Raw genomic sequence first — 47,656 nt, forward strand, 5'->3', positions numbered from 1 at the left:
TTCCCGGCGATTCAGGGGGGTCACTCGGTGACCCACACCCAATTCGTTATCTCCCGGAGATCCCGAACCCATCTAAAGTTGTCAACCACGAAGCACATCGCATTTTCAAAGTCTTGCCGTTGAAGGCCCACCCACTCTACCACTCAAGCGCGGGAGCTTGGTTCGTGTGCCCGCGTCACGCCCGGCCCGGTTTTCCCGGCCCGTGTCGCGCTGACCTGGACAACTCTACACACCCCCGGGAACCCGCCGAACACCACCCCCCTCTCAAAGTCATCTTCGCAGCTCAGAGCCGATCTCGGGGGTTGAGCGACGGACGGCGCGAGCGGTACCGCTGGACGTGTTGTCGATGTCCACGTTCGTGTGGTCCTGGTTCGTCGCCGCGATTCACCCCGGGCGCGCAGGTAGCCTGCCAGGCGACCGTCAGAACGGGGGTACGCAGTGGACACGACGCCGATCTACACCGAGCTGCGAAAGACTCTGATGGACCCGGAGGACCGCAACTGGGGCCCGAGCTCCCCGCCGGAGTTCGCCGCGGCGCTGACGGAGCGGGTGGAACGGCCCAAGGCGGAGTCGAAGAAGTCGGCGCGCTCCGGCCACGGCCAGCGCAGCCGATCCCGCCGCCACCGCGCGGAGGACTGAACCAGCTCAGCTGGCCAACCGGCGTTCGCGCTGCCGCGCCGGGTCCGGCACCGGTGCCGCGGCCAGCAGTCGCTGCGTGTACTCGTGCTGCGGTGCGCCGAGGACCTGCGCGCAGTCGCCCTGCTCCACGATCCTGCCGCGGTGCATGACGGCCACCCGGCGCGCCAGCAGGTTGACCACCGCCAAGTCGTGGCTGATGAACAGGCAGCTGAAGTTCAGCCTGGCCTGCAGCGACTGGAACAGCTCCAGCACCGCGTCCTGCACCGAGACGTCGAGCGCGCTGGTCGGTTCGTCGGCAATCAGCAGCTCGGGTTCCAGCGCCAGCGCGCGGGCGATGCTGACGCGCTGCCGCTGGCCACCGGAGAGCTCGTGCGGGTAGCGCTGGCGGCGCGACGCGCCCAGCTCGACCGCTTCGAGGAGTTCGTCCACCCTCTTGTCCAGCTCCCGGCCGCGGGCGACGCGGTGCAGGCGGAGTGGTTCGGCGATGCTGTCCGCGATGCTCATCCGCGGGTCCAGGGACGAGCCCGGGTCCTGGAAGACGATGCCGATGTTGCGCCGCAGCGGGCGCAGGCGGCGGGCGGGGAGGCGGCTGATGTCCTGGCCGTTGAGCACGACGCGGCCCTCGGTCGGGGTCAGCAGGCGGGCCACGCACTTGCCGACGGTGGACTTCCCGGAGCCGGACTCGCCGACCAGCGCCAGGACCTCACCTCGGTCGATGCGCAGCGAAACCCCGTCCACCGCGCGCTGGTCGCCGTAGCTGAGCACCAGGTCCTCCACCGCGAGCACCGGCTCGGCCGGTTCGGTGGGCTCGGCCTCCGCGATCTCGAGCCGGGGCACCGCGGCGAGCAGTGCTCCGGTGTACTCGTGCTGGGGCGCGCGGAACAGGTCCTCGACCGCGGCCTGCTCGACGACCTCGCCGCGGTACATCACCACCACCCGGTCGGCGAGGTCGGCGACCACGCCCATGTCGTGGGTGATCAGCAGGATCGTGGTGCCCAACCGGTCCCGCAGGTCGCGCAGCAGGGCCAGGATCTCGGCCTGCACCGTCACGTCCAGCGCGGTGGTCGGCTCGTCGGCGATCAGCACCTTCGGCTCGCAGGCCAGCGCCATGGCGATCATCACGCGCTGCCGCTGCCCGCCGGAGAGCTGGTGCGGGTAGTGCTTGAGGCGCTGGCGGGGTTCCGGGATGCCGACCAGGTCGAGCAGTTCCACCGCGCGCTCGCGGGCCGCGGTGGCGGAGGTGTCCCGGTGCAGCCGGATGGCCTCGACGAGCTGCCAGCCGATGGTGAACACCGGGTTCAGCGAGGTCATCGGCTCCTGGAAGATCATCGCGATGTCCTTGCCGCGGACCCGGCGCAGGTCCTGCGGGCCCAGCTCGGCGCCGTCGAGCTCGATGCGCCCGGTGACCTCGGCGGTGCGCGGGAGCAGGCCGAGCGCGGACATCGCGGTGACGCTCTTGCCGGACCCCGATTCGCCGACCACGGCCAGCACCTCGCCGGGCGCGACGCCGAAGGTGACGCCTCGGACCGCTTCGGCGGTGCCGTCCTCGGTGCGGAACCGCACCCGGAGGTCGGTGAAGGAAAGCACGTCGCTCATCGGTTCCCCTTCGGGTCCAGGGCGTCCCGCAGGCCGTCGCCGAGCAGGTTGAAGCCGAGGGTCGCGAGCACCACCGCGATGCCGGGGAAGACCACCAGCCACGGGGCCTGCGCGAAGTAGGTCTGCGCGGAGGACAGCATCACGCCCAGCGACGGGGTGGGTGGTTGCACGCCGAGCCCCAGGAAGGACAGCAGCGCTTCGCCGATGATCGCCTGCGGGATGGCCACCGTGATCTGCACCAGCAGCGCGTTCACCGAGTTCGGCAGGATGTGCCGGAACATCGCGGTGGTGCCGCGCGCACCTGCCGCGACGCTGGCCGCCACGTAGTCCTCCCCGGCCAACCGCAGGGTCTCGCCGCGCACCACCCGGATCAGGTTCGGCACCTGGGACAGGCCGATCGCGATGGCCGCGTTCACCATCGACGCGCCGAGCACCGCCGCGAGGCCGACGGCCAGCACCAGGAACGGGAAGGCCAGCAGGGTGTCGGTGATGCGGGAGACCACCGAGTCGACGATGCCGCGGTAGTACCCGGCGACCAGTCCCAGCGGCACTGCGACGACGACCGCGAGCAGCACCGACAGCACACCCACCACGATCGAGGCGCGGATGCCGTGGAAGACGCGGGAGAGCTGGTCGCGGCCGAGCTCGTCGCCGCCCAGCGGTGCCGCCAACGACGGCTGCTGCAGGACGTCGTCGAAGTTCACCGCGGCCGGATCGGTCGGGGCGATCAGCGGTGCGGCCAGCGCCACCAGCACGAACAGCACCGACAGGACGAGGCCGACGACGCCGGTGCGGTGCCGCAGCAGGCGGCGCAGCACGCGGCGGGAGCCGCTCGCGCGGGGCGGAACTGCCACCGGCTGGGTCATGCCGCACCTCCACGGACTCGGATTCGCGGGTCCACCACCGAATAGAGCAGGTCGACGAGCAGGTTGACCAGGATGTAACCGGCCGCGCTGACCAGTACCGCGGCCTGGATGACCGGGTAGTCGCGGGTGAACACGGCATCGACCATCAATTTGCCGAAGCCGGGCAGCACGAAGATCTGCTCGGTGACCACCGCGCCGGAGATCAGCGTGCCCAGCTGCAGGCCGAGGATGGTCAGCACGGTGATCAGGCTGTTGCGCAGGCCGTGCACGGCCACCACGCGCCACTCCCCCGCGCCCTTGGCGCGCGCGGTGCGCACGTAGTCGGCGTTGAGCGCGTCCAGCATGGACGATCGCATCTGCCGCATCAGCACTGCGGCCAACCCGCTGCCCAGCACGAAGGCGGGCATGACCAACCGTTCCAGGTTGCCCAGCGGGGACTCGGTGAACGGCACGAAACCGGAGGCGGGCAACCAGCCGAGGCCGACCGCGAAGACCAGCACGCACATCAGGCCGAGCCAGAAGTTCGGGATCGACAGGCCGAACAGCGAGATGCCGTTGCCCAGCCAGTCCAGCGGTCCGCCGCGGCGCACCGCCGCGAGCACACCGGTGGTCAGGCCGATCAGCGCGGCGAACAGCAGGCTGAGCAGGGCCAGTTCGAGGGTGACCGGGATGCGGCTGAGGATGATCTCACCGATCGGCAGGCCGGTTTGCGCCGATTCGCCGAGGTCGCCCTGCAGCGCGCGGCCGATCCAGCTGAAGTACTGCGCGTAGACCGGCTCGTCGAGCAGGTAGGCGCGGCGGATCTCCTCGATCGCGGCGTCGTCGGCCTCGGCACCGGCCAGCGCGACGGCCGGGTCGCCGGGCAGCGCGCGCAGCCCGGCGAACACGACGAGCGAGACCAGCACCAACGTCACCAGGGCCTGCAGGACCCGGTTGAGCGCGTAGCTGCGCAGCATCTCAACTCCCGGACTCGACGCGACCAGCGGTCTTCAGCCGCATGATCCCGTCGGGGTAGACCTCGACACCGGCCAGTTCGACGGTGTGCGCGGTGTAGTACTGCTGGCGGTAGAGGTAGATGACGTTGTTGCGCTGCTGCAGCTGCTGGACGACCTGCTCGTAGAGCTGGCGGCGGCGGTCGGTGTCCTGCTCGGCGGCGGCCTGCTCGAGCAGCGCGTCGGTCTCGGGCGTCGAGTGGCCGCTGTAGTTCTGCGCCGCGCCCTCCGCGTGCATGCCGGTGATGTTGCCGTCCGGGTCGGGGCGGCCGGACCAGCCGATCAGGAAGGTCTGGAAGCGGCCCTTCTTGCCCGCGGAGATGGCGCTGGTCGACTCGCTCGGCCGCAGCACCACGTCGAACCCGGCTTCGGCGGCCATCGCCTGGATGACCTGGCCGACGCGGCTGGTCGTGGAGTCGTTCTGCAGCAGCAGCTCGACGCGCAGCGGGGTGCGCACGCCCGCTTCGGCGAGCAGCTGCCGGGCGCGGGCCACGTCGTGCGGCGGGCAGGCCTGCGTGGCAGGGGTGGCGAACTCGCTGGTCGGCGGGATCGGTCCGCAGGCCGGTTGGTAGAGGCCGTTGAAGGCGATGCGGTTGAGCGTGCGGCGGTCGATGGCCAGCGACAGCGCCTCGCGCACCCGCGGGTCGTTGGCCAGCGGCCCGTCCACGTGGCCGGGCTCGCCGCCGACGTTGCCCATGTTCACGGTGATGCCCATGTACTGGATCGACGGCTGGTTGAGCAGCACCAGGTCCTGCTCGCCGGCCACCACCGGCACGTCCGGCGGGCCTACCTCCCAGACCACGTCGAACTCGCCGGAGCGCAGGTTGGCGATGCGGATGTTGTCGTCCGGGACCGCCTTGTAGACCAGCCGGTCCAGCCGCACCGCGTCGCGGTCGTAGTAGAACTCGCTGCGCTCCAGCACGATCCGGTCCTGGGCGACGCGTTCGACGAACTTGAACGGGCCGACGCAGACCGGGTCGTCGGAGAAGTTTTCGCCGAGCTCGTCCAGCTTCGCCGGGGACATGACCATCCCGGCGCGGTCGGCGAGCACGGTGGGCAGCGGGGCGGACGGCTGCTTGAGCCTGAGCCGCACGGTGGCCGGGTCGACGACCTCGACGGAGTCGATCGCGGTGAGCTCGGAGCGGCGGCCGGAGGACGGCAGCTCGCGGTGCCGGTCCAGGCTCTTCTTCACCGCCGCCGCGTCGAACTCGGTGCCGTCGTTGAACAGCACGCCGGTGCGCAGCGGGATGGTCAGCTCGCGGCCGTCCGGGGAGGTGCGCGGGAGCTCGGCGGCGAGCTGCGGGACCGCGCGACCGGCCGGGTCGACGTCGTAGAGCTTCTCGCACATGCTGTTGAAGACCTGCCGCCCGGCCAGCGTGGTGGCCAGCGTCGGGTCCAGCTTGTCCGGCTCCTGGTCCAGCGCGATCACGGCTTCGCCGCCGCGCACGGTGGGCGCCTGCACCGAGGCGCGCAGCTGGCCGGCGGTCTGCTCGACGTCGACCAGCGGACTGCACCCGGTCGCGCCCACCGCCAAGGCCAGCAGGACCGCCGGAGCACCACGTCTGAACCGCGCCGTCACCCGGGCCTCCCGCCAGCAAGAGGGGCAAAACGCGAGAACCGTATTTCGCCAGCGGTGGCCGTGTCCACACTCGTGATCAATCCGGCATCGCGTCGGGCCCGGGTTGTCCGGTGCCGCAGCCGGTTTCGCCCCGTTGTAGGCCCGGGGTCAGTCGACGGCGGAGGAGAACAGCGGCAGCGAGACCGCAGAGGCCTTGGCCGGTTCCTCCTGCTCCGCGGGCGTCGGTTCGAGGCGCGGTGCGGCCTCGACGACCTCGGTCTCGACGGCCTCGCCGCCCGGCTCGGGCTGCTCGCCGGACTTCTTGCTGAGGTGCTCGCGGGTGCGCTGCGCGGCGCCGCGGATCTGCTCGGTCAGCTGCTTGTTGACCCGCCGGTTCTGCTCCTCCTCGCGCTCCTGCTGACGAGCGGTGCGCGCCGGTTCCGGCTTGGGTCTGCGGGCTGCCTCGATGTAGCGGGTGAGGATGCCGCGCAGGTCTTGCGCATGTTCCTCGTTCAGGTCGATTTCGTACGTCACACCATCCAGCGCGAAGGTAACGGTGTGGTTGGCTGGGGACCCGTCGATGTCGTCGACGAGTTCGACCTGAATCCGCTCGGCCATGATCACCTGTCTCGGGAACGTGCCCCGCCTCGATCCGCGACACTTGCAGGTAAGACTACTGCGAGTCCCGCCCACGTTGTAGCACGTGGCATCTCAGTTGTCTCGCTCCCAACCATAGAACAGCGGACCCACCTGCTGATAACCGCCAGGCGGGTCAGTGCCGCGGCCGGGCCGACCGGGCGCCGGTGAGAACGCACGGTAACCACCACTGGGCGGCTATGCGGAAAGTAATCCAGGGCACACCGGAGAAATTTGCGGCGATGGGTGGAACATTCTTCACGCGGTAGTTTATTGTTCGCTCGCTCTTCTCCGCACGCGCAGTGCGGGGAAGGAGGGGAATCGAGCCGGAATCGAGGGTTACCGTGGCGCAGAAAGTCACCGTTCAGCTCGTCGACGATGTCGACGGCACACCAGCCGACACCACCGTCGAGTTCGCCTTGGACGGGGTGAGCTACGCAATTGACCTGTCCGCCGACAATGCCGCGAAACTGCGCGACTCCCTGGCGTCCTTCGTGGCCAGCGCGCGGAAGACCGGGGGCCGCAAGCGGACCGCGTCGAAGCCGGGCAAGGCGTCGAGCACACCCACCGCGGCGGACCGGGAACGCAACCAGGCCATTCGGGAATGGGCTCGGAAACAGGGCATGCAGGTTTCCGACCGGGGCCGCATTCCCGCGGAGATCGTCGAGGCTTACGACAACGCTCAGTGAGCTGCCGGCGCGGACGGCCGGTGCCGGTCGGGGAAACCGGCCGTCCGCGAAACCAGCCGCAATGACGCCCCGTGGTCGAACGGTGGACCCCCGGTAATTGCGCGCGTTATCGGGCGGCCAGGAAGTCGGCGATTTCCCGACGGGTCGGCATCGAACTGCTGGCGCCGTTGCGCTGCACCGACAGCGCCGAACCGGCGGAAGCCGTGCGCATCGCCTCGGGCATGTCGGCGCCTTCGCCCAGCGCCGCGCTGAGCACACCGACGTAGGTGTCCCCGGCGGCCGTGGTGTCCACCGCCTCCACCGGGAAGCTGGGCACCTCCACTCGCGCGCCGTCCCGGTTGCCGTACAGCGAGCCGCGTGAACCGAGCGTGATCACCACCTCCGGGACCAGCTCCAGCAGCTTCGCCAGTGCCCGCTCCGGGTCGTCGTCGCCGCCGGCCAGGACCGCCGCCTCGTGCTCGTTGGGCACCAGCAGGTCCACGTCCGACAGGAGGTCCGCGGGCAGCTCCGCGGCGGGCGCCGGGGTGAGCACCACGCGCACCCCGCCACGGCGGCCCGCGGCAGCGGCCGCGGCCACGCCGGGGAGCGGGATCTCCAACTGCAGCAGCAGGATCTGCGATCCGGCGATGAGCTCCTCGTCGCCCTCGACGAGGTCGTCGACGGTGCCGTTGGCGCCCGGGACCACGACGATCGAGTTGCCGCCCTGGTCGTCGACCACGATGTGCGCGGTACCGCTGCGCCCCGGCTCGGTCCGCAGCCCCGCGACGTCCACATCGGACTCCTGCAGGACGCGGCGGATCTCGGCGCCGAAGTCGTCCTGGCCGACCGCGCCGATCATGCGCACCTGGGCGCCCGCCTTGGCCGCGGCCAGCGCCTGGTTGGCGCCCTTGCCCCCGGGCACGGTGTGGAACTCCCGCCCGTGCACCGTCTCGCCCCGCTTGGGCGCGGTGCCCGCGTACGCCACCAGGTCCATGTTGCAGCTGCCGAATACGGCCACACTCGTCGTCACGTGGTTCATCATGGCTGATGAGGGCCCCGGGACGGCTGACGGGTCCGGGGCGGGCCGACCACGTACCATGCCGACCAACCGGGCTAGGAGAGGGCGAGACGCGGTGGACTATGCGGTGACAGCGGAGCTCACACCGCCGAATGGTGTGGTGGAGCTCGACCCGCTTCAGCAGGAGGGGATCGCGGCCGTGTTGGACCGCCACCTCGCGCTGGTCGAGGGGGTGTCAGGGCCCGGGGACGCCGACATCGACGTCCTGGACTACCGCATCACCGTGCACCCGGCCGGGGCCAGCGTGGTGCTGGCGCTCGACGCGCCGTCGCTGCTGGCCGCGGAGGACGCCGCCGCCTCGGTGCTCGACGAGCTGATCGGCGAGAGCGAGGTGCTGGCGGGCTGGTCGGTGGCGCACTCGGAGGTGCGCATCACCGAGGACGAGTTCAACCGGTTGGCGGCCAGCGACGAGGCGTCGGACGTCGTCGACGAGCTGGAAGCCGCCGTCGAGGAGGCGCTGGAGACCTCGGCGGAGCCCGCGATGGACGCCGCGCAGTGGCGGTCCCGGTTCCGCGGGCTGGCGCCGCGGCTGCGGGCCTTCGGGCCGGAGGCGTTCGGCGGGGCGGGCGAGCGCGCCGAGCTGGCGGCCGGGGCGCTGGTCCACGCGGTGCGGGTGGTCACCGACGAGGTGTTCTACGACGAGCTGGCGCTGGCGGTGAACAACGCGACGGTCGCCGACGCGGTCGGGCTGCTGGTCCTGGAGGAGCTGCCGCCCTGCTACGACCACCGCTACGACGCGTTCTTCGCCCGCGCGTTCGTGCTGGCCTCCATGCCGGTCGCGGAGCGGCTGACCGGGGAGTCGTGGACGCCGCCGCGCTCGGTGGCCGAGGCGCTGGCGCTGCGGTTGTTCGTCAACGAGGCCCGGGTGGCGCTGGAGGCCGCCGAGCTGATGAGCTGGGACGACAGCGAACCGGTGTTCGAGAGCTTCGGCGCGCGGGCGTTCGGCGACATCGACCACCACGAGCTGTACGAGGTCGACCTGCCGCTGGCCGGTGAGGTGGAGCCGGAGACCGCGGCGCAGGTCGCCAAGCTGGAGGCGGAGCTGCACTCGCGGGGGCTGGCGTTCGACCAGTGGTTCGCGCCCCGGGACGACGACCCGGCCCAGCACCCGTACCTCGACTCGCTCTGAGCCGACGCCGCATTCGCAGGTCAGGGCGCTTCCGCATAGCTGGCTGGTATTCCTATACCGGCCAGTGCTAGCGTCGGTATTATTATACCGGCACTCAGGCACGCGAGGTACCCGTGATCGAGTTGAAGACGCCCACCGAAGTCCAGCGCATGCACACCACCGGCCGCTTCGTGGCCGAAGTGCTCACCGAGGTCGGGCGGATCGCCGACGTGGGGGTCAACCTGCTGGACATCGAGCACCGCGTGCGGGACATGATCAAGCAGCGCGGCGCCGAGTCCTGCTACTGGGACTACTCCCCGTCCTTCGGCAAGGGCCCGTTCCGCAACGTCATCTGCCTCTCGGTCAACGACGCCGTCCTGCACGGTCTGCCGCACGACTACGTGCTCCAGGACGGCGACGTGCTCACCGCCGACATCGCGGTCAGCATCGACGGCTGGGCGGCCGACTCCGCCCGCACGATCATCGTCGGCACCGCCGCCGAGGAGGACCAACGGATCATCCGCGCCACCGAGGAGGCACTGGAAGCGGCGATCGGGGCGGCCCGCGCGGGCAACAAGCTGGGCGACATCTCGGCGGCGATCTGGGCGGTGGCCCGCGAGCACGGCTACCCGGTCAACACCGAGTTCGGCGGCCACGGCATCGGGCGCACCATGCACGAGGAGCCGCACGTGGCCAACCGGGGCAAGGCCGGGCGCGGCATCAAGCTGCACCCGGGCATGACGCTGGCGCTCGAACCCTGGTTCGCCCGCACCACCGAGCAGATCGTCTTCGACCCCGACGGCTGGACGATCCGCTCGGCCGACGGCTCGCGGACGGCCCACTCCGAGCACACCGTGGCCATCACCGAGGACGAGCCTCTAGTGCTCACCCGGCGCGAGGACGAGCGGGCCTGAGCCCGGGGCCGCTTCGCCCCGGGGCGCGCGGAACGGCGCCCCGACCGGTGGCCGGGGCGCCTGCGTGCTGCGGCGGTCAGTCCTGGTTGCGGACCGAGTACGGGGGCACGGTGGCGCCGATGATGGTCGCCTCGTCGATCGTCTCCGGGCGGTAGGACGACTTCGGGAACGCCTCGAGCATCACGTTCGTCGGGTCGTCGATCTGCTCCACCCGGCCGAAGATGAACGCCCACTCGTGCTCGTCGGAGCCGAAGTAGGCCACCGTGTCGAACACCGAGCGGAACCGGTTGTAGGCGCGGATCAGCGTCTCGTTGCGCCACACCGTCGGGCAGCCCGCCTGGAACGCGACCACCCCGCCCGCGGCCAGCACCGACTGGCAGCGCTGGACGAACTCCAGGCCGTAGAGCCGGTTGTGCTGCCCGTCGGCGTCGTCGGCCCGCTCGTCCGGCAGGTCGACCACCACGATGTCGTAGCCCTCCGGCGGCGCCTGGTCGAGGAAGCCCCAGCCGTCGGCGTAGTGCAGCTTGACCGGCCCGTCGCCCTGCTCGGCTCGCCTGAGCTCCTCCGGGGTGTAGCCGTAGGGCAGGAGCTCGGCGCACTTGTTCACGCACAGCTCGTCGATGTCCACGTGGTCCACGCGCGTCGCCCCGGCGGCCACCGACATCTGGCTGGCCACGCCCTCGCTGGAACCGATGATCAGCACGCGCTCGACCTGGGCGGCCAGCAGGAACGCGGGCACCATCATGGCCTCGTGGTAGACGAGCTGGGAGAACTCGGTGCTCTGCCGGTCGTCGTCGCAGAACAGCGACACGCCCTGGCCGGTGCGGCCGATCACGACGTGCTGGTAGGGCGTGTCGCCCTCCCACAGCACCTCGTCAACCCGCCACAGGCGCTGCAGGTCCGCACCCATGGGTTCCTTGATCCAACGGTGCCCGTCCAGCTCGATCAACGGCTTCTCCTCTTTCCTGGTTCGCGTGGTCCATCTGCGTAGCGGTGCGGGTAGCGGAACCTCAGCGCCCGCCTGGACTGCGGGTGCCCTGACTCGTGCATGACCAATACACAGCGTCAGGGTCGTTCTCGCCAGGCGAACGCCGAGAACCCGCGGCGGTGCAAGTTGCGAGGGTGGGTTGTGCGCCTTCGGCGCATGCGCCCCCTGAGATCGGTGCCGGCGCCCGTCGCAGTCCCTGTTCACCGCTGGAAGCGGCTTCGCCGCCTGCCTGACAGTGGTTGGTCCGGCGACTCGCCTCACGCTCTTCCCCTGGTCGGGGCGAAAGGCGCCTTTCGCCGGTTCAGTCGGCGGAAGGCGCCCTTCACCCCGGTTGTCGGTTGCGAGGTTGGCGGCTGGGTGTCGCCGGTCCTGCGGGGCGGTTGTGTTGCTGCTGCTCCGCTTGTGGGGTGTGGTGTTCAGCTCGGGTTGTCGTAGTCCCGGCCGCGTTGGATGGTCTGCACGTTCTGCGTCTCGGGGCGCAGAGCCTCGGCCAGCAGGCTGACCGCCAGCTCCGGCTTCGCGGTGTGCCCGCAGGTGAAGACGTCGATGAAGATCGAGCCGTCCTCCGGGTACGTGTGCAGCGAAGCGTGGGACTCCGACAGCAGCGCCAACACGGTGACCCCCTGCGGCTCGAACCGCTTGGCGATCATCTGGCACACCGTGGCGTGCGACCGGCTCAACGCGTCGTGCAGGGTCTCGCGCAGGAACTGCTCGTCGTCCAGCAGTTCCGGATCCACGCCCTCCAGCTCGGCTAGGACGTGCTGGCCGGTGAACAACCCGACCGGCGGTGTCCCGGTGTCAACGGACATCTATCGACCTCCCATCATTTCGCAGAATTCCTGGTGTTCGCGGCGTTCCGGGCAGCACTGCCCGGGGCCGGGCGATCACGACTGCTGATCGCCGTCGACGCAGTACGTGGGCAGCGGGGTGAACCCGTTGAAGCCCACCGAGGAATAGCTCGCGGTGTAGGCGCCCGCGCTGAGCAGGTCCACCCAGTCACCGCCGCGCAGCGTGCGCGGCAGCTCGTAGCGGGTCCGCTGGTAGAGCACGTCGTCTCCGTCGCAGGTCGGACCGGCCAGCACCACCGGGCCGACCTCGTCGCCGTCGCGGGAGGTGCGCAGCCGGTAGGTGATGGCCTCGCCCTCGGTCTCGGCCAGCCCGTTGTACCGGCCGATGTCCAGGTAGACCCAGCGGGACTCGCCGTCGCAGGAATCGGTGACCAGCACCACCTCGCTGCGCAGCACGCCCGCGTCGCCGACGACGAACCGGCCGGGTTCGACGAGCAGTTCCGGGCGCTCGGCGCCGAAGTGCTGGTCCAGCGATTCCTCGATGCGGCGCACGTAATCGGCCAGCGGCGGCGCGGATTCGGTGTAGGCGGCGGGAAGTCCGCCACCCAGGTTCACCAACCGCAGCCGCAGCCCGCGCTCGGCGCAACCGGCGAAGACCTCGCGGGCGGCGCTGATCCCGTGCTCCCAGGCCGCGGGATCCAGCTGCTGCGATCCAATGTGGAACGACACGCCGCACGGGTCCAGGCCGAGTTCCCGCGCACGCACCAGCAGTTCGACGGCGGTCTCCGGCAGGCAGCCGAACTTGCGGCCGAACGGGGTCCGGGAGCCCTCGTTGTCCACCAGCACCCGGCAGAACACCTGCGCGCCCGGCGCGACCTCGGCGATGTTGGCCAGGTCCGCGGCGCTGTCCGTGGCGAACAGCCGGACGCCCTGTTGGTGGGCGCGGGCGATGTCGCGGCGCTTCTTGATCGTGTTGCCGTAGGAGATCGACTCCGGGGCAGCGCCCTTGGCCAGGCACAGGTCGATCTCGCCGGGGCTGGCGACGTCGAACGACGAGCCGAGCGCGACCAGCTCACCGACCACTTCGGGGGTGGGATTGGCCTTGACCGCGTAGCAGATGCGGGCGTCCGGCAGGGCGGTCCGCAACTGCCGGTAGCGGTTGCGCACCTGCGCCAGATCCACGACCAGGCAAGGAGTTTCGGGCCGTCGCCGGTCCAGGAACTGCTGGATCGCATCCGGAGTTGCGCCGGTCTGCTGCGCGGTGCCGCTGGGGCGGTCCGTCACACCGGTGGTGGCGGACAGATCGGTCAATCCCGGTACCTCCGTCTCGGGTGGTGGGGTGGGGTTTTCGCCGGGCAGAACCCCCGCCGGGGCGGGTGCCCGAAGTGCTCAACTGCGACCGAACACGGTACCCCCCTCACGGAGAGATTTCGAACCGCGCCCACTTGTTCGCCCGGTGAGTCGAATGCGGTGTGAGCACACCCACGAATTCGCCGCACCGACGTCGCGTTGCGTATTCGGACACGGACGTGCTGTGCACCGTTTCCGCTGCCCCGCCCCCTCGCCGCGCATTCCCGCGGAAATGTTCGGCGTTCATGCCTGGGCCACATCGATCCCGCGTGCCGTTGCTCGACCACACCTAGCGTGGTTTCCCTTGGCGGAACTCGATTTCCACCGGGACGGCAGTTCCGCGCTAATCGGTGTCCGATCAGTCCGGTGGTGTCGTGTGGTCGAGTTCGAGGGCGAGGTAGAAGTCCACTCGGGACGGGAAGTCCGAGAGGTCACGCCCGGTGATCTCCTCCACCCGCTGGATCCGGTAACGCAGCGTGTTGACGTGGACGTGGAGCTGCTTGGCGCAGCGCGACCACGAACCCGAGCAGTCCAGGAAGGTCCGCAACGTGCGCACCAGCTCGGAGTGGTGCGCCGCGTCGTAGGCGGTCAAGTCGGCGAGGAGCCGCTCGCGGTAGGAGCGACGCAGCTCGTCCGGAGCCGAGGCGAGCAGCACCTCGTGGGAGGCCAGCTCCGCCGCCGCGGCCACCTTCGCCCGGCCGCGCCTGCGCTGCGCGAGGCGTAGGGCGTAGCCCGCCTCCTCCAGCGCGCCGCGCAGCGCGGTGGCCCGCGTGATGTCGCTGGTGCCGACCGCGAGGCTGCGCCCCACCAAGCACGGTTCGACGTCGGCGGCGATCCGCGCGAGCTCGGCGTCCAGCTCCGCCAGGTGCGCTTCGTCGTCGACGAACAGCGCCGTCGCGCCGTCACCCAGCGGCGCCGTCACCGAGGCCATGCCGGTGGCGGCCGCGATCTCGCGCAGCAGCGTCGTGGACTCGGCCGGATCACCGACGTCCAGCGACACCGCGCGCAGCGGCTCGCCGGTGGGCAGCCCGGCGGCCTCCAACCGGGCGGCGACCTCGGCCGGGGTGGAGGTGCCGTCCAGCAGGCGGCGCAACGCCGCCTCCACCGAGCGCCCCGCGATGCGGCGGGCCTCGTCCACCCGCGCGCGCAGCAACGCCACCACCGTGCCCAGGTCAGTGGCGATGGCCACCTGCTCGGAGCCCCAGTCGTCGAAGGCGCCAGCGGCCAGGACGAACCAGCGGGCCGCCCGCGGCTCGGCGTCGGACTCCACCGGCCACAGCACGTGCGCGGTGCCCTCGGAGCGGGCCGTGCTGGGCAGCCGCCCCGCGGCGAACTCGCGCAGCGCGGCGCGGCGGGCGGCCTCCGGCAGCTCCGCGGTGCCGCCGACCACCCAGCCCGCCGCGGACAGCACCCAGCAGTCCGCGCCCAGCTCGTCGGCCGCCATCCGCAGCGCCTGGTCCAGGTCCGCGCCCGCGGCCACCGCCGCCACCAGTTCCCGGCGCGGGGCGGAGCGGCGCTGGACGCGCTCGGCGAGCGTGTTGAAGCTGACTGTCAGCGGCACCTCGAACACCGGCAGGTCGTGGCGGCGGCAGGCCGCGACCAGGTCCGGCGGGGCGTGCCCGAGCCGCGCCGTCCCGGCGGCCAGCGCGGCCACCCCGGCGTCGACCAGCGCGCTGACGAACCGCTCCGAGTCGGCCGGGCCGTTGTGCCACATCAGGCCGCTGAGCACCAGCTCACCGCCGGTGAGGTAGCGGCGCGGGTCGATCAGGTCAGTGATGTAGACGCCGCGCACCGGCCGGTCCGCCCGGTCGCCGCCGTGCAGCGGCACCAGCCCGAGCTCCCGGTCGGCGAGGAGATCGCCCAGCAGCACCCGACCCTCCCTCCACGCGTTTGGAGGAATGTACAACTCCGGTTCCGCACCCGGAAGGCTTTTTCGGGGTTTCCGCCGCTAGTCAGCGGGAGCACCCCGGCTGTGTACTGACTCACACCTTCACCGGCCGTGACGAGGAGTACACCGTGGAATTCCTCCGCCCCGCGTCGTGGCGGGAGGCGCTCGAGGCCAAGGCCGCGCACCCCGACGCGACGCCCATCGCCGGCGGCACCGACGTGATGGTCGAGATCAACTTCGACCACCGGCGTCCCGACCTGCTGCTGGACCTGACCCGCATCCCCGAGCTGACCACCTGGTCGGAGGCCGACGGCGCGCTGCGCATCGGCGCCGGGCTGCCCTACACCCGCCTCATCGACGAGCTCGGCGACCGGGTGCCCGGGCTGGCGATCGCCAGCCGCACGGTCGGCTCCCCGCAGATCCGCAACCGCGGCACGCTCGGCGGCAACCTCGGCTCCGCCTCCCCCGCCGGGGACGGCCACCCGCCGCTGCTGGCCTCCGACGCGCAGGTCGAGGTCGAGTCGGTGCGCGGCACGCGGCTGATCCCGGCGGCGGAGTTCTTCACCGGGGTCAAGCGCAACGCGCTGGCCGCCGACGAGCTGATCGCCGCGGTGCGCATCGCCCCGGCCACCGGCCCGCAGCAGTTCGCCAAGGTGGGCACCCGCAACGCGATGGTCATCGCGGTGTGCACGTTCGCCATCGCCCTGCACCCCGAGCAGCAGCGGGTGGGCACCGGCATCGGCTCGGCAGCCCCGACCCCGCGGCGGGCGCTGGAGGCGGAGGACTTCCTGGCCGCCGAGCTGGACTGGGCCGGGCGGCGACCGCTGGCGGACTCGGTGGCGCACCGCTTCGGCGAGCTGGTCGCGCAGGCCTCCTCCCCCATCGACGACGTGCGCGGCACCGCCGACTACCGCCGCCACGCGCTGGCCGTGATGGCCCGCCGAACCCTGTCCTGGGTCTGGCACGAGCACTGTTCCGGGAGGCAGGAATGCGCCTGAAGTTCACCGTCAACGGACAACCGCACGAGGCCGACGACGTGTGGGAGGGCGAGAGCCTGCTGTACGTGCTGCGCGAGCGGCTCGGCCTGCCCGGCTCGAAGAACGCCTGCGAGCAGGGCGAGTGCGGCTCCTGCACGGTCTACCTCGACGGCGTCCCGGCCTGCGCGTGCCTGGTGGCCGCGGGGCAGGCCGAGGGGCGCCAGGTGCGCACCGTGGAGGGCCTGGCCGAGGGCGAGCGACTGGACCCGGTCCAGGAGGCGTTCGTCGAGGCCGGGGCCGTCCAGTGCGGGTTCTGCACGCCGGGCCTGCTGGTGCAGACCCACGACCTGCTCGAGCGCGCGCCCGAACCCTCCGACGCGGAGATCCGCGAGTCCCTGGCCGGGAACCTGTGCCGCTGCACCGGCTACGAGAAGATCATGGACGCGGTCCGCCTCGCCGCCAGGCGCAAGGCCGAGGCCCGCTGATGAGCGACCAGCGCGACCGCACCTCAGGGGACCGTGCCGCGAGCCAGCCGCGGAGAACCGCTGAGCGGGAGACGACCCCCCACCGCAACCACCACGGCGAAGCGCGGGGAGGCAGGGTTGTCATCGAGGGTGGTGCCGTGGTCACCGTGGACGACTCGGGTACCGAGTTCGTCGAGGGCCACGTGGTGGTGGAAGCCGACCGGATCGTCTCGGTCGGGCCCGGATCCGCACCGCCGCAGGAAGGCGCGGTGCGGCGCGTCGACGCCTCCGGCTGCCTGGTCACGCCCGGGTTGGTCAACACCCACCACCACCTCTACCAGTGGGCGACCCGCGGTTACGCGGCCGACGCGACGTTGTTCGGCTGGTTGACCGAGCTGTACCCGGTGTGGGCCGGGATCGACGAGGAGATCACCCACGCCGCGGCGTCGGCGGGCCTGGCCCGGATGGCGCTGTCCGGCTGCACCACCGCCGCCGACCACCACTACGTCTTCCCGCGCGGCGGCGGGGACGTGTTCGGCGCCGTGGTGTCCGCCGCGCAGCGGGTCGGGGTGCGGCTGCACGCGGTGCGCGGCTCGATGGACCGCGGCCGCTCGCACGGCGGGCTGCCGCCGGACTCCGTGGTCGAGGACCGCGACGCGGCGCTGGCGGGCACCCAGGACGCCATCGACCGGTTCCACGACCCGTCGCCGGGCGCCCGCGTGCGGGTCGCGGTCGGGCCGTGCTCGCCGTTCTCGGTCAGCACCGAGCTGATGCGGGAGGCCGCAGAACTGGCGCGGCGCAACGACGTCCGGCTGCACACGCACCTCGCCGAGACCGTCGACGAGGAGGAGCAGTGCCAGGCCGAGTTCGGGCGGACGCCGGTCGAGTACGCCGACGAGCTGGGCTGGCTCGGCCCGGACGTCTGGCTGGCGCACACCATCCACCTGTCCGAGAAGGGTGTCGCGCGGCTCGGTGGGACCGGGACCGGTGCGGCGCACTGCCCGAGCTCCAACAGCCGCATCGGCGCCGGGGTCGCCCCGGTCCGGCCGCTGCTGGACGCCGGTGTCCCCGTCGGTCTGGGGGTCGACGGCGTGGCGTCCAACGAGGCGGGCGGGCTCGGCGAGGAGATGCGGCAGGCGCTGCTGACGGCGCGTGCCCGCTACGGGCCGCAGGCGCTGTCGGTGCGCGACGCGCTGTGGCTGGCCACCCGCGGCGGCGCGCGCTGCCTCGGCCGGGACGGCGAGCTGGGTTCACTGGAGCCCGGCAAGCTCGCCGACATCGCGATCTGGCGGCTGGACGACCTGGACCACGTGGGAATCACCGATCCGGTGGCCGCCCTGGTGCTCGGCCAGCTGCCGAGGTTGGAGCGCCTGCTGCGCGGTGGCGCGGTGGTCGTCGACGACGGCCGGTTGATGTCGGTCCCCGACCTCACGGCCGAACTCGCCCACGCCGCCACCCGCCTCCGGGAGGCGTCATGACCACCCCCGCCCGGATCGCACCCCACCCCGACCTCGGAACCCGGAACGGGGTCAGGCCTCCCCGCGCCCTCGGGGACCGCTCGGTCCTCGGGGCTTGGTCCGAGGTCCGGGTGTCCGGGACCCGGGATGTTCCGCCTGGTTCCGCGAGTTCCACGGAACCCGGACGTCTGATCCCCATCGAGATCGCGGAAGTCCTCCGCAGGTCGGACGAGTTGTCCACATCCACCGGCGCGTCGGCCGCCCGACACGCCGCGAGAGCACAGGTCCAACTGGAACTGTGGTCCCCCGCCGCCGGACGCGCGGGTGGGGGCCGAGCAACACCGGAGGTGTTCGCATGAGCAGCAGCCACGCGCCTGCTCGCAGTCCGCAGGAGCTCAACGACGCCATCGGCGGCGGGATCGGGGAATCCCCGCTGCGGCCCGACGGGGCCATCAAGGTGCGCGGGGAGTTCGCCTACTCCTCGGACCTGTGGGCCGAGGACATGCTGTGGGGCGCCACGCTGCGCAGCCCGCACCCGCACGCCCGGATCAAGACGATCGACATCGGTCCGGCGATGGCGGTGGCCGGGGTGCAGGCGGTCCTGACCGCCGAGGACGTGCCCGGCGACAACTGCTTCGGGCTCAAGCACGCCGACCAGCCGGTGCTGGCCGCCGACGTGGTGCGCTACGAGGGCGAAGCGGTCGCCCTGGTGGCCGCTGACCACCCGGAGACCGCGCGGCGGGCACTGCAGCGGATCGTCGTCGACTACGAGGTGCTCGAACCGGTGCTCGACGCCGAGCGGGTCGCCCACGACGAGTCGCTGCCGAAGCTGCACGAAGGCGGCAACGTGGTGCGGCACCAGAAGATCGTCAAGGGCGATCCGCGGGCCGAAGCCGACGTGGTCGTCTCCGGCGTCTACACCGTCGGCATGCAGGACCAGGCGTTCCTGGGTCCGGAGTCGGGCCTGGCGATCCCCGCCGAGGACGGCGGCGTCGACCTGTACCTGGCCACCCAGGACCTGCACTCCGACCTGCGGCAGACGGCGCGGGCGCTCGGGCTGCCGCCGGAGAAGGTGCGGATGACCATGTCCGGCGTCGGCGGCGCGTTCGGCGGCCGGGAGGACCTGTCCATCCAGGTGCACGTCTGCATGCTGGCTCTGCACGTGGGCAAGCCGGTGAAGATGGTCTACAACCGCGAGGAGTCGTTCTACGGCCACGTGCACCGGCACCCGGCCAAGATGTACTACGAGCACGGCGCCACCCGCGACGGCCAGCTCGTCTACGTCAAAGCCCGGCAGTACTTCGACGGCGGCGCCTACGCCTCGAAGACGCCAGTCGTGGTCGGCAACGGCACCACCCTCGGCGCCGGGCCGTACAAGGTGCCCAACGTCGAAATCGAGGGCTGGGGCGTCTACACCAACAACCCGCCGTGCGGTGCGATGCGCGGATTGGGCGCGGTGCAACCGACTTTCGCCTACGAGTCCCAGATGGACAAGCTCGCCGCCGCGCTGGGCGTGGACCCGGTGGACCTGCGCATCCGCAACGCCATCGAGCAGGGCGACTCGATCCCGACCGGGCAGGTGCTGGACTACCCGGCGCCGGTCGCCGAGCTCCTGGAGCGGGTCCGGGCGCTGCCGATGCCCGCCGAGCACAGCGGTCCGGTGGACATCCGGGACCTGCCCGGCGGGGCGTCGAACACCACGCACGGCGAAGGTGTGGTGCGCGGCGTCGGCTACGGCGTGACGATCAAGAACATCTGCTACGCCGAGGGCGCCGACGACTTCTCCACCGCGCGGGTCCGGTTGCAGGTCATCGGCGGTGAACCGGCCGCGATGGTGCACACCGCGGCGGCCGAGGTCGGCCAGGGCCTGGTGACCGTGCAGCAGCAGATCGCGCGGACCGAGCTCGGCGTGGAGCGGGTGACCATCCACCCGAACGACACCAGCGTCGGACCGGCCGGTTCCAGCTCCGCCTCGCGGCAGACGCTGGTGACCGGCAGCGCGGTCAAGGCCGCCTGCGAGGCGGTGCGCGACGAGCTGTTCGCGAGGGTCGCGGAGCGCTACGACGTCGACCCGGCGCAGCTGACGCTGCAGGGCGGCAAGATCGCCTCCGAGACCCGCGGGGTGCTGACCGACCTGGTGGAGGTGCTGGGCGACGACGTCGTGGAGCAGACCCGCGAGTACCACCACCGCGAGACCTACCCGCTGGACGAGCGTGGCCGCAGCGACCGGGTGCACGTCCAGCACGCGTTCTCCGCGCACCGCGCGGTGGTCGACGTCGACCTGGACCTCGGACTGGTCAAGGTGGTGCAGCTCGCCTGCTCCCAGGACGTCGGCAAGGCGATCAACCCGGACGCGGTGATCGGCCAGATCCAGGGCGGCTCCACCCAGGGCATGGGGTTGGCGGTGATGGAGGAGATCAAGGTCGTCGACGGCCGCATCCGCAACCCGTCCTTCACCGACTACCTGATCCCGACGATCCTCGACACCCCGCCGATGGAGATCGACGTCATCGAGCGCGGCGACCCGAACGCGGCCTACGGGGTCCGCGGCGTGGGCGAGCCGCCGACCATCTCCACCACCCCGGCGGTGGTCGCCGCGATCCGCGCGGCCACCGGCAAGGAGCTCCCGCACACCCCCGTGGCGCCCGAGCACATCGTGTGACAGACCGCTGCGGCGGCGGAGCCGGGCCGCCGCCGCAGCACCCCCTTCCCAACGAGAGCGAGGAGCAGGACATGCCGGTCGACGCAGCGACCAACACCGAGCAGGACTGGATGACCCGAGCAATCGAGCTGGCCACGGCCAACGTCGCCACCGGAGGCGGCCCCTTCGGAGCCCTGGTCATCAAGGACGGCGAAGTGGTCGCGACGGGCACCAACCGGGTCACCGCCGACCTGGACCCCACGGCCCACGCGGAGGTCACGGCCATCCGGAACGCCTGCCAAGCCCTGGGCACCTTCAAGCTGGACGGTTGCATCCTGGCAACCTCCTGCGAACCCTGCCCGATGTGCCTGGCCTCAGCCCTCTGGGCCCGCCTGGACCGGGTCCTCTACGCGGCAGACCGCAACGACGCAGCCCAAGCAGGCTTCGACGACCGAGCCTTCTACCGGGTCTTCGAAGACCCCAACACCCCCACCCCAACCCCGGTGACCCGGATCGAGGTGCCCAACAGGAACGAAGCCTTCGAAGCCTGGCAGAACAAACCAGACCGGGTCGACTACTGACCCCCGAAGCAGTCAACCACCACCGGAACCCCTGGCGGTGAGGTCGCAGTTTCGATTGGAACCGCACACAGCACCACCGCAGGATCCGTCGAGAACGACGGCAGTTTCGATTGAAACTGCGCGTGCGGAAGCAGCCACCCACCGCTTCGAGCACAAAGCAACAACGCACCCAACGGAACCGATTTCCACCCACTCCCCCCAGTACCACCACCAATTCCCGAGCAGCCCCGCCCCAACCCCAGCCCTGCACAGCGGTTCCGCCAGCGACGACCGGGTCGCCCCGGAACCCCGCGGGTGGGCCTCCCCACCGCTTCCGCCACGGCGGAACCCAGGCCCCGCCCGCCATCCCGGGAACCACACCGGGACAGCGGAAATCACCCGAACAAAACGCCCCACCGCGAATTCGGCGGTCGACCTCCCCTGCCCGGGAGACCTGCCGGAGAAGTAGTCCGGGCGGTGCGCGCAGCACCGCCCCGGGGGCGCCCACCGGCATGGGAGGACTCATGACCCAGCAGCTGCGACCGGACAGAGCCGACGCGGAACCGTCCGGGATGGATCGCTTCTTCCGCATCACCAGCCGCGGCTCCACGCTCTCCCGCGAAGTGCGCGGCGGCCTGACGACGTTCGTCGCGATGGCCTACATCGTGATGCTCAACCCGCTCATCCTCGGCTCGTCCGCGGACGCCACCGGCGCGCAGCTCACCCCCGAGCAGCTGACCACCGCCACCGCGGCGACCGCCGGGGTGATGACCATCGTGATGGGCCTGGTCGGCAACGCGCCGCTGGCCCTGGCCGCGGGCCTCGGCGTGAACGCCGTGGTGGCCTTCACCATCGCCCCCGCGATGACCTGGGCGCAGGCGTTCGGACTGGTGGTGCTGGAGGGCGTCGTCATCATCGTGCTGGCCGTCAGCGGCGTGCGGGAGAAGATCATCAACGCCATCCCGGCGCCGCTCAAGACCGCGCTGACCGTCGGCATCGGCCTCTACATCGCGCTGATCGGCCTGGTCAGCGCCGGGTTCGTGACCCGGAAGCCGGACGCGGCCGGCACCACAGTGCCGGTCCAGATGGGCCAGGGCACCGAGGGTCACCTGGTCGGCGTGCCGATCGCCATCTTCTGCCTGAGCCTGCTGCTGATGCTGGTGCTGCTGGCGCGGAAGGTGCCGGGCGCCATGCTGATCGGGATCGCGGTGAGCACCGTCGTCGCGATCGCGGTCAACGCGGCCTTCGGCATCGACCCCGAGCAGTGGGGCACGATCGTGCCGGAGCTGCCCGACCACGTGGTCGGCAGCCCGGACTTCAGCCTGTTCGGGCAGGTGGACCTGTTCGGCGGGTTCGCCGCGGCGGGCGGCATCGCGGCCACCGTCTTCCTGTTCACCCTGGTGCTGTCCGGGTTCTTCGACGCGATGGGCACCATCACCAGCGTTTCCTCGGAGGCCGGGCTGGTGCGCGGCGGCAAGGTCGAGGGCATGGGCCGGATCCTGGCGGTGGACGGCGTCGCGGCCGCGGCCGGTGGGCTGTCCGGGTCCTCGCCGAACACGGTGTTCCTGGAGTCGGCGACCGGCGTCGCCGAGGGGGCGCGCACCGGGCTGGCGAGCGTGGTCACCGGGCTGCTGTTCTGCGCGACGCTGCTGTTCACCCCGCTGGCCGCGGTGGTGCCCGCGCAGGCCGCCGCCCCGGCGCTGGTGATCGTCGGCGCGCTGATGATGGCGCAGGTGCGGCACGTGCCCTGGGACGACCCGGAGTACGTGGTCCCGGCGTTCCTGACCATCGCGGTGATCCCGTTCACCTACATGATCACCAACGGCATCGGTGCCGGGTTGGTGGCCTACGCGGTGATCAAGGTGGCCCGCGGCAAGGTCCGCGAGATCGGCTGGCTGGTCGGGGTGCTCGCCCTGGTCTTCGCCGCCTACTTCGGCATCGAGGGCGTCGAAGCCCTCGTCGGCTGACGAGCCGCACGTTCGGATGAACGGTGCTGGGCACCCGCGTCCTGCTCAGGCGCGGGTGCCCTTCGCGTCGGTGGGTAGCGTGGGTGGGGTGGGAGTTGCGGGTGTGGTGCTGGCGGCCGGGGCCGGGCGGCGGTTCGGCAAGCCCAAGGCGCTGGTCGAGCACCAGGGGGTGCTGCTGGTCGACCGGGCTGCCCGGGCCCTCGCCGACGGCGGGTGCGCACCGGTCGTCGTGGTGCTCGGCGCCGCCGCCGAGGAGGTGCGCGACCGGGCCGAGCTGACCGGGGCGGCGGTGGTGGTGAACCCCGACTGGGACACCGGGATGGGGTCCTCGCTGCGGGTCGCCCTCGATGCCCTGACCAGCACGGACGCCGATTCCGCCGTGGTGCTGCCGGTCGACATGCCGGGGATCGGGGCCGCGGCCGTGCGCCGGGTCGCCGAGCTGGCCGCCCCGTCGGCGCTGGCCGCCGCCGCGCACGGCGGCAGGCGCAGCCACCCGGTGCTGCTGGGGCGCGAGCACTGGGCCGGGGCGCGGGCCGCCGCGACCGGGGACGCCGGGGCCCGCGGTTACCTGCGGGACCGCGAGGTGGTGCTGGTGCCCTGCGACGACATCTCCGCTGGGTTCGACGTCGACCGTCCCGAGGACCTGCCCCCGCCGGGCACGTAGAGTCGACGGCCACGCGGGACCGGTCCGCCACCGCTGCCGGGCCGCCGGCGTCGCACCAGCGCCCGAGTCGAGCCAGAACCGGAGGCGTCCATGGCACACATCACCGCCAACTACCTGCCCGAGGGTGACGACTGGCTGGTCACCGTCACCACCGACACCGAGCAGCGCAGCGCCCGCGCCCCGGGCCTGATCGCCGCGCGCGACCAGGCGGACCAGCTCATCGAGCAGCTCGCGCCCAGCTCGGTCGGCCGGATCGTGATCCACCTCCTCGACGGTGACGGCTTCGCCTTCACCACCGCCTACCTGCAGGCCCGGCACGGGGTGTCCGCCGCACCGGCCGGCGGGACCGCGCAGACCGGCCGGTGACCGCGCGCACCACCGCGATCGCGTGCACAGTGGACCGATGAGCGCCGCCGAGCAGCTCGGGCGTCCTCACCGGACGAACGCCACGCGCCCCGACAGCTGCTCGTGAAGCGAACTTCGAACTGGCCCGGAGCTTAGGATGACGGTCGTGAACGCGCCGACGAGCAGTGCCCGCGAGGAGGAGAACGTGGCCAGCGCCGAGCAGACCCGACCGGCCGGTCGGGGACGGCCGCGGGACGCCTCCCGCGACGCCGCGCTGCGCCAAGCCGCGATGGAGGTGCTGTCCCAGGTCGGCTACCGGGCGCTGACCATGGACGCGGTCGCGGCCCACGCGCGGGCCGGCAAGGCCACCATCTACCGGCGCTGGGACTCCAAGCTGGACCTGGTCATCGACACCTGCACCCAGCTGGTCCAGCGCAACATCCCGGAACCCGACCGGGGGTCCATCGAAGCCGACCTCGGCGACTTCCTGCGCAGCTTCGCCTCGTTCCTCACCGGCCCGGTCGGCAAGGCCGCCCAGGCGCTGGTCGGCGAGCTGCCGCACGAGCCCGAGCTGGCCGCGGCGTTCCGCGAGTCCTTCCTGCTGCCGCAGCGCGACGTCCTGCGCCGCCTCGTCGAGCGCGGGGTGCGTCGCGGCGAGATCCGCGCGGACGCCCCCATCGACACCGTCGTCGAGATCACCGGCGCCTGCCTCATCTACCGGCTGATGCTCACCGACGAGCCGCTCGACACCGGCTTCGTGGACCGGCTCGTCCACGAAGCGCTGCTGCCGCTGCTGCACGGCTGATCACCACCGCTGTCGCGGGATAGGGTGAAAACCCGATCTCGAGGTGCGGAGGTTCACGTGACACGTGGAACGGTGTTGGAACTCACCCGCTGGCCGGTGAAGTCGCTGCGCGGCGAACCGGTGCGGACCGCCCGGTTCGACCACCGCGGGATGGCGGGCGACCGCGCGTACGCGCTGCTGGACCAGCGCCCGAACCGCGCGGGCAAGCTCCTGACCGTCCGGCAGAACCCCGGCATGCTCGCCTGGGGTGCCGCCTACGGCGACACCGCCGACCCGGCGGAGCCGCCGCAGCTGCGCGCCCCGGACGGCACGACCTGGGACTGGCAGGACCCGAAGCTCCCCGACGTGCTCGCCGACTCGCTGGACATCCCGCTCGACCTGCGCGCGGCCGACGGCCAGCAGGACCGCGGCCCCACGGTGCTGGTCACCTTCGAAGCGTCGCGCGCGGCACTGGGCGAGGAGCTCGGCGCGGAGGTCGACCTGCGCCGGTTCCGGACGAACGTGCACATCACCGCCGACCTGCCCGCCTTCGCCGAAGAGCAGTGGGAACCCGGGACGACGATCACCGCGGGCGCGGTGGAGCTGGCGGTCACCGGCGACCACGCCGGGCCGTGCATCCGCTGCGCGGTGCCGAGCTGGGACGCCGAGGGCCGGGAACGCTGGCGGGACCTGCAGACCCACCTGATCGGCCGCCACGAGAACAAGTTCGGCGTCATCATGCGCGTCACGACGCCCGGCGAGATCAGCCGAGGAGACGCGGTGGGGGTGCGGTGAACCCGCGGGCCTCGAGGAGGCCCACGGGCATCACCGGAACAGCTTGCGCACCACCACGATGGCGACCAGGGCACCAACCCCGATCAGCGCGTAGCGGACTCGCGGATCGTTGAGCTTCTCCTGCACGCTGGCCTTGCCAGCGTCGACGAACCGCTGCGGGTGCGCCTTCTCGCTCAACTGGTCCAATGTGGTGGCCAGCGCTTCACGCGCCTGCTCGATGTCGCGCTCAATGGCGTCCGGATCACGAGCCACGTGTCCTCCTCACCCTTCACCTGGCTGCTGACCACCGTAGAGCACCGCCGGACCACCCACGCACCAGCGGTTGGCGTGTCGCGCCCACCACCACCCCAGCCCGCCCCACCTCCCAAGATCGAACCACCCGCTACGCTGGACCCCACCAGGGGCCGTAGCCCAACCGGCAGAGGCACTAGGTTTAGGTCCTAGCCAGTGAGGGTTCGAATCCCTCCGGCCCCACTGCGAGCGTGGGAGCAGTGTGCCTGCGGGAAGCGCAGGCCTTCCGCTCTCCGCCACCCCACCGCGGGTGCCGAGCCCCCGCGAACCTCCACGGAGCGGTGGTGCCGCACCCCCTGCTCCAAGCGACAGGCGCCGTCCCCGGCCCGCGCAACAAACAACCCCGATCGCACCACCCCCAGCACGACAGAACCTCACCCAACCGAACCCCCCAGCGGCGAGGTCGAACCTCCACCTCCCCCCGACCAAACCGCCTATGACGAGGCAAATCTCCACCAACGCCCAGCGGCAGGACGGGACGGAACCCCGCCCCGGCTGAACCCCCGGTGGTGAGGTCGCAATTTCGATTGAAATTGCACACAGCACCTCCGCAAACCCCCGTCGAGAACGACAGCAATTTCGATTGAAATTGCGCGCGCGGAACGCAACCACCTACCGCTTCGAACCCAAACCAACCACGCACCCAACGGAACCGATCCCCACCAACTCCGCCCAGCACCACCACGAATCGCCCAAGTCCGCACCCCACCACCGCCCCTTCGCACCGAACCCCAGCCCGCCCCTCCTCCGACCGTCTCTCCGCCCTTGTCCCCTTCGGTAACGTGCGGTGCGTGCGCATCCGTGAGCGGCGGGCGGCTGAGGCCGTCACCTCCTACCTCGCTCAAGGCGGGCGAACCCCTGATCCGCAGGCGCTCGCCGAGGTCGTGGGCACCGCCGTCGGGGCCTCCGGCTGCGCCCTGGTCGTCGGGGGTCACCGCTTCCAGTGGGGCCGCGGCGACTCGTGGTCCGAGCAGGAGGTCCGGCACGGCGGCACCGCCTGCGGGACGCTCGCGCTCGCCCCGGAGTCGCTCGGGCAACTCCCGCACCTGACCGCCGTCCTCGCGGCTCCGGTGGCCGTCATCCAGCTCGCCAGGGAAACCGATCAGCTCCGACGCGCAGGTGATGCGTCCGCCCGCGCGCTGATCGACGACCGGTGGCGGGCCGCGGCCGAGATGGAGAGCGAGCGGCGCGGGCTGGAGCGCGATCTGCACGACGGTGCGCAGCACCAGCTGGTGGCGCTACGCATGTCGTTGGCGCTGGCCGGGCACGCGCTCGGCACCGGCGGGGGCGGCGAGCACGTCGACAAGCTGCTGGTCCAGCTGGACGAGGCCGAGCGGGTGCTGGTCGACACCGCTGCCGGGATCCTGCCCGAGGTGCTCGCCACCGAGGGCCTCGCCGCCGCGCTGCGCAGCGAGCTGGACCGGCACGGCGTTGTCGTGCTCGACCTCGGCGAGTTGCGGCGGCGCTACCCGACGCCGGTCGAGTCGGCCGTCTACTACATCCTGCTCGAGGCCGTGAATAACGCGCGCAAGCACGCGGCCGGGGCGCAGGTCACCGTCACCGCGTGGGACAGCTACGAGGGCTTGGCGTTCGCCGTCTCCGACGACGGGCCGGGCTTCTCGGTGGCCGCGCCGCACGCGGGTCTGCCCAACCTCACCGCGCGTGCCGCGTCGGTCGGCGGCGTTGTCGAGGTCCGCTCCGCGCCCGGTGCGGGCACCACCGTCAGCGGGGTCGTCCCGATCTGACCGGGTTCTCCGGCACGAGCAGGCCTTCGGCGGTGCGCACGAGCACTTCGCAGGCTGCTCGGTCGCGGCTGCTGTTCGCCGGGTGCTCGGCGTGCGCGCGCCAGCGCGCCACTGCGGCTTGAGCCGCGGCCAGGACTTCCTCGTCGGCGGCGTCGGCGGGCAGGCCCAAGCGGCTGCGGGGGTCGATGCCGTCGGCACCGAGCAGGCGGGCCGCGTCGGTGGTCGCACCGCGCAGCACCGCTCCCCTGTCGAGGTTGTCGAGCACGTCGAGTTCGGCGAACTCGTGCGCGTCGGCGCCCACCTGCTCGACCGCCCAGCTCAGCTGGTGCTCCGCGGGCAGGCCGCGGACCAGGTCGCGCATCGCCACCACGGCGCGGCGGGCCGCGATCACCGGCCCGTGCGCGGCGAGCCGCGCCGCCAGCGCGCCGACCGAACCGGACTCCGCCAGGACAACCCGGTTCCGCCCGGACAGCAGCACGTCGCGGAACCCCGGCGCGGGCTCGACCCGGCACAGCACGGCGTCCACCCCGCCGCGCGGGTCGTCGTCCGCGCGGAGCTCCGCCGCGAGCGCGCGGTCCGCCGGGGCGTCGAAGACGACGACCGTGGCGGGCGCGGCGTCCAGGGCGTCCGGACCGGGTCCCACCACGGCGAGGCGGGGTGGCGTGGTCAGCCGCTCCGCGACCGCGTCCCACGCCGCGCGCTGCGGCCCGTCACCGGCCGCCGCTTGCCCCTGGCGCACCAGGTCGCGCACCTTGCGGTAGACGGCGCTGCGCTCCAGCTCCGCCGGGTCGACGGCGGGCGGGACCAGCTCGACCCGCTCGGGGAGCCGGACGGTGACGACCGCCGCACCGCCCACCACCGCGCACTCCACCTCGCCGCCGAGCACCGCGAGCCGCTCGACGTCCTGGACGAGCGCACGGCTCAGGTCCGCCTCGGCGGGGAAGTCCGGCGCGTGGATCTTGGCGCGCAGCGCGACATCGCGACCGAACGTCACCGTGACGGGAGACGCGGATTCCTCGTCCGCCAACAGGTTCAGCGCCGCTGCGACCGCGTGGTAGAAGCCGGACTCCAGCTGCCACCCAGCACGGCGGCCGAGGTCGCCCGTGAACGCCACCGGGCGTGGCAGGGTCGCCGCCAGCTCCTCCAGTGCCGCGCGCGGGCCGTGGTCGGGCAGCATCGCCGGGAACACCCCGCGCACCACCGACCGGAAGTCGTCGATCAGCTCCTCCAGCACGCCTTCGGCCACGTCGAGCCCGGTGCCCTCCTCGGCGACCGCGCGCAGCGACGACCGCACCTCGTCCAGGTCGCGCAGCGTGGTGGCGGTGATCGCCCGGACCAATCGGTGCCGCTCCAGGTCCCGGACCCGCGCGAGGTGCGCGCGGGCGGCGCTCAGCTCCGAGCTCAACCGGCGGGCCCGCTGGTCGGCCGCGGCGTGGTCGACGTGCAGGCGAGCCAGCTGGACCGCGACGTCGAGCCAGGCCGCCGTGTCGCGCAGCAGGGCGCGCGCGGTGTCGTCCCACCGGCTCGGCGCGATGACGAACAGGGCACCGCCGGTGGCGCCGACCTGCTCCGCGCCGACCGCGTCGGCGACCCCGGACAGGCCCGGCGGCCAGGACTCGACGACCACGTGGCTGCGCTCCGTCGGCATCGCGTAGGCCGCCTTGCCGCCGGTGCCTTCCGCGAGGTTGCGGACCAGCGCCGCGGCCAGCCGCTCGGGCGGTTCGGCAGCGGCGATCTCGTGCGGCGGGCGGCCCGCGGCGGACAGCCAGCGCCGGACCAGCCCACCGCTCACCGCACCGACCCGTCGATCCGCTGCGCCTGCAGGTACGCCAGCACGGCGAGCACGCGGCGGTGGTGCACGGTGGCGTCCGCGGGCAGGCCGAGCTTGGTGAAGATCGACGCGATGTTCTTCTCCACCGCCTTGGCCGAGATGTAGAGCTCCTTGGCGATCGCGTTGTTCGCGCGACCTTCGGCCATCAGCCGCAGCACGTCGGTCTCGCGCTCGCTGAGCTTGCCCAGCGCGCTGTCGGCCTGGCCCGCGCCGCTCTGCACCAACCGGCGGGCCAGCACCGGTTCGATGACGATCTCGCCCGCGGCGATCCGGTTCAGCGTGTCGCTGAGGACCTGCACCCCGGCCACGCGCTCCTTGAGCCGGTAGCCGATCCCCTCCGCACCGATCTCCAGCACCTGCATCAGGTAGTGCGTCTCCGCGTAGTGCGACAGCAGCAGCAACCCGACCTCCGGGCGCAGCGCGCGCAGGCGCTCGGCCGCGACGAGCCCGCCACTGGGCCCCGGCGGCATCCGGATGTCCAGAACCGCCACGTCGACCGGGTCGGTGGCCACCGCGGCGACCAGCGCGTCGCCGTCCTCGAAGCAGCCCACCACCTCGTGCCCGGCAGCCTGCAGCAGGAGCACCAGGCCTTCCCGGAACAGCGCACCATCTTCCGCGATCGCTACTCGCACCGCAGCACCGCCCGGTGCGCGCGGCGGGCGACCCCACCCGGCTGCTGGTCTGTGATGCTCACCCGAACGATCCGACGTCCTCGAACCCGCACGCGGACCACGCTACCGGGCCGCAGGGTGTGGAAGTGGTCGGTGATGAGCAGCCCGGTCCGCGACCGCGCCGAACCGCCGAGCTCGGTGCGCGGCAGGTCGAGCAGCAGCCGCAGGTCGAGGCGCTCGGCGACGGCCCGCAGCCCGGGGCCCAACCCCGCGCTGGCCAGCACCGGCGGGTAGATCCAGGACCCGACTCCGCGCAGGTCGTCCAGGATGCTGGTGACCCGGTCCTGGGCGGCCGCGACCTGCGCGGCCACCCCGGAGTCACAGGTCGTGCCGGAGATCATCCCGAGTTCCAGCGCCAGCGCGGAGATCTCCGCGACCGCGCCGTCGTGCAGCATCCGCTCCAGCTGGTAGCGCAACCGGACGGTGTCGCGGTCGGGCGGCCGGAGCGAGGTCGGCAGCGCAGCCCCCGACCAGCGGAACCAACGAACCAGGCGGTGCACCGTTGCCAGCGTTGTCGTCGCGCGGCGCTTTGACAAGGGTGCGGCCCCTCCTGCGGAGGGGGATATCCCTACCACTGCGCGCCGGTCGCGGTGCAGCCTCCTCGTGGGATTCGACCTGCGGTCGCGGCGCGCCCCCTACATTGGGGTGCGATCGTCTCGACCCGCGTGTGGATGATTGTTGGGTAGCAGGGTTCACAGGAGGTGGCGTGTCCTACGCGATGGGGATCGACCTCGGCACCACGTTCACATCCGCCGCCATCGGCGACGCGGCGGGAACGCGGATGGTGCCGTTGTCTCCGGAGATCGTCGTCCCGTCCCTGGCCTACCACGCAGCGGACGGCACGCTGCTGACCGGCACCGCGGCCGCGGAGTCCGACGGCGACCCGGCACGGCTCGGCCGCGGGTTCAAGCGCCGCCTCGGCGACCCGACGCCACTGGTGCTCGGTGGCGCCACCTACTCACCGGGCGCGCTGATGGCTGCGCAGCTGCGCGCCGTCCTGGACCAGGTCCGCGCCGACATGGGTGGCCCGCCCACGTCGGTCGTGCTGACCTGCCCGGCGATCTGGGGCCCCTACCGGCGGGAGCAGTTCGCCGAGGTGCCGCGGCTCGCCGACGTCGAGGACGTGCAGGTGATCACCGAGCCTGAAGCCGCTGCCACGCACTACAGCCGGGAGCGGGCGCTCGGTGAGGGCGAGGTCGTCGCGGTCTTCGACCTCGGCGGCGGCACGCTGGACACCACCGTGCTGCGGATGCGCTCCGACGGCATGGAGATCCTGGGCACCCCGGAGGGCGTCGAGCACCTCGGCGGCATGGACTTCGACGACGCGCTGCTGGCCCTCGTCGACGACCGGCTCGGTGGTGCGATCACCCACCTCGACCCCACCGCGGCCGAGGCGCTCGCCCAGATCCGCGCGGCCTGCGTGCGCGCGAAGATCGAGCTGTCCACCGAGCCCGAGGTGGCGATGACCGTCCCGCTGCCGTCGGGGCCGCGCGAGCTGGTGGTGACGCGCAGCGAGTTCGAGGCGGCGATCCGGCCGTCGGTGGAGGTGGCCGTCGACGCGCTGCGGCGCACGGTGGCCTCGGCCGGGCTGCGCGAGGACGACCTCTCCGCCGTGCTGCTCGCGGGCGGCTCGTCGCGGGTCCCACTCGTCGCGCAGCTGGTGCAGGCGCAGTTCGACAAGCCGGTGCGGACGGCGCACCACCCGAAGTTCACCGTCGCCCTCGGCGCGGCCACGATCGCGACCCGCGCGCTCACCGCTCCCACCCCGGTGCGGGCCGAACCGGCGCGCCCGAAGCCGCGACGTCGGCGCTGGTTGGTGCCCACCGCCGCGGTCGCGGCCACCGCGGTCGCCGCGCTGGTCGCCGGGTTGCTGCTCGTCGGACCGGGCCTCGACACCGCGGCGCGCAGCACGTCCGCACCGGACGGACCAGCACCTGCCGTGAAGGCGCCCGGCCCCCTCCAGGTCCTCGGCGACGACGTCAACGCGCCCTACCGCGCCTACATCGCCTCCTCGCAGAAGTGGGACGGCACCGAGGTCGTCGGGCACACCGCGGACCACGAGGCGATCTCCGCGCGCACCGGCGACGGGTTACACGTGAGCTGGAAGAACACCGCCCCGGCCCAGGTCTACCTGCAGACCGGCAACGACACCCGCGACCTGTCGTCCTACGTGGACAGCCAGGCGGCGCTGGTGTTCGACGTGGTGGTGAACGAGCCGCTCGGCGGCCCAGCCTCGATCGCCGCGCACTGCGGCTACCCGTGCGGCGGCCAGCTGGACGCCACCGAGCTGCTCCGCGAGTTGCCCGTCGGCGAGCCCACCAAGGTCACCATCCCGCTGAGCTGCTTCACCGCGACGGGCCTCGACCCGAAGCGGGTCAACACCCCGTTCCTGGTGTTCGCGCAGGGTCCGTTCGACGCGACGTTCCGCAACGTGGCGTGGGTCCCCGGCGCCGCGACCAGCCCGGACGCGGCGCCCTGCGCCGCACTGCCGTGAACCGACGGGGGTTATCCCTACCCGGGAACGCGGGATAACCCCGTGCGCTCGGGGGACAGGCCCAGCGACCGCGCCGCCCCGGACCGGGACGCTTGCCGTCGATGGCAGCAAGCGAGACGGCGGGAGCAGCGATGCCCGGTGTTCAGCTCGAAGACGTGGTGCGCGCCCACGGCGAAGCCCTGCACGCATACGCAACACGTCTGACCAACGGCGATCGGTTCGCCGCGGAGGACGTCGTGCAGGAAACGTGGGTGCGGGCCTGGCGCAACCTCGACCGGCTCACCGAGAACCAGGGCTCGGTGCGGGGCTGGCTGCTGCGCGTCGCGCACAACATCGCCGTGGACCAGCACCGCAGCCGCCGCGCCCGCCCCACCGAAGTCGGCCTGCCGGACCAGGGCCTGGAGCACGCGGCGGTGGCCCCCAGCACCCACGACCAGGTGGAGGCGAAGATCGTCGTTCGAGCGATGCTGGAGACCCTGTCCCCGGCGCACCGCGCGACGGTCCTGGAGGTGTACTACGCCGACCGGACGGCGGTGTCGGCGGCGAAGGCCCTGGGAGTTCCGCCGGGCACGGTGAAGAGCCGCCTGCACAACGCCCTCCGGACCCTGCGCCGCGCTGTCGGCCCCGAGGTCGTGGCAGCTTGAGGAGAGGTGCCGGGTTCGAGGCGGCGGGGGTCGCGTTGAACCCGGCGGTGGGTGCGCGGATCCGGTGGGGATCGCTGGTGGTGGCCCCCACCGCGCCGGACGAGGTGTGGACTTGGCCCGGCCCGGCTTCGTAGCGTCAGCGCATGCAGGACGACATCGCACGTGAACGGCACCTGATCCGCTACTCGGGGCGCGGCTCCTTCAGCCCGGAGGTCATCGCCCGCGCTTCGGGCAGCACGGTGGTCACCGAGGACGGGCGCGAGCTCCTCGACTTCACCTCCGGGCAGATGAGCGCGATCCTCGGGCACTCGCACCCGGAGATCGTCGCGACCATCCGGGAGCAGGCCGAGCGGCTCGACCACCTCTACAGCGGGATGCTGAGCCGCCCGGTCCTCTACCTCGCCGAGCGGCTGACCGGCACGCTGCCGGAGCCCCTGGACAAGGCGGTGTTCCTCACCACCGGGGCCGAGGCGAACGAGGCCGCGCTGCGGATGGCCAAGCTGGTGACCGGCAAGTACGAGGTCGTGTCCTTCGCCCGGTCCTGGCACGGCATGACGCAGGCCGCCGCGAACGCCACCTACAGCGCCGGGCGCTCGGGCTACGGGCCGCCCGCGCCCGGGAACTTCGCGCTGCCGGTCCCCGACCGCTTCCGGCCGGACCTCGTCGACGCCGACGGCGACCTGGACTGGCGCCGCCAGCTCGACCTCGGCTTCGACCTGATCGACGCCCAGTCCGCGGGCAGCCTGGCGGCCTGCCTGGTGGAGCCGGTCCTGAGCAGCGGCGGTGTCGTCGACCTCCCGCCGGGGTATCTGGCGGCGCTGCGGGACAAGTGCCACGAGCGGGGCATGCTGCTGATCCTGGACGAGGCCCAGACCGGGTTGTGCCGCACCGGCGACTGGTACGCCTTCGAGCGCGACGGCGTGGTGCCGGACATCCTCACCCTGTCCAAGACCCTCGGCGCCGGTCTGCCGCTGGCAGCCGTGGTGACCAGCGCGGAGGTTGAGCAGGCGGCGCACGAGCGCGGCTACCTGTTCTTCACCACGCACGTCAACGACCCGCTCCCGGCCGCGGTCGGCAACACCGTGCTGGACGTGCTGACCCGCGACCGCCTCGACCTGCGCGCCCGCGAGCTCGGCGACCGGCTGCGCGGTGGCCTGGACGAGCTCGCCGCCGCGCACCCGGTGGTCGGCGACGTCCGCGGGCGCGGCCTGCTGGTGGGCCTGGAGCTGGTCGGCGGCCCGGACGGGGCCGACCAGCTCGGTGCGGCGGTCACCCGCCGCTGCGCCGATCTCGGCCTGCACATGAACATCGTGCAGCTCCCGGGCATGGGTGGGACCTTCCGCATCGCCCCGCCCCTGACCGCCACCGACGCGGAGGTCGACCGGGGCCTGGAGATCCTCGACAAGGCCCTGGCCACGGCCAGCTGAGCTGGGCAGCGCGCCGGCAACGCCCGGCGCGCTGCGCCCGGTCAGCCCTCGACGTAGTCGGCGAGGTGCTCGCCGGTGCGGGTGGCGCGGCTGGCGACCAGGTCGGCGGGGGTGCCTTCGAACACGACGCGGCCACCGTCGTGGCCCGCCCCAGGGCCGAGGTCGATGATCCAGTCCGCGTGCGCCATCACCGCCTGGTGGTGCTCGATCACGATCACCGACTTGCCCGCCTCCACCAGCCGGTCGAGCAGGCCGAGCAGCTGCTCGACGTCGGCGAGGTGCAGGCCGGTGGTCGGCTCGTCGAGGACGTAGACACCGCCCTCCTCGGACATGTGGGTGGCCAGCTTGAGGCGCTGCCGCTCGCCGCCGGACAGCGTGGTCAGCGGCTGGCCGAGCCGGAGGTAGCCGAGCCCGACGTCGACCAGGCGCTGCAGGACCTTGTGCGCGGCCGGGACCCGGGCCTCCCCGGAGCCCAGGAACTCCTCGGCCTGGGCCACCGACATCGCGAGCACCTCGCTGATGTTCCGGCCGCCGAACCGGTACTCCAGCACCGCCGACTGGAACCGCTTGCCCTCGCACTCCTCGCAGGTGGTGGCGACCCCGGCCATCATCCCCAGGTCGGTGTAGACCACCCCCGCGCCGTTGCAGCCGGGGCAGGCGCCCTCCGAGTTCGCGCTGAACAGCGCCGGTTTCACGCCGTTGGCCTTGGCGAAGGCCTTGCGGATCGGGTCGAGCAGGCCGGTGTAGGTCGCCGGGTTGCTGCGCCGCGAGCCGCGGATCGCGCCCTGGTCGATCTGGACTGCCCCGGCGTCGGCGGGGATCGAGCCGTGCACCAGCGAGCTCTTGCCGGACCCGGCCACCCCGGTGACCACGCAGAGCACGCCGAGCGGGATGTCGACGTCGACGTCCTGCAGGTTGTGGGCGTTCGCGCCGCGGATCTCCAGCTGCCCGGTGCGGGTGCGCACCTCGGCCTTGAGCTTGGCCCGGTCCTCGAGGTGGCGCCCGGTGACGGTGTCGCTGGTCCGCAGGCCCGCGACGTCGCCCTCGAAACACACGGTGCCGCCCGCGGTCCCCGCGCCGGGCCCCAGGTCGACGACGTGGTCGGCGATGGCGATGGTCTGCGGCTTGTGCTCGACGACCAGCACCGTGTTGCCCTTGTCGCGCAGCCGCAGCAGCAGGTCGTTCATCCGCTGGATGTCGTGCGGGTGCAGGCCGATCGTGGGCTCGTCGAAGACGTAGGTGACGTCGGTGAGCGAGGAGCCGAGGTGGCGGATCATCTTGGTGCGCTGGGCCTCGCCGCCGGACAGCGTGCCGGCGGGTCGGTCCAGCGAGAGGTAGCCGAGGCCGATCTCGACGAACGAGTCGAGGGTCTGCTGCAGGTTCTCCAGCAGCGGCCCGACCGACGGGGCGGCCAACCCGCGGGTCCACTCGGCCAGGTCGCTGATCTGCATCGCGCAGGCCTCGGCGATGTTGATCCCGGCGATCTTCGACGACCGCGCGGTCTCGTTGAGCCGGGTGCCACCGCACCCGGGGCACCCGGTGAAGGTGATCGCCCGGTCCACGAAGGCCCGGATGTGCGGCTGCATCGCCTCCCGGTCCTTGGCCAGCATCGACTTCCGCAGCTTCGGGATCAGGCCCTCGTAGGTCAGGTTGACGCCGTCGACCTTGATCTTGGTCGGTTCCTTGTGCAGCAGGTCGTGCAGCTCCCGCTCGGTGAAGTCGCGGATCGGCTTGTCCGGGTCGAAGAATCCGCACCCGCCGTAGATCCGGCCGTACCAGCCGTCCGCGCTGTAGCCGGGGACCTTGAACGGGCCCTCGTTGATCGACTTGCTGTCGTCGTAGAGCTCGGCGAGGTCGAAGTCGCTCACCGAGCCCCGGCCGTCGCAGTTCGGGCACATGCCGCCGAGGACGCTGAACTCGCGCCGCTCCTTCACCGCCTTGCCGCCGCGCTCGAACTTGACCGCACCGGCCCCGCTGACGGAGGCGACGTTGAACGAGAACGCCTGCGCCGAGCCGATGTGCGGCTCGCCGAGGCGGCTGAACAGGATGCGCAGCATCGCGTTGGCGTCGGTGGCGGTGCCGACCGTGGAGCGCGGGTCGCTGCCCATCCTCTCCTGGTCGACGATGATCGCGGTGGTCAGGCCGTCGAGCACGTCGACGTCGGGCCGCGACAGCGTCGGCATGAAGCCCTGCAGGAAGGCGCTGTAGGTCTCGTTGATCATCCGCTGGGACTCCGCGGCGATGGTGCCGAACACCAGCGAGCTCTTGCCCGACCCGGAGACCCCGGTGAACACCGTCAACCGGCGCTTCGGGATCTCCACGCTGACGTCGCGGAGGTTGTTCACCCGCGCGCCGTGCACGCGGATCATGTCGTGGCTGTCCGCGACGTGCGGCGCGGTCGCCCTGCTGGCCGTGCTCATCCGGTTGTCTCCATCCATCACGCGGTGGTCCCTCTCGGACCAGCGCAGATCATGCGGGTCGCAGTTGGGGGCCCGCGCGCCCCTGCGCGCGGGCCCTGCTGCTGGGGGTCGTCCCTCCAGGCGGCGGACGTTCCCGATCAGCGCACCTCGTTGATGCGGATCATGTTGCCCGCGGGGTCGCGGACAGCGCAGTCGCGGCGGCCGTAGGGCTGCTCGGTCGGTTCCTGCACGACCTCGACGTCCTGGGCCTGCAGCTTCTCGAAGGTGCTGTCCAGGTCCGGGGTGGACAGGTTGATCATGGCGTAGCTGCCCTTGGCCATCATCTCGGCGATCGTGCGGCGCTCCTCGTCGGTGAGGCCGGGGGTCGCGGCGGGCGGGTAGAGCACGATCGACGTGCCGGGCTGGCCGGGCGGGCCGACGGTGATCCAGTGCATGCCGCCGTACCCGACGTCGTTGCGCACCTCGAAGCCGAGGACGTCGCGGTAGAAGGTGAGCGAGGCCTCGTGGTCCTCGTGCGGGAGGAAGGTCTCGGCGATCGTGATGTCCATGCCAGCAAAGCTAGGTCCGTCCGGGTGACCGCGCTTCTCGATTCCTGATCGGTCTGGTGACCTGCTTGGCCACGCACGACGGCATCCCCTCGGTGGCGCCCGCCGCCTCGCGGCGGTAGCGGCTGGGCGACATGCCGACCAGCTCGGTGAAGCGGGTGCTGAAGGTGCCCAGCGAGGAGCAGCCGACCTCGAAGCAGACCTCGGTGACGCTGCGGTCACCGCGGCGCAGCAGCGCCATCGCGCGTTCGATGCGCCTTGTCATGAGGTAGCTGTACGGCGATTCCCCGAAGGCGCGGCGGAACTGGCGGCTGAGGTGTCCGGCGGACATGCCGACCCCGCGGGCGAGCGCTTCGACGTCCAGCGGGAGCGCGTACTCCCGGTCGACGCGGTCCCGGACACGGCGCAGCAACGCGAGGTCGCGGAGCCGCTGCGCTTCGGCGGAGGTGCTGGTCACCTGCGGAATCGTGCCACGCCGCCGGGCCCCGACCAACTCCGATCAACGAACGGCACCGGGGGCGGCACCCGGCACTGCTCGCGACCAGCTCCCCGCGGCATTCCTCGCGATTCCCGATGTTCTCGCTGGTCAAGCGGCCGTTTCGATGACGTGCCCCCAGGGTTCAGTCGGCGACCGAGATGGTGGCGCGGATCGAGGAGTCGTCCAGGTTCCGGAGAAGGCAGTCGGCCAGGTCGGCCCGCGAGAGCCGCCTGCCGCCGCGGACGTTGCGGTCGACCGCCGTGCGGTAGCGGCCGGTGCGCGGGCCTTCGGTGAGCATCGGCGGGCGGATGATCGTCCAGTCCGAGCCGCTGGCCCGCACCACGTCCTCCATGTGCGCCATGTCGGTCCAAGGGTGCCGGAAGATACGCCGGAGGACCGGCTTGACCAGGAACCTGGTCAGCACGTCGTCGCCCGCGGTGACCATGCCGCTGTTGCTGACCACCAGGAACCGGCGGACCCCGGCCCAGCCCATCGCGGCGAGGATGCTGGTGGTGCTGCCGGTCTGCACGGTCGTCGGGTGCTTCGTGCTGGTCGAACCCAGTGCCGAGAGGACGGCGTCCCGCCCGGTCACCTGCGGCTCGACGGCCGCCGGGTCCATGACGTCGGCGCGCACCACCGACAGGGCCGGGTGCTCGGCGGTCACCTTCGCGGGGTCCCGCACCACCGCGGTGACCTCGTGCCCGGCCGCCAGCGCCTGGTCGAGCAGGTGCTTCCCGGTGCGGCCGGTCGCGCCGAAGATGGTGATCCGCATGCTGCCACCCTTGGTTGGTGAGTGCTCACTAACTACCATGGTCGCGAGCACGCACCACCTTGTCAACGGAGGGAGCCGCCGTGGGAACGCGCGACCGGATGCTCGACGCCGCCGCGCACGTGATGCGCACCCGCGGCTTGGCCCGCGCCACCACCAAGGAGATCGCCAAGGCGTCCGGGTACTCAGAAGCCGCGCTGTACAAGCACTTCCACGACAAGACGGACCTGTTCCTCGCCGTCCTCCAGGAACGCGTGCCCGGCAACCTCCGCGCGCTGCTCACCGGCCTGCCCGAACGAGCCGGGAAGGGCGAGCTGCGCGCGGTCCTGACCGAGGTCGCGGCCGAAGCGGTCGACTTCTACACCGAGGCCTTCCCGATGGCGGCCTCGGTGTTCTCCGAACCGGCGCTGCACGCCGCCCACCGGGAGGCGCTGCAGGAGAGGGGAACCGGTCCGCGAGCGGTCCGCGAAGGCCTCGCGGCCTACCTGGCGGCGGAACGCCGAGCGGGCGCGCTCAAGCCGGACGTCGACCCGGGGGCAGCGGCTGCCCTCCTCCTCGGGGCCTGCTTCCAGAACGCCTTCCTCGCCCACTTCACCGGCGACCCCAACCCCACCCCGGAATCCCTGGTCCAGACCCTCCTCGCCCCCTTGACGGCCTGAGCCGGCCTCAGCGGGGGTCGAGCCAGGTGAGGGCCGCGGTGGTCATCGCGGTCACCCCGGTGGTGAGGGTGGGTTCGACGACCGGGGCGAAGAACGGCGAGTGGTTGGACGGGACGTCCCGGCTCAGGGTGCCCGCCTCGCGGGCCGCCAGGTACCTGCCGCGCTCGACACCGCCGAAGAACCAGTAGCAGGTGGGCGCCCCGGCCGCCGTGCCGAACAGCCCGACGTCCTCGCTGCCGGTCACCGGGTCGAGCGCCACCACCCGCTCCGCGCCGAGCTGCTCGCGCAGCGCCTTCGCCGTCCGGTCGGTCGCCTGCGGGTCGTTGACCAGCACCGGGAACTCGGTGAGCCGCTCGAACTCGGGTTCCCGCTCGGCGCCGGACGCCGCCGCCTCGGCCCGCACGATGCGCTTCACCGCCTCGACCACCCGCGCCCGGACGGCCTCGTCGAAGGTGCGGATGTTGACCCGGAGCTCGGCCTGGTCCGGGATGATGTTGTCCTTGGTGCCCGCGCGGATCGAGCCGACCGTGACCACCGCGGTGTCGCGGCCCGAGACCTCGCGGGACACCACGGTCTGCAGCCGCAGCACGGTCGCCGAGGCCATCACCACCGGGTCGATCGCGCTCTCCGGCTGCGAGCCGTGCGCGCCACGCCCGAACATGGTGATCTTCAGGCTGTCGGCCGCCGACATGCTGGGCCCGCTGACCACGCCGACCATTCCGGACGGGAACGGGAAGACGTGCTGCCCCAGGCACACGTCCGGTCGTGGGAAGCGCTCCAGGAAGCCGTCGTCGAGCATCGCCTGCGCCCCGGCCCCGATCTCCTCCGCGGGCTGGAACACCGCCACCACCGTGCCGGACCACTGCTCGCGGGCGTTGACCAGCAGGTCGAGCGCGCCGAGCTGGCAGGTGACGTGCATGTCGTGGCCGCAGGCGTGCATCACCGGCACGTCGTGCCCGTCCGGGTCGGTGCCGCGCTGGGTACTGGCGTAGGGGAGCCCGGTCTGCTCCTGCACCGGCAGGGCATCGAAGTCCGCGCGCAGCAACACCGTCGGACCGTCGCCGTTGCGGAGCACCCCCACCACCCCGGTGCGCCCGACCCCGGTGGTGACCTCCAGGCCGAGCGCTTCGAGGCGCCGCGCGACCTCGGCGGCGGTGCGGTGCTCCGCGAAGGACAGCTCGGGGTGCGCGTGCAGGTCCTCGTAGAGCGCGGTGAGGTCGTCCCGGATGACGTCGACCCGGCCCAGCACAGCACCCAGATCACCCACAACAACCTCCCGTTCGCGACTACCGGCATGTTCTCACTCCACCCGACCAGGTGCACCGCCCCCAACCACCACCCAGCGGAAACCCCACCCCCTGCGTGAGCGATCCCCGGCCCCGACCTGTTTCACAGTTTCAATTGAAACTGCGGCTCCCACGGCGTGTCGCGCCCGACACACCGCCGCGAGTCGGAACTACCGCGATTCTAATGGAAATCACACGTCTGGTTTCCATCGAAGTTGCGGGACACCGGGACCGGAAAACGCATCGGAACACCTCCGCGGACGACCGAACCCCTTCGAGACCGGGCTCGCGGAGCCCCATCCGTGCGGTAGGGCGGAGGAACTGCCGGGGTGGCGGTGGGGTTGGGGTCAGCGGGGGCGGTGGGCGGGGAACTCGACCACCTGCTGGTAGGTGGGGCGGTTCTGCCAGCTGATCTTCTCCTGCGCGATGCCGCCGATCTTGCTGTGCACCAGGGCGTCGGCGCACCACTGGTCCCCTGGCTCACAGTCCGCGTCGCCCGGGTAGGTCTGCTCGACCGGGGTCTCCGCCGCTTGGCGCAGGGTGTCCAGGAGCACCTGGCGGCACGCCGTCGCGTCGCCACCACCGCACAGCGGTTCACCGAAGCCGCCCGGCACCTGCTCGCCGAGCACCGCGCGGATGTCCTTGGACACCTGGCCGAACCAGCCGAACTGGAACGCCGAGCCCTGGTGGCCCTGCCCGACGTGCAGGTCCGGGTCGCCGTTCTGCCAGCCCGAGGGCGATTCGTTGATCTGCATCATGCCGGTCAGCGCCCGGTAGGCCGGTGCGCCCAGCGACGGCTCGAACTGGCCTCGCACCAGCCGCGGCCACCACGCGTCCAGCAGTTCGATGGCCTCGGCGTGCTCGTAGCGCCGGCTGCCCGGTTTCGCCTCGACGCGCCGCCCGCCGTCGGCCAGCCAGGTCCGCAGCCGGTTGACCAGCTCCGCGGTGCGCGGGTCGGTGACCGGTTCGCGGTCGATCAGGCGCAGCAGGTCCGGCAGGACCCGTTCGACGCGGAGGTCGGTGACGCCCGCTTCGGCCATCGCCTGCGTCAGGGTGGCGCGGTTGAACTTCCCGCCCGCCTCGATGCGCTCGCGGACGCGGGCGTCGAGCAGGTCGCCGCGCTGCACCGCGTTCTTCTCCGCCCGGTCGCCCGCGGTTCCCGGTGCCTGCTTGTTGTTCCAGCTGGTGTAGTAGTCCTGGTTGATCGAGTTCGGGTGCTGCTCGAAGGGGGCGAGGTCCACGGTGTTGTCGGCCGGGTTCCAGCCCTGCCACTCGTAGGCCGGGTCGGCGGCGATCGGCATGCTCGGGTCCACCGCGGGTCGGCGCACCACGTTGGCGCCGGAGTTGAAGTAGGCGGTGTCGTCGGCGTCGGCGTAGAACCAGTTGAAGGTGAAGTTGATGTCGTGCGCGGCGCGCTGGAAGTCTGCCGCGGAGGTGATCGCACCGGGGTCGTTGAACTCCTGGAACCCGATGATCGAGTCCACCTCGTGCAGGAATGTGGAGCGCGCCAGGGCGAACGCGACCGGTTTGCCGTCGGCGGTGGCGCGGTGGGTCACCGGGCCGTACGCGGTCCGGAACGACACGAGCCGGTAGGAGCCTTCGGGCGTTCCGTCGCCCAGGTTCGGCTGCCAGGCGTTCTCCCGCTCGACCAGCTGCATCGGCAGGCACTCGCCGCGGAACAGGTACCCGTTGGAGTCCACAGTGGCTGGACCACCGCCGGGCTCGCACAGCTCGACGGCGTAGGTGTCGATGATGTCCTGGGACGCGGTGGTGGCGCTCCAGGCGTAGTCCTGGCCGCGGCCGAGCAGGGTGTAGAAGCTCAACCCGGCGAACGAGGCGCCCTTCGACGAGATGCCGGGCCCCTGCAGCTCCTGCAGGGTGAGCAGCTGAGGCGCGAAGTAGCCGGTCTGCGGCCCGAACACAGCGACCGGGTGCCCGCTCTCGGTGTGCGCACCGGAGACCACGAGCGCGTTGGACATGCCGCGCGGCTCGCCCATCCCGGCCGGGAACAGGCCGTCGGAGAAGATGCCGCGCAGGCTCTCCACCGGGTCGTCGGTGGTCGGCGCCGGGTTGCGGCTCTCCGGGCGGGCCGTCCCGGCCGCGGGCTGCGCCGCTGATCCGGTGGGGTCGAAGACGAGCTGCTGCGCGACTACCGAACCGGGATCGGGCAGCACCACGCCCTCCGGGTCCTGCGGCGCCACGCCGTACGGGAACGACCGTCCATCATGGATGGTGCTGGTGGCCTCTGGGTCGTTCTCGGCGCGGAAGGCCTTCCAGACCTCCTCACCGCGCTCCGGCCCGAACCGCTCGTGCAGCGCCATCCGGGCGACGGCGTTCTGCACCTCGTTGCCGCCACCGCCGCCGAACTGGGCACCGACCAGCGAGGCGAGCACGACCAGGTCGGTCAACTCGAAGGGTTCGATGCGGCCCGCGTTGGTGATCGGGTCGACGTGCCCGGTGGCCACGTACTCGCCCGGGAAGTAGCGGCCCCGGTGCGACTGCTCGATGTAGGCGTTGATGCCGTCCACGTAGGACTGCGCGTCGGCCAGCGCCTGCCGACCTCGTTCTCCCCGGGTGGCCACGGAGTCGATCTGCTGCTGCAGCTCCTGCTCGGTGTAGGGCGAGGTGGCGAAGAACCGCTGCTCCAGCTCGCGGTTGGCCGGTGCGCCACCGGCGAACGGGGTCACCTCGCCGCGCCCGGCCCGGCGCATGGCGTCCATCAGGAACAGCTTGTCCTCGGCGGTGGCGTAGCCCGCGCCGAACGTGGTGCCGGAGCGGGTGGTCCCGTAGATGTGCGGGATGCCCGCGGTCCTGTCCCGGACGATGGTGACGTCCTCGCGCGGCTGGTAGCTGCGCTCGACGTCGTCGGGCCGCACGCCGAAGGAGTTGTCGTTGAAGAACTCGGCGATCGTGGTGGTGGTCAGCTCCGAGTAGCCGCCGACGAGCGCGTCGTACTCGGCCAGCTGGTCGTCGGAGTGCGCGGGGCGGGAGCCCAGCAGCATGTGCGCGACGAGCTCGGCGAAGGTGGCGTTGCCGTTCTGCCCGGGCGGGAGGATGTGGTGGCACTGCTCGCGGCAGTAGTCCGGCGCTGGTTCGGGCTCCGGTGTGGCGACGGCGGGCGGTGCGACCAGCACGGATGCGATCGCGGCCGCGGCGGCCAGGGCGGCGGTGGGACGCGAACGTCGCAGCATGCCAGGTCCTCCCGGTCGATCTTCGCGACCAGGACGCTAACCACCCGGCAACGGAATTGAAAGACTTTCACGTTCTACTTGCCCCGAACGGCGCATCACATCGCCACGGCGGGCTGGTGCTCCCCGCTCTTCCACTTCGCGTTCTCCAGCTCCAAGGCACCCCACAGCAGGTTCAGCGGGTGGTCGGCGCTGTAGGACTGCCGCTCGCCGCGCCGCGTGAAAGCGCCGACCAGCACGTGCATCCTCGGGCCCACGTCGTTGACCAGGTCGACGGTGCGTAGCCCGCGCCCCTCGGGCAGCCGCCCGTCGTCGGCGGCCTCCCCCACCCCGCGGGTGACGATCATGCAGCCGTGCAGCAGCTCCGAGCGCAGCAGGTCGAAGCCGTAGCGCACGTCGTCGATCTCCGCGGCGATGTCCAGCCGCCCCCGGCAGTCGGCGCCGAACCACCCGCGCAGGAACCCGGAGATCAGCCCGCTGGCCGGGATCACCAGTGGCAGCGAGTGCAGCTGGCTGGCCAGCATCGGCCGGTTCGGCAACTGGCCGGTGGACAAGTTCGTCACCAGGCTCAGCCCGCTGCGCCGCCACTCCAGCACGTCCACATCGGCCAGTGCGTTCTCCCCCGGCTCACCGACCAGCACGCTCCCGCAGACCAGGTCCGCCTGCTTCGTCCGCAATGCACTGATCAGTTCCCGAGTTCGCAGGTGCGTCACGCGCAAGTCCACGCCCCGCTCGGCGAATTCCGCCGCCACGTGCTCACCGGCATTGGCGAGGAAACCCAGGGTGAACCGGGTGGTGCCGACAGTGATCGTCTCGCCGCGCAGCCGACGTGATTCGTGCACCCCGTCGAGCCAGTCCCGCAGCGTGTTCCGTGCGATCTCCACGAAGGCCTCGCCGGATTCGGTGAACAGGACGTTCTTCCCCCGCCCCTGCTTGACCACCAGCGGTTCACCGCACAGTTGCCTGAAGTTCCGGTTCAGCGTGTCCAGCTGCTTCTGCACGCTCGACTGCTCGCGCCCCAGCGCACGCGCGGCGGCCAGCGCGGTTCCGACCTCGTGCACCAGCACCAAGGTCCGGAGTTGGTCCATAGTGGTGTCCAGCAGCGCGCCTGGTGACTCGAGCAACCTGCTGCGCAGGTCGATCGTGGACAAACTGGCGGCCCCGACTAACGGCACGGTCTGCACCCTTTCCGTCTGCTGTTCGCAGCCGGAGTGTAGTGCGCCGAACTGATCTCCACTCCAGAACAAATGATCTGCGGAATTCTTCGCCGAATCGCTGGAAACTCCGCGCGGGGTGGTGCAATGATCTGCCTCGCCCCAAACGGCGGTCCCCTTGGCGATCGCCCCGGCACGGCGTGTCGCCGGCCGGCGGATTCGGGGCAGTTCGCACGGACGCAGGTGCGCGGATGCGTGAGCCGCCGCCTGCCCTGGAGAGGATTCGCGAGCACCATGCGCAGCACCACCGTCGCGCCGCCCCGTGGCGCGACGACAGAGGACGCCTTCCCACGCAGTGCGCGGGCCCGCACTGCGCAACCCGGAGCCGGGGATCGCCGCACGGCGATCCACACGTGGTCCCCGGCCGCCGGGCGCTCCCTGGCTGACCGGTGACGGTGCCGCGGACCCCCGCGGAAATCCCCCCTATTTTGATGTCCTGGCAAGGAGAAACCAAGTCGTGACGTACCAACAGACCGCTCCCCCGCAGGCGGCCTCCCCGGCTGGATTAAAGCGCCCTGGCACGCTGCTGGCGTTCGTCATCGCCGGTGCCGTGTCGGCGCTCGCCGGCATCGTGGCCGCCATCCACATGCTCTCCGGTGGGCCGGGTCTCGCCGAGCAGTACGCGACCGACCTGATCAACGCGGCCCCCGAGTCGATCGGGGTGGACGAGCTGCTCGCCCTGACCGGCGGCGAGTCGACCGGTGACGCCATCCAGACCCTCAAGGACATGGGTTTCTGGGAGGACATCGTCGCCACGGCCAGCGCTGAGCTGTCGCTGAAGTCGATCCTCGCGCTCGTCTTCGTCGTGCCGCTGCTGCTGTTCACCCTGCTGGCGATGAAGGCGGCGACCTGGGCACGCGTCCTGGTCACCATCTTCGCCGTGCTGGCGCTGCTGCCGCACCTGATCCTGGCGATCTCCGTCGGCCTGCCGGTCGAGCAGGGCCTCGGCTTCACCGGCCTGGCCACCTCGGTGCTCGCGGTGGTCCTGGCCTGGCTGCCGGCGAACAACCGGTTCGCGAAGGCCCGCAAGCTCGCTGCCTGAGCCAGCGGACAGCGTCGCACTGGGGGTCGGCGCTGCGGGCCTCCGCGCCCGGAACAGGAACGGCCCGGCACCTCGCGTGCCGGGCCGTTCCCGCGTCAGGCCCGCGCCAGCTGCTGGCGCTGCCTGCCCAGGCCCTCGATCTCCAGCTCCAGCACGTCACCGGCGGCCAGGTACGGGAACCGCCCGGACATGGCGACCCCCTCCGGGGTGCCGGTGTTGATCAGGTCACCTGGCTCCAGCGTCACGTACTGCGACAGGTGTCGGACGACCTCGCCCACCCCGAAGACCATGTCCGCGGTGCTGGAATCCTGCCTGACCTCGCCGTTGACCCACGTCCGCAGCCGCAGCGCCTGCGGATCGGCGACCTCGTCCGCGGGCACCAGCCACGGGCCGACCGGGTTGAACGTCTCGGCGCACTTGCCCTTGGACCACTGCCCACCGGAGTGCTCCTTCTGGAAGGCCCGCTCGGAGACGTCGTTGGCCACCACGTACCCGGCGACGCACTCCAGCGCCTGCTCGGCGCTGTCCAGGTAGCGGGCCCGGCGACCGATCACCACGCCGAGCTCGACCTCCCAGTCGACCTGCTCGGCACCGCGCGGGATCAGCACCTCGTCGTGCGGTCCGACGACGGTGTTCGGGTGCTTGAGGAACAGGATCGGCACTTCGGGCGGCGCCGACCCGGATTCCGCGGCGTGCGCGGCGTAGTTCTGCCCGATGCACAGCACGGCCATCGGCCGCGCGATCGGGGCACCGACCCGCAGGCCGCTGCCGTCCCCGGCGTCGTCGACGGCGGGCAGCTCACCGGCGACCAGCGCGACCCGAGCCCGCTGGATGCCGCCGTCGGCCAGGAACTGCCCGTCGATGTCCGCGGTGATCGGACGCAGATCGAACAGCCGGCCCTGGTCGTCTGCCACGTGCGGTCGTTCCGCCCCGGCGGGGCCCAACCTCAGGAACCTCATCTCACTCCTTCGCATCTCGGGGTGCTGCCGCGTCGGCACCGGCGAGGCCGGGTGCGGCCGGTGCGGCTCGGCAGCCCTAAGACCATCCACTGGAAGACGCGGCGAAGCAAGACCCGTCCGGGGAGTGGTCAGGAGCGGTGCAGGTGCCGGGTGACCGCGCTGAGACCTGCGGCGACGGCGCGCAGCTGGTCGCGGTCGAGCGCGTCGAGCAGGTTCGCGCGCACCGCCTCGACGTGGCCGGGCGCCGCGGCGCGCAGCCGCTCCCGGCCC

42 protein-coding genes and 1 tRNA gene are annotated in these 47,656 nt (G+C 71.9%); 21 read left to right on the forward strand and 22 right to left on the reverse strand.

Going from position 1 to position 47,656, the window contains the following annotated elements; genetic code table 11:
- Nucleotides 1-438: 438 nt before the first annotated feature.
- The gene (locus ABT324_RS27575; RefSeq protein WP_351183348.1) at nt 439-639 is read left to right on the forward strand and encodes a hypothetical protein; all 201 of its coding nucleotides are present in this window, start codon (nt 439-441) and stop codon (nt 637-639) included.
- 6 nt (nt 640-645) lie between these two features.
- On the opposite strand, the gene ABT324_RS27580 is transcribed toward ABT324_RS27575, so the two are convergent.
- The 5 genes from ABT324_RS27580 to ABT324_RS27600 all read right to left on the reverse strand — a co-directional run bounded on the left by ABT324_RS27580 (nt 646) and on the right by ABT324_RS27600 (nt 6,269).
- On the reverse strand, nt 646-2,235 hold the full coding sequence (locus tag ABT324_RS27580) for an ABC transporter ATP-binding protein (RefSeq protein WP_351183350.1): 1,590 nt from the start codon (nt 2,233-2,235) through the stop codon (nt 646-648).
- Entirely contained in the window at nt 2,232-3,101 is an 870-nt protein-coding gene (locus ABT324_RS27585) for an ABC transporter permease (RefSeq protein ID WP_351183352.1), read from the reverse strand. Before ABT324_RS27585 ends, ABT324_RS27580 begins: the two co-directional genes overlap by 4 nt.
- Nucleotides 3,098-4,057, reverse strand: a complete 960-nt coding sequence (locus tag ABT324_RS27590; protein WP_351183354.1) for an ABC transporter permease — start codon at nt 4,055-4,057, stop codon at nt 3,098-3,100. The genes ABT324_RS27585 and ABT324_RS27590 overlap by 4 nt, the downstream gene beginning before the upstream one ends.
- Before the next feature lies 1 nt (nt 4,058).
- Nucleotides 4,059-5,672 (reverse strand): ABC transporter substrate-binding protein, encoded by a 1,614-nt coding sequence (locus ABT324_RS27595; protein ID WP_351183356.1) that lies wholly within the window; start codon nt 5,670-5,672, stop codon nt 4,059-4,061.
- A gap of 147 nt (nt 5,673-5,819) precedes the next feature.
- Nucleotides 5,820-6,269: a histone-like nucleoid-structuring protein Lsr2 gene (locus ABT324_RS27600; RefSeq protein WP_351183358.1), complete on the reverse strand. Its 450-nt coding sequence runs from the start codon at nt 6,267-6,269 to the stop codon at nt 5,820-5,822.
- A gap of 362 nt (nt 6,270-6,631) precedes the next feature.
- Between ABT324_RS27600 and ABT324_RS27605 the strand changes: the two genes are divergently transcribed.
- Nucleotides 6,632-6,976 carry a histone-like nucleoid-structuring protein Lsr2 gene (locus ABT324_RS27605; protein ID WP_351183360.1) on the forward strand — a complete coding sequence of 115 codons (345 nt, stop codon included), beginning with the start codon at nt 6,632-6,634 and terminating at the stop codon, nt 6,974-6,976.
- 106 nt (nt 6,977-7,082) lie between these two features.
- Here ABT324_RS27605 and rbsK read toward each other — a convergent pair whose 3' ends face one another.
- Nucleotides 7,083-7,985, reverse strand: a complete 903-nt coding sequence (rbsK, locus tag ABT324_RS27610; RefSeq protein WP_351183362.1) for a ribokinase — start codon at nt 7,983-7,985, stop codon at nt 7,083-7,085.
- 115 nt (nt 7,986-8,100) lie between these two features.
- On the opposite strand from rbsK, the gene ABT324_RS27615 reads away from it, so the two are divergent.
- Nucleotides 8,101-9,162, forward strand: a complete 1,062-nt coding sequence (locus ABT324_RS27615; protein ID WP_351183364.1) for a hypothetical protein — start codon at nt 8,101-8,103, stop codon at nt 9,160-9,162.
- 113 nt (nt 9,163-9,275) lie between these two features.
- On the forward strand, nt 9,276-10,055 hold the full coding sequence (gene map / locus ABT324_RS27620) for a type I methionyl aminopeptidase (RefSeq protein WP_351183366.1): 780 nt from the start codon (nt 9,276-9,278) through the stop codon (nt 10,053-10,055).
- Between the two features lie 76 nt (nt 10,056-10,131).
- Here the strand turns inward: map and ABT324_RS27625 are convergent, their stop codons facing one another.
- The 4 genes from ABT324_RS27625 to ABT324_RS27640 form a co-directional block, all read right to left on the reverse strand.
- Entirely contained in the window at nt 10,132-11,004 is an 873-nt protein-coding gene (locus tag ABT324_RS27625) for a spermidine synthase (RefSeq protein WP_351183368.1), read from the reverse strand.
- A gap of 455 nt (nt 11,005-11,459) precedes the next feature.
- Nucleotides 11,460-11,852 carry an adenosylmethionine decarboxylase gene (gene speD / locus ABT324_RS27630; RefSeq protein WP_351183370.1) on the reverse strand — a complete coding sequence of 131 codons (393 nt, stop codon included), beginning with the start codon at nt 11,850-11,852 and terminating at the stop codon, nt 11,460-11,462.
- A 75-nt stretch (nt 11,853-11,927) separates the two neighbouring features.
- Nucleotides 11,928-13,142 carry a type III PLP-dependent enzyme gene (locus ABT324_RS27635; protein ID WP_351183372.1) on the reverse strand — a complete coding sequence of 405 codons (1,215 nt, stop codon included), beginning with the start codon at nt 13,140-13,142 and terminating at the stop codon, nt 11,928-11,930.
- Between the two features lie 397 nt (nt 13,143-13,539).
- Nucleotides 13,540-15,051, reverse strand: coding sequence for a PucR family transcriptional regulator (locus ABT324_RS27640; protein WP_351183374.1), 1,512 nt, complete (start codon nt 15,049-15,051; stop codon nt 13,540-13,542).
- Nucleotides 15,052-15,197: 146 nt separating this feature from the next.
- Here ABT324_RS27640 and ABT324_RS27645 point away from each other — a divergent pair, with 146 nt between their 5' ends.
- The 10 genes from ABT324_RS27645 (at nt 15,198) to ABT324_RS27690 (ending at nt 25,723) form a co-directional block, all read left to right on the forward strand.
- The gene (locus tag ABT324_RS27645) at nt 15,198-16,067 is read left to right on the forward strand and encodes an FAD binding domain-containing protein (protein WP_351183376.1); all 870 of its coding nucleotides are present in this window, start codon (nt 15,198-15,200) and stop codon (nt 16,065-16,067) included.
- Nucleotides 16,058-16,531, forward strand: a complete 474-nt coding sequence (locus tag ABT324_RS27650; protein ID WP_351183378.1) for a (2Fe-2S)-binding protein — start codon at nt 16,058-16,060, stop codon at nt 16,529-16,531. The genes ABT324_RS27645 and ABT324_RS27650 overlap by 10 nt, the downstream gene beginning before the upstream one ends.
- A 122-nt stretch (nt 16,532-16,653) precedes the next feature.
- A complete protein-coding gene (locus tag ABT324_RS27655) occupies nt 16,654-17,988 on the forward strand; it encodes an 8-oxoguanine deaminase (protein WP_351183430.1) in 1,335 nt (444 codons plus the stop codon).
- A gap of 334 nt (nt 17,989-18,322) precedes the next feature.
- Nucleotides 18,323-20,629, forward strand: a complete 2,307-nt coding sequence (gene pucD, locus ABT324_RS27660; RefSeq protein WP_351183380.1) for a xanthine dehydrogenase subunit D — start codon at nt 18,323-18,325, stop codon at nt 20,627-20,629.
- A 71-nt stretch (nt 20,630-20,700) separates the two neighbouring features.
- Entirely contained in the window at nt 20,701-21,189 is a 489-nt protein-coding gene (locus tag ABT324_RS27665; protein ID WP_351183382.1) for a nucleoside deaminase, read from the forward strand.
- Nucleotides 21,190-21,692: 503 nt separating this feature from the next.
- Complete coding sequence (locus ABT324_RS27670) at nt 21,693-23,135, forward strand: NCS2 family permease (RefSeq protein ID WP_351183384.1); 1,443 nt, start codon at nt 21,693-21,695, stop codon at nt 23,133-23,135.
- 88 nt (nt 23,136-23,223) lie between these two features.
- The gene (locus ABT324_RS27675; protein WP_351183386.1) at nt 23,224-23,799 is read left to right on the forward strand and encodes a nucleotidyltransferase family protein; all 576 of its coding nucleotides are present in this window, start codon (nt 23,224-23,226) and stop codon (nt 23,797-23,799) included.
- A gap of 90 nt (nt 23,800-23,889) precedes the next feature.
- On the forward strand, nt 23,890-24,165 hold the full coding sequence (locus ABT324_RS27680) for a hypothetical protein (protein ID WP_351183388.1): 276 nt from the start codon (nt 23,890-23,892) through the stop codon (nt 24,163-24,165).
- A gap of 145 nt (nt 24,166-24,310) precedes the next feature.
- Nucleotides 24,311-24,949 (forward strand): TetR/AcrR family transcriptional regulator, encoded by a 639-nt coding sequence (locus ABT324_RS27685; RefSeq protein WP_502949810.1) that lies wholly within the window; start codon nt 24,311-24,313, stop codon nt 24,947-24,949.
- Between the two features lie 57 nt (nt 24,950-25,006).
- Nucleotides 25,007-25,723: an MOSC domain-containing protein gene (locus tag ABT324_RS27690; RefSeq protein WP_351183392.1), complete on the forward strand. Its 717-nt coding sequence runs from the start codon at nt 25,007-25,009 to the stop codon at nt 25,721-25,723.
- A gap of 30 nt (nt 25,724-25,753) precedes the next feature.
- On the opposite strand, the gene ABT324_RS27695 is transcribed toward ABT324_RS27690, so the two are convergent.
- Complete coding sequence (locus tag ABT324_RS27695) at nt 25,754-25,975, reverse strand: DUF3618 domain-containing protein (protein ID WP_351183394.1); 222 nt, start codon at nt 25,973-25,975, stop codon at nt 25,754-25,756.
- 148 nt (nt 25,976-26,123) lie between these two features.
- On the opposite strand from ABT324_RS27695, the gene ABT324_RS27700 reads away from it, so the two are divergent.
- Nucleotides 26,124-26,197: transfer RNA gene (locus tag ABT324_RS27700), tRNA-Leu, on the forward strand.
- Between the two features lie 608 nt (nt 26,198-26,805).
- Complete coding sequence (locus ABT324_RS27705) at nt 26,806-27,759, forward strand: sensor histidine kinase (protein WP_351183396.1); 954 nt, start codon at nt 26,806-26,808, stop codon at nt 27,757-27,759.
- Here the strand turns inward: ABT324_RS27705 and ABT324_RS27710 are convergent.
- The 3 genes from ABT324_RS27710 to ABT324_RS27720 are packed head-to-tail and all read right to left on the reverse strand — an operon-like array spanning nt 27,737 to nt 30,761.
- Entirely contained in the window at nt 27,737-29,551 is a 1,815-nt protein-coding gene (locus ABT324_RS27710) for a hypothetical protein (RefSeq protein WP_351183398.1), read from the reverse strand. The two genes, ABT324_RS27705 and ABT324_RS27710, sit on opposite strands and share 23 nt — an antisense overlap.
- The gene (locus ABT324_RS27715; RefSeq protein ID WP_351183400.1) at nt 29,548-30,222 is read right to left on the reverse strand and encodes a response regulator; all 675 of its coding nucleotides are present in this window, start codon (nt 30,220-30,222) and stop codon (nt 29,548-29,550) included. Before ABT324_RS27715 ends, ABT324_RS27710 begins: the two co-directional genes overlap by 4 nt.
- The gene (locus ABT324_RS27720) at nt 30,213-30,761 is read right to left on the reverse strand and encodes a hypothetical protein (RefSeq protein WP_351183402.1); all 549 of its coding nucleotides are present in this window, start codon (nt 30,759-30,761) and stop codon (nt 30,213-30,215) included. The genes ABT324_RS27715 and ABT324_RS27720 overlap by 10 nt, the downstream gene beginning before the upstream one ends.
- 206 nt (nt 30,762-30,967) lie before the next feature.
- On the opposite strand from ABT324_RS27720, the gene ABT324_RS27725 reads away from it, so the two are divergent.
- From ABT324_RS27725 to ABT324_RS27735, 3 genes are all read left to right on the forward strand, one after another.
- Nucleotides 30,968-32,755 carry an Hsp70 family protein gene (locus tag ABT324_RS27725; RefSeq protein ID WP_351183404.1) on the forward strand — a complete coding sequence of 596 codons (1,788 nt, stop codon included), beginning with the start codon at nt 30,968-30,970 and terminating at the stop codon, nt 32,753-32,755.
- Nucleotides 32,756-32,856: 101 nt separating this feature from the next.
- Nucleotides 32,857-33,399, forward strand: a complete 543-nt coding sequence (locus ABT324_RS27730) for a sigma-70 family RNA polymerase sigma factor (RefSeq protein ID WP_351183406.1) — start codon at nt 32,857-32,859, stop codon at nt 33,397-33,399.
- A 143-nt stretch (nt 33,400-33,542) separates the two neighbouring features.
- The gene (locus tag ABT324_RS27735) at nt 33,543-34,826 is read left to right on the forward strand and encodes an aspartate aminotransferase family protein (RefSeq protein WP_351183408.1); all 1,284 of its coding nucleotides are present in this window, start codon (nt 33,543-33,545) and stop codon (nt 34,824-34,826) included.
- A 41-nt stretch (nt 34,827-34,867) separates the two neighbouring features.
- Here the strand turns inward: ABT324_RS27735 and ABT324_RS27740 are convergent, their stop codons facing one another.
- The 4 genes from ABT324_RS27740 to ABT324_RS27755 form a co-directional block, all read right to left on the reverse strand.
- Nucleotides 34,868-37,246 (reverse strand): ATP-binding cassette domain-containing protein, encoded by a 2,379-nt coding sequence (locus ABT324_RS27740; RefSeq protein WP_351183410.1) that lies wholly within the window; start codon nt 37,244-37,246, stop codon nt 34,868-34,870.
- Nucleotides 37,247-37,383: 137 nt separating this feature from the next.
- Entirely contained in the window at nt 37,384-37,794 is a 411-nt protein-coding gene (locus ABT324_RS27745; protein ID WP_351183412.1) for a VOC family protein, read from the reverse strand.
- A gap of 10 nt (nt 37,795-37,804) precedes the next feature.
- Nucleotides 37,805-38,248 (reverse strand): helix-turn-helix transcriptional regulator, encoded by a 444-nt coding sequence (locus ABT324_RS27750; RefSeq protein WP_351183414.1) that lies wholly within the window; start codon nt 38,246-38,248, stop codon nt 37,805-37,807.
- A gap of 163 nt (nt 38,249-38,411) precedes the next feature.
- Complete coding sequence (locus tag ABT324_RS27755; protein WP_351183416.1) at nt 38,412-39,041, reverse strand: NAD(P)-dependent oxidoreductase; 630 nt, start codon at nt 39,039-39,041, stop codon at nt 38,412-38,414.
- Nucleotides 39,042-39,121: 80 nt separating this feature from the next.
- On the opposite strand from ABT324_RS27755, the gene ABT324_RS27760 reads away from it, so the two are divergent.
- Nucleotides 39,122-39,697, forward strand: coding sequence for a TetR/AcrR family transcriptional regulator (locus tag ABT324_RS27760; protein WP_351183418.1), 576 nt, complete (start codon nt 39,122-39,124; stop codon nt 39,695-39,697).
- Between the two features lie 7 nt (nt 39,698-39,704).
- Here the strand turns inward: ABT324_RS27760 and ABT324_RS27765 are convergent, their stop codons facing one another.
- The 3 genes from ABT324_RS27765 to ABT324_RS27775 form a co-directional block, all read right to left on the reverse strand.
- Nucleotides 39,705-40,964 carry an amidohydrolase gene (locus ABT324_RS27765; protein WP_351183420.1) on the reverse strand — a complete coding sequence of 420 codons (1,260 nt, stop codon included), beginning with the start codon at nt 40,962-40,964 and terminating at the stop codon, nt 39,705-39,707.
- Between the two features lie 366 nt (nt 40,965-41,330).
- The gene (locus tag ABT324_RS27770; protein ID WP_351183422.1) at nt 41,331-44,174 is read right to left on the reverse strand and encodes a penicillin acylase family protein; all 2,844 of its coding nucleotides are present in this window, start codon (nt 44,172-44,174) and stop codon (nt 41,331-41,333) included.
- Between the two features lie 95 nt (nt 44,175-44,269).
- Entirely contained in the window at nt 44,270-45,346 is a 1,077-nt protein-coding gene (locus tag ABT324_RS27775) for a LysR family transcriptional regulator (protein WP_351183424.1), read from the reverse strand.
- Between the two features lie 496 nt (nt 45,347-45,842).
- Here ABT324_RS27775 and ABT324_RS27780 point away from each other — a divergent pair, with 496 nt between their 5' ends.
- Nucleotides 45,843-46,427 carry a hypothetical protein gene (locus ABT324_RS27780; RefSeq protein ID WP_351183426.1) on the forward strand — a complete coding sequence of 195 codons (585 nt, stop codon included), beginning with the start codon at nt 45,843-45,845 and terminating at the stop codon, nt 46,425-46,427.
- 95 nt (nt 46,428-46,522) lie between these two features.
- Here ABT324_RS27780 and ABT324_RS27785 read toward each other — a convergent pair whose 3' ends face one another.
- Entirely contained in the window at nt 46,523-47,386 is an 864-nt protein-coding gene (locus ABT324_RS27785) for a fumarylacetoacetate hydrolase family protein (protein ID WP_351183428.1), read from the reverse strand.
- Between the last annotated feature and the right edge of the window lie 270 nt (nt 47,387-47,656).

Origin of the sequence: Saccharopolyspora sp. NPDC000359 (assembly GCF_040300525.1) — a bacterium.
GTDB lineage: Bacteria > Actinomycetota > Actinomycetes > Mycobacteriales > Pseudonocardiaceae > Saccharopolyspora.

Bases quoted from the DNA above. Each gene is read 5' to 3' on its own strand.
- ABT324_RS27580 (WP_351183350.1), bottom strand. From the start codon at position 2,235: ATGAGCGACGTGCTTTCCTTCACCGACCTCCGGGTGCGGTTCCGCACC.
- ABT324_RS27585 (WP_351183352.1), bottom strand. From the start codon at position 3,101: ATGACCCAGCCGGTGGCAGTTCCGCCCCGCGCGAGCGGCTCCCGCCGC.
- ABT324_RS27590 (WP_351183354.1), bottom strand. From the start codon at position 4,057: ATGCTGCGCAGCTACGCGCTCAACCGGGTCCTGCAGGCCCTGGTGACG.
- ABT324_RS27600 (WP_351183358.1), bottom strand. From the start codon at position 6,269: ATGGCCGAGCGGATTCAGGTCGAACTCGTCGACGACATCGACGGGTCC.
- speD (WP_351183370.1), bottom strand. From the start codon at position 11,852: ATGTCCGTTGACACCGGGACACCGCCGGTCGGGTTGTTCACCGGCCAG.
- ABT324_RS27650 (WP_351183378.1), top strand. From the start codon at position 16,058: ATGCGCCTGAAGTTCACCGTCAACGGACAACCGCACGAGGCCGACGAC.
- pucD (WP_351183380.1), top strand. From the start codon at position 18,323: ATGAGCAGCAGCCACGCGCCTGCTCGCAGTCCGCAGGAGCTCAACGAC.
- ABT324_RS27665 (WP_351183382.1), top strand. From the start codon at position 20,701: ATGCCGGTCGACGCAGCGACCAACACCGAGCAGGACTGGATGACCCGA.
- ABT324_RS27670 (WP_351183384.1), top strand. From the start codon at position 21,693: ATGACCCAGCAGCTGCGACCGGACAGAGCCGACGCGGAACCGTCCGGG.
- ABT324_RS27680 (WP_351183388.1), top strand. From the start codon at position 23,890: ATGGCACACATCACCGCCAACTACCTGCCCGAGGGTGACGACTGGCTG.
- ABT324_RS27730 (WP_351183406.1), top strand. From the start codon at position 32,857: ATGGCAGCAAGCGAGACGGCGGGAGCAGCGATGCCCGGTGTTCAGCTC.
- ABT324_RS27735 (WP_351183408.1), top strand. From the start codon at position 33,543: ATGCAGGACGACATCGCACGTGAACGGCACCTGATCCGCTACTCGGGG.
- ABT324_RS27740 (WP_351183410.1), bottom strand. From the start codon at position 37,246: ATGAGCACGGCCAGCAGGGCGACCGCGCCGCACGTCGCGGACAGCCAC.
- ABT324_RS27745 (WP_351183412.1), bottom strand. From the start codon at position 37,794: ATGGACATCACGATCGCCGAGACCTTCCTCCCGCACGAGGACCACGAG.
- ABT324_RS27755 (WP_351183416.1), bottom strand. From the start codon at position 39,041: ATGCGGATCACCATCTTCGGCGCGACCGGCCGCACCGGGAAGCACCTG.
- ABT324_RS27770 (WP_351183422.1), bottom strand. From the start codon at position 44,174: ATGCTGCGACGTTCGCGTCCCACCGCCGCCCTGGCCGCCGCGGCCGCG.
- ABT324_RS27785 (WP_351183428.1), bottom strand. From the start codon at position 47,386: ATGAGGTTCCTGAGGTTGGGCCCCGCCGGGGCGGAACGACCGCACGTG.